Origin of the sequence: Paucibacter sp. XJ19-41 (genome assembly GCF_028462495.1) — a bacterium.
Lineage (GTDB): Bacteria > Pseudomonadota > Gammaproteobacteria > Burkholderiales > Burkholderiaceae_C > Roseateles_E.
This window is the reverse complement of the sequence record NZ_JAQOWX010000030.1, coordinates 1-47,402: the sequence shown is the minus strand read 5'-3', so window position 1 is coordinate 47,402 and position 47,402 is coordinate 1. Positions and strand designations below refer to the sequence as shown.

Sequence of the window (47,402 nt, the reverse complement as noted above, 5' to 3'; positions counted from 1 at the left end):
ACCCGGGCCTGCTCGGCCGCCGCCTGCGCGCGATCGAGGGCCGCCTCGGCCGCGCCGGTACGCAGCCGGCGCAGCGCCAGCTCCGCCTCACTGAGCGCGGCCACCGCCGCCAGCGCCGGCGGCAGGCCGCGCGCATCGAGCGGCGCCAGGGCCTGGTCCGCCGCATCGAGACGCCCCAGCAGCAGCAGCCGGCGCACCGCGACCAGGCGCGCATGCAGCGCATTGGCACGGTCCCCATGGGCCTCGAGCGTCAGCACCGCCTGCGCCAGCAGGTGCGGCGAGCCACCGAGCTCGCGCATCGCCAGCGCAACCTCGGCCTGTGCGACGAGGCAGCGCGCCCGCGCCAGCGCCTCATGGCTGCCGAAGCCACGAGCGGCACGGCCCAGCAGTTCGCGCGCGCGCAGGTGCTCGCCGAGCTGGGCCATCGCGATGCCGCGCAGCGCCAGCGCCGGCGGATCCTCGCGCAAGGCCACGCGCTTGAGCGCGCCGAGCGGGTCACCGGCGGCGAGCGCCCGCGCGGAAGCGGCGATCAGCGAGTCCATCGATGCAGCCTATGGGCTTGCAGGACGTCCGGTGGGTAGTTCTGCGCTCAAGCGCGCCGCAGATAGTCGATCGCCGCCGTGATCGTCACCGCCTGCGCTTCGTTGCACTGGGCCGCGCTGGCCAGCGGGCTGTCCGGATAGACCTCGGTGGTGCTGACGAAGCGCGCGCCGGTGATGCCGCCGCACAGGCCCAGCGATCGCTTGGCATAGTTGATCACGCCCGGCTGCTGCAGCGGCTCGCCGATGATGCACCCCTGTTCGTCGGCCTCGGCAATGTGCGTGACGCGGCGCACGGCCTCGATCAGCGCACGCTGGAACTCGGGCACCGGCCGCTCGACATCGCCGACCAGGTAGAAGCCATCGGGAATCGCATGCCAGTCGAAGTCCTTGCCGTCGCGCGCGGCCTTGGCGGGGCCGAACTCGCTGTTGTCGCTGTCGGTGGTCTCGTGCAGGTCGATATGCAGATCGACACGGCGGCAGGTGGCCGCGACGCAGGCCATCGCCAGCGCCGACTCGGCGGCCGGGCTGTCCGGCTTGAACTGCCGGTTCGGGTCCAGCGCGTCGGGGTTCCAACGGTTGATGGTCTCGTAACCCCAGGGGCTGATGCAGGGCAGGACCAGCAGGTTGACGGCCTCGGCATGGCGACCGAACTCGTGCTTCAGCCACTGCAAGCAGCCCTGCACGCCGCTGGTCTCGTAGCCATGGACCCCGCCGGTGACCAGCACCACGGGACGATCCGTATGCCAGGCGCGGCTGCGCAGCGCATAAAGCGGGTAGCCGTCCAACCCCAGGCGGGCATAGTCGAGCGAACCGTACTGAAACAGCTCGGCCTGCGCCGGCAAGCCGGCCTTCAGCGGCTCGACCACCTCGGTGGCATAGCTGCGCTGCAGCCGCTGGCGGGCCAGCCAGGCAGCCTTCTCGGCAGCGCCCCAGGGCGTGCCCGGCGTACCGATCGGATAGGGCGAGGTCAAGGGTGGTGTGCTCACAGCGGTTGTCCGTGCTGGGGTGGAGTTGGGGACGATACACCGGGAGGCAGCGGGGAAGTGGGGGACTCGGCGGCCACCGGGTGAGTCTTCATTTTCATACAGAAATCTGTATACTCATTTCATGAAGACGACGCTCGATCTGAACGACCAGTTGCTCGCCAACGCCAAGGCACTGGCGGCGCAGCAACGAACCAGCCTGACCCGCTTGATCGAAGAGGGGCTGCAGTTGCGACTGCGCAGCAAGATCGACGCCCCGGCCCGGCGCCAGACCACCCTGCCCGTCTTCAATGGGCAAGGTGGCCTGGTCGCGGGAGTGGAGCCTCGAAGCAACAAGGCGCTGCTTGAGGCCTTGGGTGATGACGCCTGACGTCAACGTCCTGGTGGCGGCGTCGCGTAGCGATCATCCGCATCACATCGTTGCGCGCACATGGCTGGAAGCAGCGCTTGCAGCCACCGAGAGTGGCGCTGCATTGACCTTGATGCCGATGGTGATCGCCAGCCTTTTGCGCCTGGTGACGAGCCCGAAAATTTTCGTTCAACCGACCCCGGTCGCAGACGCCGTGGCCTTCGTCGATGCGATCCTGGCCGCGCCTGGTGTTCAGCTGGCATCCTTGGGCGCGGAGTGGCCCAGATTGCGACAGCTTTGTCTGGAAAAGCAACTGAGCGGCAATGATTTGCCTGACGGATGGCTGGCTGCTGCGGTGGACCAGCAGGCTGAGCACCTGGTCAGCTTTGATCGAGACTTTAAGAAGTTGCTGCCGCGAACGCGGTTCACACTTTTGAAGCCCTGAGCTTCGCCGGCGTCGGCCTGCCACGGCGATCACCAAATGTTCGCGCTCCGGCAGTGCTAGATTGGCTCTCCATGGCCCACTCCCTCGCAAACTCGCACCACCCGGGCAGCCCGGCAGTCGGGTGCTTCGGTTCGGCTTTACGCGCCTCGTGCCCGCAACCTGCGCCATCGCAGAGGTCGGGCCGCCCGACGCCGCAAAGTCATTTTGTCTAGGCTCGCAGTGCGAAAATCCAATCCTCAAATCACTCCCGCTCAGCTCAAGAGCCTTGCAACGGTCTCTAGCGTATCGGCAAGAGCAGCTGTTTCTCAGAGAAAGACGGAGGAACTACTTGCTGAGATTCGACACGACAGCGAGCGGTGGGCAGTCAAGCGCTCCCAAGTAGCCATCACGGAAAGCAAGTTCTTGCTTTGGCTTTCGCGCATCGCGTTGCTGCCCCTGACGGTCTTGTTGATCGGGCTGGTCCTTGTTATGACATTGGGCCTCTGGTCAGGCGAACTCAAGGTCATTCAGAGGTACAGCTCCGCCATCGTTGTTCGTTCCAACACTCCCGTCCAATATTGGCTGTCGGTCGTGTATCACTCTGCTCTAACAGCTTTCGTCTACTGGCTAACGGTCAAGTGCTTTGTAGCTGCTCAGTTGCGGCGCAAAAGGGGGACAACCTAACTGGATCCATCAGCGGTAGTCATGCTCATGCTGGTCCCTCGCGGCGAGCAGCACGACATCGGTATCGCGAATCGCGAACAGGACCACGCAGCCGCCGTGGCCGAAAGGGATGATCAGTTCGCGGAACTCCCTGTGAGCTTCGGATCGGCGGCAGGTGTGGGGTGCGAAGGAGAGGATGCCCATCGCGCGTTCGAGCGCATCACGGAAGCGGAAGAGGCAGCTGTCGTCCGGCGCATGGCTGGCCAACTCGCGCTGGATGATGTGTTCTTCGAGACGCTCGAGATCCTCCTGGAGAGTGACGGTCGAAACAAGCCGGTACTGTCCGCTCACCCGGCGGTCCGCTTGTTCCTGGCCGCCACCGCCTCACGGATGCGTTGCTGTGCCGCTTTGGCACGCTGCTCCATCCCAGCCAGGAGCTCGTCAGCGGTCATCAGGCCTACGCCCTTGTCGGCGCTGCGCAATGCTCTCTTCGCACGGGCAACGGCGGCATTTTGCTCGGTGCGGAACTCGGCCTCGCGGCAAACCGCGTTCTCGATGAATTGCGTCAGCGACTCGCCTTCTCGCAGCACGGCCTCAAGGCTGGCCTTGGTCTCGGGCGCAACACGGATGGGCGGCAAGGTAGCGGATCGACTCATGCGAAGATCGTATAGCAGTTGATATACATCCGCAAGGCGAGGCCTCGATGCCGATATCGCCGATGGGTCGTGAGTGCCTCACGCCCCTCAAACCCTCACATCCTCAATCGTCTTGTTCAGCCGGCTGCGCTCCGCCGCGAAGGCCATCAGATGGCTCTCGACCGAGGCTTCGATCGATGAGCTCAACAGGGTCGGGTCTTGCTGGCCGACGGCCTGGACCCAGTCGCGCACCATCGGGTGGTCGCCGCCGCCGTGGGCGTCGGTCTTCATGCTCCAGCTGGTGCGCTTGCCGGTCTTGAAGGTGGTCAGCGTGAAGCTCTCCATATCGCCGCTGATGTCGCCCAGCGAGCCCATGATGCGGGTGCGCCGGCCCTCGTAGGAGACAAAAGCCTCCATCGAGAAGGCCGCCGTGACGCCCTGCTTGAACAGGATGTTGACGGTCAGGTGGTCGGGCTGGTCGTTGTCCATGCGGTAGACGCAGCGGCCGTAGTCGCTGGTCAGCAGGCCCTGCATGATGACGCCGTCCCATTTGGACTTGTCCTCGGGCAGGTCGAAGACATAGAGGCGCTTGCGGTCGCGGTAGTAGATCTGCAACGCCGAGTACGGGCACTCATGCTCGACCGCGCAGCCGCCGGTGCAGCGCTCGGTGCTGCCGGCGGGGGCGTTTGATTCCTTGAACCATTTGAGGTTGCCGAAGCAATGGACGTTGTCGGCCGAGTCGCCGACCAGCCATTGCAGGATGTCGGTGTCGTGGCAGGACTTGGCCAGGATGATGGGGGTGGCGGTCTTGCTGCTGCGCCAGTTGCCGCGCACATAGCTGTGGCTCATGTGCACATGCTCGATAGGCTCCAGATGCTGGACGCTGATCAGCTCGCCGATCATCTTGGCGTCAAGCAGCTCCTTGAGCTCGCGGAAGTAAGGCGTGTAGCGCAGCACATGGCAGACGCCGACGATGCGGCCCACCTCTTGCGCCTTGGCCAGGATCAGTCGGCACTCGGCCTCGGTGGGCGCGATCGGCTTTTCCAGCAGCACGTCATAACCCATCTCCAGCGCCGCCAGGCAGGGCTCGGTGTGCAGCTGATCGGGCGTGGAAATGATGACGGCGTCGGCCATCTTGGGCTGGGCGAAGACCTGCTCCCAGCTGGAGAAGCAGTGCTGCAGCGGCAGCTCGTGCAGCCGCCGCAGCTTGTGTACCCGCTGCGAGTTCGGGTCGGCCACGCCGACCAGGCGCATCTCCTCGGGATACTTGGCCGCAAAGTCGGCGTAGATCGAACCGCGATGGCCGGCCCCGATCAGCACTGCGGTGACCGGCCGCGCCAGCGGTTTGTGGCGCGGGTTGGCATAGAGGTCTTCATGCAGGCCCAGCGTGCGGGCGATCTCGCCCCAGCCATAGACGACGGAATTGCGCATCGCACCGAGGCCGCGGGCCAGGGGTCGGGAGGCCATGAACTGGCGCAGGGACATATCAACAACTCCTTGTGTCGGCCGCCCGATCCGATCAGGCCGCGCGCACACCCAGCCAGCATGCCACGCCCAGCGCGAGCGCGCCGTAGCACAGCAGCCACAGATAGAGCGTGCGCTGGTCGCGCAGACCCTGTGCCAGCTGCGCCGCGCTCAGAGTCGTGCCCTGCAGTTGCTCGGGGCGCGGCGGCGCCATGCAGCGGCTGGCCAGCCAGGTCACCGCCACGGCGGCCAGCAGACCGCTGAGGTTCCACCACATCCAGAACAGCCGGGCGCCCAGCCACTGCGCCAGCGCCAGGTTCAGCAGCAGGCCCGCCGCCACCCCCATCAGCACGGCCGGGCCGCGCGCGCGCCGGTCCAGGATGCCGCAGGCAAAAGCCGCCAGCAGCGGACCGTAGAACAGCGCACCGACCCGGTTGATGCCCTCGACCACGCTGCTGGCCAGGTCGCCCACCGTCAGCCCGAAGGCCACGATCAGCAGGCCCCAGCCCACGGTCACCAGCCGACCGGCCAGCAGCTGGCGGCGCGGCGCCACATGGGGCTCGACGAAGTCGCGCAGGGTCGCGGCCGAGAGGCTGTTCAGCGCCGAATCGAGGCTGGACATCGCGGCCGCCAGGATGGCCGCGACCAGCAGGCCGCGCAGACCGGCCGGCAGGAACAGCTCGATATAGCGCGGGATCAGATAGTCCAGCCGCCCCGGCGGCACCGCCGCGCGCAAGGCCTCGCTCTGCCAGTAGACCGCACCGACCGCCAGGCCCAGGCCGGCATAGAGCAGGGTCAGTGGGAAGCGCGCCAGGCCGTTGAACAGCAGCACGCGCTGCGCGCCGGCCACATCGCGGGCCGCCAGCTGACGCTGCACCTGGCTCTGGTCGACGCCGTAATAGCTGATGTAGAGCACCAGGCCGCCGACGACAAAACCCCAGAACGGCGCCTTCGCGCCATCGCCCAGGCCATGACCCGCCTCGATCGCGGCCAGCCGCGCCGGCTCGTGGGCGGCCAGCAGGGCCGCGGCGCCGTCCAGCTGGCCCCAGGCCACCCAGCCGCAGACCACGATGCCCAGCAGCAGCACCGCCATCTGCAGCACATCGGTCCAGACCACGGCACGCATGCCGCCCATGGTGTCGTAGACCACCGTCAGCCCGCCCATCAGCACCACGCACCAGGCCAGCGGCAAGCCGGTGCAGACCTGCACGACCACGGCCGCCGCATACAGGGCCACACCGGTGGCCAGGCCGCGCGAGAGCAGGAAGACCGCGCTCAGCGCGAGCCGGGTCGGCCGGTCGAAGCGCCGCTCCAGGTATTCATAGACGCTGATCAGCGCCGGGCCGCGAAACACCGGCACCAGCAGCAGCATCACGACGACCATCGCCAGTGGCAGCGCCAGCTCGTACTGCAGCCAGGTGAGCCCGCCGCCGGGCACCAGGGCCACGAAGGCCGGAATGCCCAGAAAGGAGTTGGCCGAGGACTGGGTGGCCAGGGTCGAGATCGCCAGCGCCCACCAGGGCATGGCCCGGTCGCCGACGTAGTAGTCGGCCGCCGTCTGCTGCGAGCGCGCCAGCCAGGCGCTCAGGCCCAGGGTGCTGGCCAGATAGGCCGCGATGATCAGCCAGTCCGGCGTCGTCATGCGCGGGCCGGCGGCGGCTGCGGCTGAGCAGGTGGGAACAGCAGCGCCGCCAGCTCCAGATACATGGGCCGCGTGATCAGCCGCGCCACGCCGCTGGCCAGCAGCGCGCAGGCCATCAGGCTCAGCACCATGGCCTGGCCCGAGACCATCTCCATCACGATGATGAAGGCGGTGATCGGGCCCTGGGTGGTGGCGGCCAGAAAGCCCACCATGCCGAGCGCGATCAGCGGGATGGCCGCGTCGCCGCGCACCCCGGTCAGCCAGGCCACATCATTGCCCAGCGAGGCGCCTATCGTCAGCGAGGGCGCGAACACGCCGGCCGGCACGCCAGTCCAGGCCGACAGCCAGGTGGCGCAGAACTTCAGCAAGGTGTACAGCCCCGGCTCGCCGCCGGGCTGCTGGCCCTCCAGCAAGGCCCGGGTCGGCGCATAGCCGGCGCCGGCCGTCGTGCCGTCGGCCACCAGGCCGATCAGCGCCACCACGAAGGCGCAGCCGGCCGCAAAGCGCAGCGGGAACAGCCGCCGCCAGGCACTGAAGCGGTCCGGCAGACCGCGCATCGACGCGATGATCAGGCGCGAAAACAGCCCACCGGCCAGGCCAGCGATCACCGCCACCAGCAGGCCCGGCCACAGCAGCGACCAGTCCAGCTGCTGCACGCGCAGCCGGCCGAAATAGGTCAGATTGCCGAACACCGAGACCGCGACCAGGCCGGCCAGCACGATGGCCGTGATCATCAGGGCGCTGTGCGAACTGCTGCGCCGGCGCGACAGCTGCTCCAGCGCGAAGATCACCCCGCCCAGCGGCGTGTTGAAGGCCGCCGCGATGCCGGCGGCCGCGCCGGCCACCATCAGGTCATGGCTGTCGATGCCGGCCTGCGGCGACAGCCAGCGCTTGGCATGGGCCATCACGCCGGCACCCACCTGCACGGTCGGGCCCTCGCGGCCTATCGACAGCCCCGCCAACAGCCCGCCGGAGACCAGGCCGATCTTCTGCAGGGACAGGCGCAAGGAGACCAGCCGGCTGCGCTGCTCAGGCGCGAGCTCGTCGTCGAGCGCACGCACCACCTGCGGAATGCCCGAACCCAGCGCGCCCGGCACAAAGCGGCGGGTCCACCAGAGCACGGCCACCGTCAACGCCGGCGTCCAGATCAGCATCGCCGGCGCCGCCCAGGCGTGGCTGCTGCGCAGCGCCTCGAAGCCCTCGCTGGCCGCCTCGGCCAGCAGCGTGAAGCCCACGACCACCAGGCCGGTGGCCACCGCATAGGCCAGCACCACGGCCCGATCCACCCACTGCCGGCCGCCGGCCAGCTCCAGCCTCAGATTGCGCCAGAAGTCCGGTTCCACATCTCGCATGGGCCCCGACCTTAACAGCCTTGGGGGCCTCAGTGCGCGTACACCGACTCCAGCGAGGCAAAGCCCTTGATCTCGATCGGATTGCCCGAGGGGTCAAGGAAGAACATCGTCCATTGCTCCCCTGGCTGGCCCGCAAAGCGGACCTGGGGCTTGAGCACGAACTCGCAGCCGGCCGCCTCCAGCCGCGCGGCCAGTGCCTGCCAGTCGGGCAGGACCAGGATCAGGCCCAGGTGCGGCATCGGCACCAGATGCTCGCCGACCTGGCCGGTGCGGGTGGTCGCGAAGGGCTCGCCCAGATGCAGCGAGATCTGGTGGCCGAAGAAATCGAAGTCCACCCAGGTCGCGGTGCTGCGGCCTTCGCGGCAGCCCAGCAGGCCGCCGTAGAAGGCGCGCGCCTGGTCCAGATCACGCACATGAAAAGCCAGATGGAAGATGCTGCGCATCGCTTGCCTCGTCGAGTCCGAAAATCGTGGCATCGTAGCGGCATGAGCGATAGCAACAAGGACCTGCCGCACAGCCTCAAGCTGGTCACCATCTGGCTGCTGGTGATGCTGGCGGTCTTCCTGGGCATCAAGGGCCTGGAACACAGCCGCCAGCAAAGCAGCATCGAGCTGCATCAGGGCCGCATCCTGCTCAAGCGCGCACCCGACGGCCACTTCCACTGGCGCGGCCAGGTCAATGGCGTGACGGTGGACTTCCTGGTCGACACCGGCGCCACCTCGACCGCCCTGCCCCAGGCCCTGGCCGAGCGCGCGGGCCTGACGCCCGAGAGCCAGGTGCGCTCGCACACGGCCGGCGGCGTCGTGCAGGGCTATCGGGCGCGCGCCGACATCGAGCTGCAGGGCGGCGTCTCGGCCCAGCGCCTGCCCGTCACTGTGCTGCCCGATCTGGGCGCGCCGCTGCTGGGCATGGACCTGCTGTCGCGGCTGCGCTTTGTCCAGCAGGACGGCGTGCTGAGCATCGAGGCGCCCTGATAAACCAGCAGGCACAGCGGGCGCGCCCCGGCGTACCATGGGCCGGACAACACCGACAGGAGACTCCATGGCCGACAACAGCTTCACCAAGTTCGTCCCCGGTTTCGATTTTCTGCAGGGCCTGGTCAAGAACGCCGGCGCCGCGCTGCCCGGCATGGGCCAGTGGGTGGCGCCGACCCTGAACCCCGAGGAGCTGGAAAAACGCATCGAGGAACTGCGCACCGTGCAGTTCTGGCTGGAGCAGAACGCTCGCATGCTGGGCGCGACCATCCAGGCCCTGGAGGTGCAGCGCATGACCTTGTCGACCCTGAAGTCCATGAATGTGCCGCTGGCCGAGCTGCGTGACAGCCTGAAGGTCGCCACCCCGAAGGCCCAGGCCCAGGCCCAGGCCGAGCCAGAACCTGAAGCCGAAGCCGAGGAGAAACCCGCCGCGCCGGCGGCCGTGGACCCGATGCAATGGTGGTCGGCGCTGAGCCAGCAGTTCACCCAGCTGGCCACCACCGCAATGAAGGACAGCGCCACCGACGCCGCCAAGAACCTGGCCGGCACCCTGGTCAAGCAGAGCTTCGAGGCCGCCGGTGAGACCCTGCGCAAGACCGCCGCGATGCCGGGAGCCCTGGCCAAGAAGGCCGCCAGCCAAGCCGCCACCCGCCCGGCCGCGAAGAAAAAAGCCGCGGCCAAGCCGGCCGCCCGACCGCGCAAACCCTGAGCCCCGATGAAACCCTTTGCCCACGCCCACGCCACCCACCCCGACGCCCATATGGCGCTGGCGCTAGCGGCGGCGCAGATCGAAGCCCAGCGCCAGACCAGCGGTCTGCAGCCGACCCTGGGCTGGCTGTATTTCTGCGACGGTTTCGCGCCGCAGGCCGAGGCCTTGCTGGCCGAGCTGCGGCAGCGCTGGCCCGGTGTGGCCTGGGTCGGCGCGGCGGGGCCTGGCATCTGCGCCAGCGGGGTCGAGTATTTCGATGAGCCGGCGCTGGCCCTGATGCTGGCCGAGCTGCCCGCCGATCAGTTCCGCGTGTTCTCCGGCACCCGGCCGCTGGCCGGCTGGCCGGCCGAGCTGCTGCAGGTGCATGCCGACCCGGCGACCATAGACCTGCAGGAGCTGATCGCCGAGCTGGCGGCGCAGACCGACAGCAGCTATGCCTTCGGCGGCCTGGCGCTCGGGCGGTATGGCGGCGTGCAGCTGGCCGATGGCGTCTGGCGCGGTGGGCTCTCGGGCGTGGCTTTCGGATCCGGCCTGCGCGTGCTCTCCCGGGTCAGCCAGGGTTGCCAGCCGCTGGGCGTGGAGCGCCGCATCAGCGCCTGCGACGGCAACCTGCTGCTGGAGCTGGACGGCCTGCCGGCGCTGGACTGCCTGCTGCAAGACCTGGCCCTGCCGGTGCTGAGCCAGCCCGGCGAGCTGCGCGAGGCCTTGCCGCGTTTTCGCAAGACCCTGGCCGGCATCAGCCCGGTCGGCAAGACACAAAAGTCCGCCGGGCGCGGCTACGGCGCCGAGGTGCTGGTGCGCCATCTGGTGGGCATAGACCCCGGCCGGCGCGGCGTGGCCATCGGCGACCAGCTGCAGGTCGGCCAGCGCCTGAGCTTTTGCGAGCGCAATCCCGAGGCTGCGCGGCGCGATCTGCTGCGCATCTGCACCGAGCTGCGCGCCGAGGGCGAGGAGCAGCCGCCGGCCGATGGCGGCCCGGCCATCGCCGGCGCGCTCTACATCAGCTGCGCCGGCCGCGGCGGGCCGCACTTCGGCGCGCCCTCGGCCGAGGCGCAATGGGTGCAGCACGGCCTGGGCGATGTGCCCCTGGTCGGCTTCTTCGCCGGCGGCGAGATCGCGCATGCCAATCTCTACGGCTACACCGGCGTGCTGACGGTGTTCATGCGCTCATGAAACGGCGGCAGGCTCTGCTGGCCGGCATGGGCCTGCTGAGCGGGGCGGCCGCCGCCGAAGACCTGCGCATCCTCTATCCGCAGCACGAACCCCTGCAAGGACCGCAGGTCAGCTATGTGCTGGCCCTGCTGCGGCTGGCACTGGAGCGCTGCGAGCGCCGCTACAGGCTGCAGGCGAGCGACCGCCCCATGGTGCAAAGCCGCTCGCTGCTGGAGCTGGCCCGGCCCGAGCCTGGCATCGATCTGTTCTGGACCATGACCACCGCCGAGCGCGAGCGCCGCCTGCTGCCGATCCGCATCCCGCTGGAGAGGGGTCTGATCGGCTGGCGTCTGGTCCTGGTGCGTGCCGCCGACCGCGAGCGCTTCGCCGCGCTGCAGGACCTGGCGGACCTGGCGCCCCATATCGCGGGCCAGCTGCATGACTGGCCCGACACCGCCATCCTGCGCGCCAATGGCTTGCGGGTGCGCACGCACAGCCATTTCCAGAGCCTGTTCGCGCAGCTGGCCGAGGGCGCGGTCGACTACCTGCCGCGCTCCATCATCGAGATCGACGACGAAGCCCAGGCCTATGCGGACCGCGGTCTGGTGATCGAGCCGCATCTGCTGCTGCGCTACCCCACCGCGCTGTACTTCTTCGTCAGCCCGCGCCGGCCGCAGCTGCATGCCGATCTGAGCCAGGGGCTGGAAGCGGCCCAGGCCGACGGCAGCTTCGAGCGCACCTTCCAGCAGCAGTTCGGCGCGCTGGCCGCGCGGCACCAGCTGGCCCAGCGCCGTCAGCTGCAGCTGGCCAATCCGGCACTGCCGGCGGCCACGCCGCTGCAGCGCAAGGAGCTGTGGTTCCAGCTGCCCCGCTGAAGCCGGCACTGCGGTCAAAGCAGTACGAACTTCCACGCAAGCTGCGGCCGGCACCGCAAGCTACAGTTGACGGCCGCCAAGGAGACCCCAGTTGAACGCCGCCGCCCGCTCCGCAACACCTGCCACCTCACGCGCCCAGAGTCAGACCGAGCTGGTGGCCGCCTTGGCCGAGGTGCTGCCGCCCCATGCCCTGCTGTGGCAGGGCGAGGACACCGTGCCCTATGAATGCGACGGCCTGACCGCCTACCGCGAGCGCCCGCTGGCGGTGGCCCTGCCGGAGACCGAGGCCCAGGTCGCCGCGGTGCTCAAGACCTGTCACCGCCTGGGTGTGCCGGTGGTGGCGCGCGGCGCCGGTACCGGCCTGTCCGGCGGCGCCCTGCCCCATGCGCTGGGCCTGACCCTGGCACTGGCCAAGTTCAACCGCATCCTCGATCTGAGCCCCAGCGCGCGCACCGCCCGGGTGCAATGCGGCGTGCGCAACCTGGCCATCTCCGAGGCCGCCGCGCCCCACGGCCTCTATTACGCGCCCGACCCGAGCAGCCAGATCGCCTGCACCATAGGCGGCAATGTGGCCGAGAACTCGGGCGGCGTGCACTGCCTGAAGTACGGCCTGACCCTGCACAACGTGCTGCGGGTGCGCGGCTTCACGGTGGAGGGCGAGGCGGTCGAGTTCGGCTCGGAGGCGCTGGACGCCGCCGGCCTGGACCTGCTGAGCCTGATCGTCGGCAGCGAGGGCATGCTGGCCGTGATCACCGAGGTGACGGTCAAGCTGGTGCCCAAGCCGCAACTGGCGCGCTGCATCATGGCCAGCTTCGATGACATCCGCAAGGCCGGCGACGCGGTGGCCCATATCATCGCGGCCGGCATCATCCCGGCCGGCCTGGAGATGATGGACAAGCCGATGACGGCCGCGGTGGAGGACTTCGTCCACGCCGGCTACGACCTGGGGGCCGAGGCGATCTTGCTGTGCGAGAGCGACGGCACGCCGGAGGAGGTGGAGGAAGAGATTGGCCGCATGGAAGCGGTGCTGTGGGCCAGCGGCGCGACCCGCTGCGAGGTCAGCGCCAGCGAGGCTCAGCGCCTGAAGTTCTGGAGCGGCCGCAAGAACGCCTTCCCGGCCTCGGGCCGTATCAGCCCGGACTATATGTGCATGGACTCGACCATCCCGCGCAAGAAGCTGGCCGACATCCTGCTGGCCATCCAGCAGATGGAGACAAAGTATGGCCTGCGCTGCGCCAATGTCTTTCACGCCGGCGACGGCAATCTGCACCCGCTGATCCTGTTCGATGCCAACGACCCCGAGCAGCTGCACCGCTGCGAGCTGTTCGGTGCCGAGATCCTGGAGTACAGCGTCGCGCTGGGCGGCACCGTGACCGGCGAGCATGGCGTGGGCATAGAGAAGCTCGGCTCAATGTGCGTGCAGTTCTCGACCGAGGAGCGCGAGCAGATGCTGTCGCTCAAGCGCGCTTTTGATCCGCACTCGCTGCTGAACCCCGGCAAGGTGATTCCGACGCTGCAGCGCTGCGCCGAGTACGGCCGCATGCATGTCAAGAAGGGCCTCTTGGCCTTCCCCGAACTGCCGAGGTTTTGATCGATGACGATCCAGCAGCTGCAAGAACGCATCAAGGACGCCGCCGCGCGCGGCGCCACCCTGGAGATCCACGGCCATCGCAGCAAGGCCTTCTACGGCCAGCCGCCCAGCGGCGAGGCGCTGGACATCAGCGACTTCTCGGGCGTCACCAGCTATGAACCCAGCGAGCTGGTCGTCACGGCCAAGGCCGGCACCGCGATCACCGAGCTGGAGGCCCTGCTGGCCGAGCAGGGCCAGCATCTGGCCTTCGAGCCGCCGCGATTTCGGGGCAGCGAACATGGCCGCGGAACCGTCGGCGGCATGGTGGCCGCCGGGCTGTCGGGTCCGGCACGCGCCACGGCCGGCTCGGTACGCGACCACATCCTCGGCCTGACCCTGATCAACGGCCGCGCCGAGGCGATGAACTTCGGCGGTACGGTGATGAAGAATGTCGCCGGCTACGACGTCTCGCGCCTGATGGCTGGCTCGCTGGGCGTGCTGGGCCTGATCGCCGAGGTCTCGATCAAGGTGCTGCCGCGCCCGGTGGCCAGCACCACGCTGCGCTTCGAGATGGACCAGGTCCAGGCCCTGCGAGAACTGAACCGCTGGGGCGGCCAGCCCCTGCCCATCCAGGCCAGCGCCTGCTGGGACGGGGCCCTGATCCTGCGCTTGGCTGGCGCGCAGGCGGCGGTGACGGCGGCCGTCCGGAGCCTGGGCGGCGAGACCATCCCGCAAGACCTGGCCCTGCCCTTCTGGGAAGGTCTGCGCGACCAGAGCGACGAGTTCTTCCAGGGTGCCGAGCGCGCGGTGCAGGGCGGCGCGCGGCTGTGGCGGCTGTCGCTGCCGCAGACCGCGCCGGTGCTGCATCTGTCCGGCGAGCAACTGGTCGAATGGGGTGGTGCGCAGCGCTGGGTCACCAGCGCGCAGCCGCCGGCCCAGGTGCGCGAGGCCGCGGCGGCGGCCGGCGGCCATGCGACGCTGTTCCGCGCGCTGGACAAGAGCCCCGGCACGTTTTCGCCGCTGTCGGCGCCGCTGCTGCGCATCCATCGCGAGCTGAAGAAGTCCTTCGATCCGCAAGGCCTGTTCAACCCCGGCCGGCTCTACCCGGACCTCTGAGGCCGCCACCATGGATGCCTTGCGCGGCCTGACGATTTTGCTGCTGTGTCAATCGGCCGGCGAGTTGCTGACGCGCGTGCTGGCCCTGGGCCTGCCCGGCCCGGTGCTGGGCATGCTGATCCTGATGCTGCTGCTGCGCCTGCCGATCACGCGTGCGCCGGTGCAGGCGGCCGCCGAGGGCCTGCTGGCCCATCTGTCGCTGCTGTTCGTGCCGGTGGGCGTCGGCGTGATCACCCATCTGGACCTGATCGCTGCCCACGGCCCGCGCCTGGCGCTGGCCGTGCTGGCCTCGACCCTGATCGGCCTGGCGGTCAGTGCCTGGGTGCTGCAAATGCTGCTGATCCGAAGCCGCGAGGCTCAGCGATGAGCAACAGTTTCGTCGAGCTGTGGGTCTATCTGTCGGCCACACCGCTGTTCGGGCTGACCCTGACGCTGAGCGCCTATCTGCTGGCGCTGGCGCTCTACCAACGCAGCGGCCATGCACCCTGGGCCAATCCGGTGCTATGGACCGTCGTGACGCTGGCCGGCCTGCTGATGCTCAGCGGCACGCCCTATCCGCGCTATTTCTCCGGCGCGCAATTCATCCATTTCCTGCTTGGCCCGGCGGTCGTCGCGCTGGGCTGGCCCTTGTGGCAGCGGCGCGCCGAACTGCGCCAGCGCCTGGGCGTGGTGCTGATCGCGGCACTGGCCGGCGGCGCAGCGGCGGCCGGCAGCGCGGTACTGATCGGCTGGGCCCTGGGCCTGCCGCCCGAGCTGCTGCGCTCGCTGGCGCCCAAGTCGGTGACCGCGCCGGTGGCAATGGGCATTGCCGAGCAATTGGGCGGCATCCCGGCGCTGGCCGCCGTGCTGGCGGTGCTGACCGGGCTGACCGGCGCGCTGCTGGGCAAGTACCTGTTCGACCTGCTGGGCATTACGCTGCCGCAGGCGCGCGGCTTTGCGCTGGGCACCGCCTCGCACGGCATCGGCGCGGCCCGCGCGCTGCAGGTCCATCCCGACGCCGGCGCCTATGCCGGCCTGGCGCTGAGCCTGCAGGTGCTGCTGGCGGCCTTGCTGATGCCGCTGGCGGCACGCCTGATCTGACACCTTTTCCGAGCATTTATGCAGACCAATCTCGCCCCCGAGTTCCAGTCCACGCCCGAAGGTCGCGAGGCCGAGGAGATCCTGCGGCGCTGTGTGCACTGCGGCTTCTGCACCGCGACCTGCCCGACCTACCAGCTGCTGGGCGACGAGCTCGATGGTCCGCGCGGCCGCATCTATCTGATCAAGCAGGTGCTGGAGGGCGCGAAGCCCACCGCCAGCACCCAGCTGCATCTGGACCGCTGCCTGACCTGCCGCAACTGCGAGAGCACCTGCCCGTCCGGCGTGCAGTACGGCAATCTGCTGGAAATCGGCCGCAACATCGTCGAGGCCAAGGTCGAGCGGCCGCGCCAGCAGCGCGCCCTGCGCTGGCTGCTGAAGGAGGGCCTGACCTCGCCGCTGTTCAAGCCGGCGATGAAGCTGGGCCAGGCCCTGCGGCCGCTGGTGCCGGCCGCACTGAAGGACAAGCTGCCGGCCAAGGCCCCGGCGCGGGCCTACGACTGGCCGACCCGCAGCCACAAGCGCAAGGTGCTGATGCTGCTGGGCTGCGTGCAGCCGGCGATGATGCCCAATATCAATAGCGCGACCGCCCGGGTGCTGGACGCCGCCGGTATCCAGACCCTGGTGGCCGACGGTGCCGGCTGCTGCGGCGCGATCCGCAGCCATCTGAGCGACCAGGCCGGCGGCCTGGCCGATATGCGCCGCAATATCGACGCCTGGTGGCCGCTGGTCGAGGGGCTGACCGGGGCCGGCAAGGTCGAGGCCCTGGTGATGAATGCCTCCGGCTGCGGCGTCACGGTCAAGGAATATGGTCATGCGCTGGCCCATGACCCCGATTACCGCGACAAGGCGCAGCGCATCAGCGCGCTGACCCGGGACCTCAGCGAGCTGCTGCCCGAGCTGGTGGCGCCGCTGAAGGCGCGGCTGAAGACCAAGGCCCACCCTAAGCTCGCCTACCACCCGCCCTGCCCCTTGCAGCACGGCCAGCAGTTGCGCGGTGGCCTGGAGGGCGCGCTGCGCGAACTGGGGTTCACGATCGATCTGGCGCCCAGCGACAGCCATCTGAGCTGCGGCTCGCCCGGTACCTAGTCGGTCTTGCAGCCCGAGCTGTCCAAGCAGCTGCGCGATCGCAAGCTCAAGGCCCTGGCCCCGCTGCAGGCCGACACCATCGTCTCCGCCAATATCGGCTGCATCCAGCATCTGCAGGGCGGCTGCGCAACCCCGGTGCGGCACTGGGTGGAAGTGCTGGACGAGGCTCTGGGCTGATTCGGAGGGAGCAGACCACCCCCTCTCCAGTTGTGCGAATTGCGCCCAAACAAGGGCAAATGTGGAGAGAAGCGTCACAAGCTGTCCCCAGAATAGCGCCCATCCCTAGGAGGGGAAGACCGAGCGGCCAGGGGTTGAGCCAGCCAGCGCCGCCGCGAGCCGGCCCAGCGAGCCAGCCACCCATCAAGACCCCAGCTGCGGCAACACAGCGTTGCCAGATAGAAAAAGGGCCGGGTTCGCAGCGATGCGGGCCCGGCCTTCTTATTCGCACAGCCCGGGTAATCACCGAGGCGCTCGGGCAAGCCCGGCGAGTCGCGCAGCTTAAGCTCGCCCCTCGTCCAGACCCACCCGAAGAGCCAGTCCATGAGCACAGCCCCCTACACCCGCCGCGCCTTGCTGCTGAGCGCCGCCGCTCTGCTGGCCGGCTGCGCCAGCGGCCCAGCGAGCGTGGCGCCCGCCGCCAGCAAACCCAAGCTGATCGTCTTCCTGGTGGTCGACGGTCTGCCGCAACGCCAGGTGTTGAGCTACCGCGACCAGCTGCAGCCCGATGGCTTCAAGCGTTTCCTGGATCGCGGCGCCTGGTTCGCCAACGCCCACTACGGCCATGGCCACACGGTCACGGCGGCCGGCCATGCGGTGATGCTGTCGGGCGCCTATCCGCAGAAGAGCGGCATCATCGGCAATGAATGGCGCGACCGCGAGACCGGCGAGACGGTTTACTGCACCGGCGACAGCGCCCACCAGTACATCGGCCACAAGACCGCGCCGCTGGCCGGCACCAGCCCGAAGAACTACAAGGTCGAGACGGTCGGCGATGTGCTGCGCGGCCTGCAGCCCGAGTCCAAGGTGATCGGCATCTCGGGCAAGGACCGCGGCGCCATCCTGCCGGCCGGCCACAAGGGCCAGGCCTATATGTATATGAGCGAGAGCGGCCAGTTCGCCTCCAGCACCTATTACATGGCCGCCCATCCGGCCTGGGTCAACGGCTTCAACGCCGCCAAACCGGCCGACGCCTTCTTCAAGAAGAGCTGGGCGCCCTTGCTGCCCGAGTCGGCCTATGCCCGCTCGGTGCCCGATGGCCAGCCCTGGCAGAGCACGGGCGGCAATGGCAACCAGCTGCCCGCCGTCATCGGCGACAAGCACGAGAAACCCGGTCCGCTGTTCTACGCCAACATCATCCCCTCGCCCTTCGGCGACGAGATCACGCTGGCCTTCGCCCGTGCCGCGATCGAGGGCGAACAGCTGGGCGCCGACGACAAGACCGACATCCTGTCGGTCAGCCTGTCCAGCCACGACTACATCAACCATGCCTTCGGCCCCGAGTCGCGCCTCTCGCACGACCATCTGCTGCATCTGGACCGCTATCTGCAAGCCTTCTTCCAGTATCTGGACGCCAAAGTCGGCACCGGCAACTATGTCTCGATGCTGACCGCCGACCACGGCTTTGCCGACACGCCTGAGTGGGCCAAGAGCCAGGGCAAGGATGCCGAGCGCATCAACCCGGCGTTGACCCTGGGCTGGCTCAACGCCGAGCTGGCCAAACAGTTCGGTGAGCCCAAGCTGGCACGCGGCTACTCGGCCGCTGGCGTCTTGTTTGACGAGAAGGCGATCAAGGCACGCGGCCTGAAGTCGGCCGATGTCTATGCCACAGCCAAGAAGCTGCTGCTGCAGGTGGACGGCATTGCCGATGTCTTCACGCTCGAGCAGATGCAGGGCTCGGACAGCAAGACCCCGTATCTGGAAGCGATGCGCAAGTCCTGGCACCCGGACGTGGCCGCGCCGCTGCAGATCATCGTCAAGCCAGGCTGGCTCTACAGCTCGCGCGGCGGTGGCAGCTCGCACGGCACGCCTTATGAGTACGACACCCATGTGCCCATCCTCGCCTGGGGTCCGGCCTGGGTGGGCCGCGGCGAGGTCAAGCAGCGCGTCGAGGTGGCCGATATCGCCCCGACGCTGGCCGCCATCCTGCAGGTGCCGGCACCGGCGCAGTCGCAGGGCAAGCCGCTGCCGCTGCCGCGCTGACCAAGCACCGGCCGGAGCCCCCCGAAACAAGGGGCCAGGTCTTGCCTGCGCCGGCAATCCCGGCCAGCATCGCGCCTGCACAAAACAGGAGGAGTAGTCCGATGAAGCGATTGATGCTGGCCAGTGCCCTGATCCTGGGCACCGCAGCCCAGGCTCACACCATAGATTTCGGCAGTGCCGGGGCGACGCCGCAGATCTGCGCCGGCAACGCGGCCGGCACCGGCTCGCTGATCGCCTGCGGCAACAGCGGCTGGATCAACCAGAGCTATGGCGATGTGGCCGGCCTGGTCGACGTCAGCTACAGCCAGCCCTTGCAGACCGGCGCGTCCTCGCTGCGCTGGTGGGCTTCTGACTACAACAATCTCTATGGCGTGCTGTGGGCCGATGGCGGCGACGGCCCGGGCTCCTATGCCCGCATCGATCTGGCAGCACAGGGCGGCAACGGCATCCGACTGAGCAGCTTCGACCTCGGCGCGTTCTCGCACGCCACGCGCAGCAGCAATGTCGCGATCTACGATCTCGGTAGCAACGAGCTGCTGTTCAGCTACGCCGGCAATGTCGGCGCCGAGCCCAGCGCCACGACCTTCAATGTCGACCTGAGCTCGGCCAGCGGTCTGCGCATCGAGTGGCGCAACACCGCCTACAACGTGGGCATCGACAACATCGTCATCCAGTCGGCCGTGCCCGAGCCGGCCAGCTATGCGCTGATGCTGGGCGGCCTGCTGGCCGTCGGCACGCTGGTGCGCCGCCGCCGGGGCTGAGGCAGCCGGGGCGCGACGCCCGATCCCACACCGAAAGGGCCGCCCATGCGGCCCTTTCCGCCATTCGCCGCTTGCTGACATCGCCTGGCAGCAGGGCTGCGCTACGCTTGCCGGCTGACTCCTCTCCCTGCAGGTACTCCCTTGTTCAGCTGGTTTGAAAAACGCGTCGACCCCTATCCGCAGACGCCACCGCCGCAGCCGCCCGCCGGCTTCTTCCCCTTTGTCTGGGCCGCCACCCAGGGCATGCGGCCGCTGATCATAGTCATGACGGCGCTGACCGCCGCCTTCGGCGCCTTCGAGGCGCTGCTGTTCGCGATGCTGGGCTCGGTGGTCGACTGGCTGGCCGCCGTGCCGCCCGAGAAGCTGTGGGAGCAGGAGAAGGCCAACCTGCTGCTGCTGGCCGCCATCTTGCTGGGCAGCCCGCTACTGATCGCGCTGCAGGCCATCAGCAAGTACCAGGGCCTGTCGAGCAATTTCCCGATGCGGCTGCGCTGGAACTTCCACCGCCATCTGCTGGGCCAGAGCCTGTCCTTCTACCAGGACGAGTTCGCCGGCCGGGTCTCGGCCAAGCTGATGCAGACCGCGCTGGCGGTGCGCGACTGCTGGCTGATCGTGACCGACATCCTGGTCTTCATCACGATCTACTTCGTCACGATGATGGCCGTGGTCGGCGGCTTTGACGCCGTGCTGCTGCTGCCCTTCCTGGCCTGGCTGCTGCTGTACCTGATCGCGCTGTGGTACTACGTGCCGCGCCTGGGCAAGGCCGCCAGCGAGCAGGCCGATGCGCGCAGCCTGATGAGCGGCCGCATCACCGATGCCTACACGAATATCGGCACCGTCAAGCTGTTCTCGCACTCGCAGCACGAGGCCCAGTTCGCGCGCGGCGCGATGCAGGAGTTCCTGGCCACCGCCTACCGCCAGATGCGCCTGATCAGCGGCTTCGAGGTGATCAACCACGTGCTGAGCATGCTGCTGATCGCCAGCACCGCCGGCGTCACCTTGTGGCTGTGGATGCAGGGCCAGGTCGGGGTCGGCGCGGTGGCGGCGGCCACCGCGATGGCGCTGCGCCTGAACGGCATCTCGCACTGGATCATGTGGGAGATGGCCGAGCTGTTCGAGAACATCGGCACGGTGCAGGACGGCATCAGCACCTTGTCCAAGAGCGTCAGCGTGCGCGACCGGGCCGATGCGAAACCGCTGCAGGTCAGCCGTGGCGAGATCCGCTTCGAGCGGGTCGGCTTTGCCTACGGCGGCACGAAACCGGTGCTGAAGAACCTGGACCTGACCATCAAGCCGGGCGAGAAGATCGGCCTGGTGGGCCGCTCGGGCGCCGGCAAGTCGACCCTGGTCAACACCTTGCTGCGGCTCTATGACATTGAGCAGGGCCGCATCCTGATCGACGGCCAAGACATCGCCGGCGTCACGCAGGACAGCCTGCGCGCCCAGGTCGGCATGGTCACGCAAGACACCAGCCTCCTGCACCGCTCGGTGCGCGACAACCTGCTCTATGGCAGGCCCGAGGCCAGCGATGCGCAGATGATCGCGGCCGCCGAGCGCGCCGAGGCCCATGAGTTCATCCTGAGCCTCAGCGACCCGAAGGGCCGCAAGGGCTATGACGCCCATGTCGGCGAGCGCGGCGTCAAGCTCAGTGGTGGCCAGCGCCAGCGCGTCGCGATCGCCCGCGTGATGCTGAAGGACGCACCCATCCTCCTGCTCGATGAGGCTACCAGCGCGCTCGATTCCGAGGTCGAGGCGGCGATCCAAACCAGCTTGTACCGGCTGATGCAGGGCAAGACCGTGGTCGCGATCGCGCACCGGCTTTCGACCATCGCCGCGATGGACCGGCTGATCGTGATGGATGGCGGCGAGATCGTCGAGCAAGGCAGCCATGCCGAGCTGCTGGCGCAGGGCGGCCTCTATGCCCGGCTATGGGCGCACCAGAGCGGCGGCTTTCTGGGCGAAGAGGAATAGCGCGCCGCTACGCCGTGCCGACCAGGCGCTGGATCAGCCCGGCCAGCTCGTGCACCGAATGCACATCGAGGCGGGCATAGATCTTCTTGACATGGTCGGCCACGGTGGACGGCGACACCTCCATCAGCCGGGCGATCTCCAGCTGCGAGTGGCCGGTGCGCAGCAGCAGGCAGACGTCTTTCTGCGTCGGCGTCAGCGCCAGGCCGTCCAGCACTCGGCGCAGCGCCAGCCCCTGCGGCTCGTGATGCTGCACCGTGATGTGCAGCAGCGGGGCCCGGTCCAGGCCCAGGGTCTGCAGCGGGCAGCTCTCGAACAGAAAACGCCCCCAGGCGTTCTCGACGCTCACGCTGCTGCCCGGCCGACTCAGCCCGGGGCTGCGCAGATGCTGCTCCCACAGCGCCGTCAGGGTCGGGAAGTGCTCGCGCCTGGGGCTGACGCTGGCGCTCTCGGGCGTGACCCCGCCATGCGCGAGCAGCAGCAGCTTCAAGACCTCGGGCGAGAGATGCAGCAACTCACCGTCGGCGCCCAGGCAGAGAATGCCCCGCCGGTCGCGGCGCGCCACATAGGCTATGCCGCCGAGCTCGGCCGTCGGGGCCTGCAGGCCGCGCGCGACATAGGGCACGATGCGCGCCAGCAAGCCCTCCTCGGCGCGACTGAACTTGCGCTCGCCGGGGCCGCGATACAGCACCAGTGAGCCCAGCGGCTCGCCCCTGACGCCGCGCACCACCGCCTCGGCCCGGGTGTGCAGGCGCTGCGGCCGCCAGATCTCGTTGTAGAGCGCCGAGCGGAAGAACTCGGGCCTGTCCAGACGCTCGGCGCTGTGCACGACGACGCCGCTGGTCACCGCCTCGTGGAAGGGCATCATCACCTCGGCCTCGCGCCGGTTGTGAAAGGCCTCGAAGTAGTGGCGGTTGATCTCGTGGTCGACATCACCCTCGAAGTAGTAGCGCAGCAAGCGCCCGCGCGCATCGGTCCAGTCGAACAGATTGCGGTCGGACGGGATCAGACCATGCAGCAGCTCCAGCAGCGCCGGGATGAAGACCTCCGCGGTCAGGCCCATCGCCGCGAGCGTGCGCAGCTTGGCCATGTCGGCAGCGTGTTTCATACGTCCCATGCTTTCATGAGGCCTGCTCGATGTCGCCCCCTATCGAGGGGGCGAGAACGCCGGCCCGGCTGTCTAGTGTCTGGACGTGGCGCAAGCCCACACCCCATCGTCCACTCACGCCAAGGGAGCTCCCCATGTCCAAGCCCAGCTTCTCCTCGCCACCCGGCCTCCGCAGCCTGAGCCCGGGCCTGATCGCCGCCGCCGCGCTGATGGCCTGCGGCGGCGGCAGCGACTCCGATCCCGAACCCGCCGTGGCGCAGACCACCGACATGAGTATCCGCGTGCTGGACGGGCCGATCCAGCACGCACTGGTCTGCCTGGATGCCAATGGCAACAGCAGCTGCGACAGCGACGAGGTGCAGGGCCGCAGCGACGCCGAGGGCCGCGTCACGCTGAAGGTGCCCAGCGCCGAGATGAGCCGCCATGTGGTGCTGGCCCAGATCGGCACCGACGCGATCGACAAGGACCACGGCCCGGTGTCCACCGCCTTCATGATGACGGCACCTGCCGATGCCGGCAGCGTGGTCTCGCCGCTGAGCACTCTGGTGCAGATCCAGGCCGCCAACAGCGGCAGCAGCACAGAGGCGGCCGAGCAGTCGCTGCAGCAGCAGCTCAGCATCGACACCCCGCTGCTGGGCGACTTCAGCCAGAGCAGCGATGCCGGTGCCAAGCTGGCGGCCGATCTGGCCCGCCTGCTGGTGCTGGCCAAGCAGCAGCAGCTCGGCGACACGGCCGGCGCCGCCGACAGCGCTGGCCAGCCGCTTAGCAAGGCCGATATTGAGGCCGAGATCAACAAGCGCCTGGTTGCCCTGCTGCCCCAGCTGATGGGGGCGGCCATCGCCCCGGCGCTGCAGGGCGCCGCCACGCCCGAGGCCCGCGCAGCCGCCATGCTGGCGGCCGCCAAGGACCTGGCGCAGGCAGCCGGTCTCAGCAAGAACAATCTCGCCACGCTGATCGCCCAGAGCAAGGCGCCCGGCGCCCCCGAGGAGGCAGCGTCGGCGCCCAAGGCCGGCCTGTCGCTGCGCTGGTTCAGCTTCAGCGATCCCGGCAACTACTACATCCGTACCTACGAATCCACCGCCGCGCAGAACACACCCGATGCCCAGGGGCTGCGCCACTACACCGAATACCGCAAAAGCCGGACCACGGTCGGTGGCGTGCTGAAAAGCCATCAGGAGTTCGGCGTCAACCGCCTCGGCGAGGGCAGCAAGAACTGGCTGCGCAACCAGGTGTTCTGGACCGGCAGCGAGTGGTTCGACTGCCCGGCCGAGCATCTTCATCAGGCGACGCCCTGGGACGCCCAGGGACGCAGCGAATCGCTGTACTGCAAGGCCTTCAAGTCCGGCAACAAGCGCACGCTGCGCGATATTTCCGGCATCGCGATGGGCGAGATCGTCAAGCAGATCCGCGCCCATCCACCGACCGATGACCAAGGCAGCTTCGCCGGCTGGGGTCCGGACCCGCAGCGCTATGCCGCCGAGCTGGCCGCCCCCTTCCCGGCCGGCTCGGTGCTGATCACGCAGGACAGCCGGCAGCTCAGCAACCCCGATGCCTACAGCACGGCCGCCGCCGACCGTGTCTACACCCATGTCCAGGCCCTGCGCGAGGGTGAACGCGCCAGCTGCGACGGCTGGACGGCGGCCACCGCCGAGAGCCTGCGCAGCCTGGCCACCGATCTGGAGAGCCTGGTCGCCGCGATGCCTGGCACGCCCTGCAGCTACACCGCCAACCCGGCCGTACACGGCAGCCGCAACGAGGCCTGGGGCGCCACCTCGCTGAGCCTGGGCAATGTCAGCGATGCCGCCTTCACGGCACCGAGCAGCTACTACCGCAGCGGGCTGCGCCGGCTGCGCGTCTCCTTCGGCCCCGGCAACACCACGACCTACTGGACTTGCGTGCTGCGCGCCAGCGACGACCATGCGCGCAACTGCGACAAGCTGGGCAGCGGCAGCTACAGCATCGAGACCCTGGGCGATGCCCGCGTGCTGCGCCTGGCCAAGCTGCCGCCGCAGGCCGCCGGCCTGGGCTTCGAGCGCCTGTTCGTCGAACGCGGCGGCAAGGTCTTCTACGGCTTCCGCGACAAGCTCAAGGCCGGCCAGTCGCTACGCCTGAATCTGGAGGCCACCGAGGCACTCGGCCAGGCCCTGTCCCTGCCCTGAGGCGGCCCTGAGGCGGCCGGAAAAGCCGCCTCAGTCGGGCAATGGCATGCCATAGCGTGCCGCTAGCGCCGCGACCGTGCCGTCGCGGCGCATGCCGTCCCAGGCCAGCCGCAGGCGCTGGGCCAGCGCCGCGCTGCTGGGCAGGCTCAACGCCATCGAGGGTCGCGACTCTGAGAACTTCAGCAGCGGCTCGATCAGCTGGGGGTCGTGGCCGTGGCGGCGCAGCAGCTCCGGCGCCAGCACCCGGTTCAGCGCGAGCAGTTGGCTGCGCCCGGCAAAGAATTTGCGCAGCATGATGCCGTAATCGGCGCTGCGATCGAGGTGCTGGCCGACCGAGAAGCCCAGCGTCACCAACTCATGCTCGGACACATCGTCCTTGATCACGGCGGTCAGATAGGCCTTCGCCGCATCGAGATCACGCGGCTGCACATCGGGCCGCGAGCGCAGCCGATAGAGCCAGCCCTGGCGCACCGAGATCTGAGCCACCCAGTGGAACTGCGCCTCACGCTCGGGCAGACGCACGATGGCCGGCAGCAGCACATTGGCCTGCAGCTGGGCGCGGCGCGAGACGCGGGGCCAGGAGCTGAACTCGAAATCGCCCGCGATCCGCGCCCGCACCAGCAGCTCGCGCGCCAGCTCCACCGCATAGCCGGCCGCCTGCCCCCGGGCGTCGCTGAAGGAATAGGGCGCGAACTCCTCCAGCAGCACGGTGAGGCGTTGCTGCGCCCGGGCACCGCCGAGCAGGCCGGCCAGACCCAGGCCCAGCAGCAAGCGCCGGCGCTGCTTGCCATCGCGACGAAAAGGGCTCGGGCTTGTCATCAAGGTGCCATCGGTTCGCGGCGAGCATCCACAATGAGATGAACGAACAGCCGATCAAAGCGCGGGCCCAGAGCTTCGGCGAGGAGCTCGCCAACTGCATCAGTCATGGTCTGGGCTTTTTGCTTGCCGTGGCTGCGCTGCCGATACTGACATACTTCGCCGCCCAGCAGGGCTCGGCGCGCAAGGTCGTCGCGGCCAGTGTGTTTTCGGCCACGATGATCCTGCTCTACCTGGTGTCGGCGCTCTACCATGCGCTGCCCGAGGGTCGGGCCAAGAGCTGGGTGAACCGGCTCGACCACGCGGCCATCTACCTCTTCATCGCCGGCAGCTACACGCCTTTTGCGCTCGGGGCGCTGCGGGGGCCTTGGGACTGGTCGCTGTTCGGCACCGTCTGGGCCTGCGCCGCGCTGGGCGTGGCGGCCAAGCTGATGGACCGGCTGCGCCATCCGCTGTGGTCGACCGGCCTGTATGTCGCGATGGGTTGGCTGGTGCTGGCCGCGCTGGTGCCGCTGCTGCCGCAGATGCCGGCCGCCGGCATCTGCTGGCTGGTGGCCGGCGCGCTGTGCTACACCATCGGCGCCCTGGTCTTCCTGCTCGACCACCGCGTGCGCTATGCGCATCTTGTATGGCATTTGTTGGTGATGGGCGGGTCTGCCTGTCACTTTTTCGCCGCGCTCCGGTACGCCATCTAGCCGGGCCGGCTACCATGCCGGCCGTGAACATCGAGCAGTCCAAACGCACCAGCGCCGCCTTCGCCACCGGCATCTTCCGACCCCATGGCCAGGTCGACATCTGGGCCGAGGGTTCTATCGTCAGGCTGGAGGCCAGCGGCCCCTTCAACCGTGAAGGCGTGCTGGCGATGGGGCTGGCGATGCGCGATCTGTTTGCCAGCGTGCCGATCGGCGGCCGCTTCGGCGACATCCTGGTGATGCATCAAAGCCTGATGGCCTCGCCCGACGCGCTGGCCTGCTTCGAGGAGTTCCTGCAGGCCATGAGCCAGGCCAAGACCGCCCCCTTGGCGGTGGCCTATGTGGTCGCCCCCGAGGTCGAGGGCCGCGACCTGATGCTGCCGATCTTTGCCAAGATCTATGCCCGCCACGGGCGCCGCTTCGCCGCCTTCGAGCGTCTCGGCGATGCCGAGGCCTGGCTGCGCGAGCAGCTTTAGTCGGCCAATTCCATGCGGTCGCGCCCGGCCGCCTTGGCCCGGTACAGCGCCGCATCGGCACGCTCCAGCAAGGCCTCGGCGGTCTCGCCCCATTGCGCTTCGGCCAGACCGGCCGAGCAGGTGTAGCCGCGCTCGGCCGGCAGCGGCCGCGCCTGCCGCACCCGGGCCAGCAGGCGCTCGACGATAGCGGCCGCCTGCCCGCGGCCGGCGTTCGGCAGCATCAGCACGAATTCCTCGCCGCCGAGCCGGCCGCAGCCGTCCTCGCGGCGGATGCTGGCCTGCAGCTGGCGGGCAAAGTCGCGGATCACCAGATCGCCGGCTGCGTGGCCCAGCTCGTCATTGATGCGCTTGAAATTGTCGAGGTCCAGCATCACCGCGCACAGCGGCCAGGATTCGCTCTGCGTCAGCAGCTGCTGCAGCTGCTGCAGGCTGTGGCGGCGGTTGCTCAGCCCCGTCAGCGCATCGGTCTGCGAAGCGCGCAAGGCCTTCACATGGGCCTGGCGCAGGGCCCGGCTCTCCTGCTTGAGCCCGGTGATGTCGCTGGCCACGAACAGCAGCCAGCCATTGGCATGGACGGTTTCGGTGGCCCAGACCCAGCGTCCGTCCCAGAGATCGACCTCGAAGGCGCGCCAGGGCAGCTTGCCACGCCGCGTCGCCGCCGAGGCCAGCCAGGCCTCGATATCGTCGGCCTCGATGATGGCGCCCTGGCTCAGCGCATGGTTGGCCCGCATGATCTCGGCCCAGACCAGACGCCCGTCCGGCTCGGCCTTGTAGGCATGGCGGAAGGCCGTGTTGGCATGGCGCAGCACATCGCGCTCATCGAACAGCGCGAGCAGCAGCTGACTGTCCTGCTGCAAACTCAGCAAGACCTCAGCCAAGGAGTCGGGCGCTTGGCCTGCGCTCATTCATTTCCTTTTTTCCAGTGTCCAGACCGTAACATCGGCAGCCACGGCAGCAAACCTGAGGGCGCACTATGAAATGGGACGGTCGGCGCGAAAGCGACAACGTGGAAGACCAGCGCGGCGCCAGCCCCGGTCCACGCCGCCTGGGCGGCGGGCGCGGGCTGGGCCTGGGCGGCATCGTGATCGCGCTGCTGGCGTCCTGGGCCTTCGGCATCAACCCGATGACGGTGCTGGGACTGCTGGACGGCGGTGGCGCGGGCCTGCCGCAGCCGGCCGAGAGCCGCAGCGAGGTGCCGGCGGCCAAGCCGCAAGACCCGGCCGGCCGCTTTGTCGCCGTGGTGCTGGCCGACACCGAAGATGTCTGGGGCAAATACTTCGCCGAACGCCAGCAGCGCTACGAGCCCCCCAAGCTGGTGCTGTTCAGCGGCCGCAGCGAGACCGCCTGCGGCGTCGGCGAGGCGGCGATGGGGCCGTTCTACTGCCCCGGCGACCACAAGGTCTATATCGACCTGAGCTTCAACACCACCTTGCGCGAGCGCCTGGGCGCGCCCGGCGACTTTGCCCAGGCCTATGTGATCGCCCATGAGGTCGGCCACCATCTGCAGAACATCCTGGGCATCTCGGCCAAGCTGGACCAGGCCCGCGGCCGGGTCTCGCAGCGCGAGTACAACGCGCTGAGTGTGCGGCTGGAGTTGCAGGCCGACTGCCTGGCCGGGGTCTGGGCCCACCATTCGCAGCGCGGTGCGGCCTGGCTGGAGGCCGGCGATATCGAGGAGGGCCTGAACGCCGCCTCCAAGATCGGCGACGACACCTTGCAGCGCCAGTCCCAGGGCACCGTGGTGCCGGAGAGCTTCACCCACGGCAGCAGTGCCCAGCGCGTGCGCTGGTTCAAGCGCGGACTGGAGGCCGGCGAGCTCGGTGCCTGCGACAGCTTCAAGGCACCCCAGCTCTGAGCAGGCGGGAAAACCACCCCCAGTGCCCCGCGCGGCGCCGGGCACCGGCCCGGATAAGCCCGCCGATGCGTTTCCTGACCCCCCGCCCCACATTGCGCACCGCGATCGCCGTGCCCTTTGTGCTGCTGTTTGCCGGCACGGTGGCCTTGCAGACGCTGACCCAGCAGCGTCAGATCGAGCGGCTGATCCATCAGGAGAGCAGCCGCCTGCTGGATTCGCTGACGGCCAGCTCGCGCAACCGCCTGGCGCTGTTCCTGGACGAACCCTTTCGCACCCAGCTCATGGTGGCCGACGCGATCGCGCGGCACGATCTCTACAGACCCGGCGATATGGGCCCGGTCCAGCGCTATCTGCGCGGCGTCTACGGCGAGCTGTTCGCCGATCAGCAGCAGCTCAGCGTGCTCAGCTTCGGCAGCCAGGCCGGTGACTACGCCGGGCTGCGGCGCGAAACCGGCGGCGACTTCACCCTGATGCTCAAGGACAGTGCGACCGCGGACAGCCTGCGCATCTACCAGGGCGACCGTCCCGGCACGGTGGTGGCCGAGTTCCCGGGCTACGACCCGCGTGGCCGGCCCTGGTACCGGCCGGTCGCGCTGAGCGGCCGGCCCGGCTGGTCCTCGATCTACATCAACAAGGACGAGCGCGCCGAGGTCGCGATCTCGGCGATCTCGCCGGTGCTGCGTAACGGCGAGTGGCTGGGCGTGGCGGCGGCCGATGTCAAGCTCGACGGGCTGAACCGCTTTCTGCGCGACGAGCCGCTGCGCGGCAGCGGCATCATCTTCATCACCGAGCTCGACGGCCGCCTGGTGGCCCACTCCGAGCCGGGCTCGGTGCTCGCCGAGTCCGGCAGCGGCACCCGATTGCTGATGCGCGAGAGCGCCAACCCGCTGATACGCGCGGTGGCCGCCCAGATCGACGCCGCGCCGACCGAAAGCGGCGCCGGCTTCACGATCCGGCACGAGGGCGAGCTGTATTTCTGCCGCGTCACGCCTTACTCCGACACCCGCGGCCTGGACTGGCGGGTGGTGGCCCTGGTGCCCGAGGCGGCCCTGCTGGGCGAAATCCGGACGGCCCAGACCCGCAGCATGCTGATGATGGCCGGCATCGCCGTGCTGGCCATCCTGCTGGGGCTGTGGGGCATCGGACGCATCACCCGGCCCATCCTGGAAACGGCGGCGGCCGCCAATCTGCTGGCGCGCGGCCGCTGGCTCAGCCATGAGGGCGGGCGCAACGCCATCGAGCAGGGCAGCGCCTTGCGCGAGACCGCGCTGCTGGTGCGGGCCTTCAACGAGATGGCGGAGCGTCTGCAGAGCTCGTTCGCGCGCATGCGCGAGCAGCTGATCTATGACGAGCTGACCCAGCTGCTGACGCGCCGCGGCCTGCTGGAGCAGGCCGACTGGCCGCAGCCCCGGCCGGCGGTGCTGACCCTGATCGCGCTGGACTCGTTCCGCGCCATCAATGACAGCGTCGGCCACGCCACCGGCGACCGGCTGCTGCAGGTGATGGCGCAACGCCTGCGCGCGCAGCTGCCCGGGCCGCTGCTGCTGGCCCGCATCGGCGGCGACGAGTTTGCCGTGCTGCACCTGGGCGTTCAGCAGGCCGAGCAGCAGGCGGCCGCGCTGGGCGCCCAGGTGCTGGCCCTGTTCGCGCTGCCCTTCACCTCGGGCGAGGACGAGGTCTTGATGAGCGCCTCGGTCGGCGCGGTCGGCGGACTGCTGCCCGGCGAGGCCCTGGGCGACTGGCTGCGCAACGCCAGCATCGCCCTGGGCGAGGCCAAACGCCGTGGCCGTGGCCATTGCGTGGTCTATGAGCTGGCGATGATGGAGCAGTCGGTGCAGAAGGCCCGCCTGGCCACCGAGCTGCGCCATGCGCTGGAGAAACAAGAGCTGCGGGTCTACTACCAGCCGGTGGTCGAGCTGGCCAGCGGCGCCGTCCATGGCGTCGAGGCCTTGCTGCGCTGGCAAAGCCCCGAGCGGGGCCTGGTCTCGCCGGGGGTGTTCATCCCGGTGGCCGAGGAGTCGGATCTGATCCTGGCACTGGGCGACTGGGTGCTGCGCCAGGCGATGCGGGACATTGCCGGCCTGCTGCCGCGCCTGGCCAGCGACTTCGAGCTGCATGTCAATGTCTCGGTGCGCCAGCTGATCCAGTCCGATTTCGCGATCACGCTGGAACAGGCCTTGCGCGACAACGGCCTGCCGGCCCGTCACCTGACCCTGGAGATCACCGAGTCGCTGCTGATCGGCCAGGACAGCGTCACCGAGGAGCGGCTGCGCCAGATCCGCGCGCTGGGCGTGAAGATCGCGATCGACGACTTCGGCACCGGCTATTCCTCGCTGGCCTATCTGCAGCGCCTGCCCTTCGACTGCCTGAAGATCGACCAGAGCTTCATCCGCAATCTGTCCAAATCCGCCCAGGACATGGCCATCGTGACCGCCGTGCTGCGCATGGCCGAGGGCCTGGGTGTGACGGCTGTGGCCGAGGGGGTGGAAACCGAGGCCGAGGCCATGCGCTTGCGGGAGCTGGGCTGTGGCTTGGCACAGGGCTATCATTTCGGCCGCCCCGCGCCACTGGCGCTCACATTCCCGCCATAAACTGTCGGAATACTTGACACACCCCCGATTTGAGGGCTGGGCACACCTCCGGGCTTGCAAGAAACTCTCTTTAGATACAAGGGCTTACCGCAGCCCGCCTTAAGTGGCGTGGATCCTGCTTACAGGCAAGCACAAGGCGGTGGTGAGCTCAAGGGCATACTTCGCCGGCAACACAGCAGAGGCAATCAAGTGGACAACTCCGACGACAAGACTCAGGCGCCGTATGCGGCGCACGGAGCGCCCGGCCAAGCGAGCGCAGCCCTGTCGGGCCGCCGTCGCCTGCTGCGTGGCGGTCTGATCGGCGCGCCGGCCCTGCTGGCGCTGAAGAGCTCGCCGGTGCTGGCCTGCAACTGCAAGAAGCCCTCGGGCTTCTCCGTGTCGGGCAATCTGAGCCGCACTGGTAGCAAGGTCTGCCTGGACCCGGGCAAGAAGCCCAGCGTGTGGGCCGGCAACAAGACCTATGTGAAGAAGGTCAACAACGTCAGCATCTATAAGTACAACGGTACACAAATCCTGTCGTCCACCCTCTTTACCGAGCATTTCGCCAAACGCAACGAAGCCGATCTGACCGTGACCTTCGCAGCCGCCCTGGCCAAGGGCGACAACGATGTGCAAGCGATGGCTGCGGCCGTTTATCTGGAAGCCCTGGCCGTCGGCGGCCCCGGGGTCCCGCGGTGGGACATGGTCCGCGATATGTGGAACCAGGCCATTGCCACCTCCGCTGGCTATCAACCGGTGTCTTCGCACCAACTGCGTTGGTACAGCACCGAGGTCGTCAACTACCTGAAGTACCTGACAAACAACAAGACCTGAGTCGGGTCGGCAGCACCTTGACCTGCGCTACGGAGTCCGGCCTCTGGATCAAGACGGCAACCACGGCGAGGTTGCTGCGCAAAGAGGCCGAAGACGGCTTGCTGATCTATGAGCCCTGGACCGGCCAGACCCAATTGCTATCGCATCTGGCCTTTTTCATCCTCGACACCCTCGAACGCCAGACGGCTCCGATCAGCACGGTCGCGCTGATTTGCAGCTTGCAGGCCGAAGAAGCCGACGCATCTCCGGAGCAATGCGCCGAGGCGGTGCTCGGCACCCTGACGGAACTGGCCGATGCCGGTCTGATTGACCGGTACGGTCCGCAGTCTTGCTAATCGATCAACTCACGCCGCGAGCGCTTCAGCAGGCGCTCGCCGGGCCGGGACTGCGCCTGGCCACAGGCCCCTTCAACTGCAGCCTGCGCAGCGACATCCCGGGCCTGGCCCCGGTACTGCATCGTCTGTATGCCCGTCACCCTTTGGTCAGCGATGGCACCTTTGTTGACTTTCATGTCAAGGTCGCTTCCGGCCGCGGCCTGCGGCGCTGGATACGCCCGCAGGCCTGGTTCTCGGTCGATGAGGTCACGCCCTTCACCCCACTGCCCCAGGCTCAGGCCCTGCCGATGATCGAGTGGGGCATGAACTGGTGCATCACGGCCTACAGCCATCACCTGCTGGTGCTGCACGCGGCCTCGGTGGCCAAGAATGGCCGCGCGCTGATCCTGCCCGCCCCACCCGGCTCCGGCAAGAGCACCCTGTGTGCCGCACTGGTCAACCGCGGCTGGCGCCTGCTGTCCGACGAGCTGACCCTGATCCGACTTGACACCGGCCAGCTGCAGGCGCTGGCACGTCCGGTCAACCTGAAGAATCAATCGATCGACGTGATCCGCAGCTTCGCGCCGGAGGCCTTTCTGAGCGCCCCGGTGCACGACACTACCAAGGGCACGGTCGCGCTGATGGCACCACCGGCCGACAGCGTGACCGAAGCGGCCGAGCCGGCCCGCCCATGCTGGATGGTGCTGCCGAGCTACCGGGCCGGCGCCGCCACGGCGCTGACGCCTATGGCCAGCGGCGCCGCCTTCATGCAGCTGGCCGACAACGCGATGAACTATCACATCCTCGGTGCGGCCGGCTTCCAGGCGGTCGGCGCCCTGGTCGACCGCTGCCGGCACTACCGCTTCGAGTACAGCGACCTGAACGAGGCCATCGCCACCTTCGACGCCCTGGCGGCGACCGGGAGCTGAGGTGGCGTTGCTGATAGACATCCTGCGCAATCCGCAGGCCACCTTGCAGCTCGACGAAGCCGCTTGGGACCTGCTGATCCGCCAGGCCCGTCACGCGAATCTGCTCGGCCGCCTGCACCACGAACTGGCGCAGCGGCAATTGCTGGCACCGGCGCTGGAACGCGCTCGGCATCACATGCTGTCAGCCGCCACCATGGCCGAGCGCCAGCATCTGTCGGTACGCCACGAAGCCCGGCTGCTGCGCGACACCTTGGCCGGCCTGGGCCTGCCGCTGATATTGCTGAAAGGCGCCGCCTATGTGGTGTCCGGGCTGCCGGCCGAGCGCGGCCGTGTGTTCGCCGATCTGGACATCCTGGTACCCAAGGCGCGGCTGCAGGAGGTCGAATCCGCGCTGATGCTGCAGGGCTGGGTGGGCAGCCCGCTGGACGACTACGACCAGCGCTATTACCGGCAATGGATGCACGAGTTGCCGGCGATGGAGCATATGCGGCGCGGCACAGCGCTGGATGTGCACCACAGCATCCTGCCGCCGACCTCGCGCCTGCACCCCGACCCGGCCGCCCTGCTGGCCGCCAGCGTCGAACTGCCCGGCTGGCCGGGCGTATGCACGCTGTCCCCCTGCGACATGGTGCTGCACAGCGCCACCCATCTGTTCCACGAAGGTGAACCTGACAATCTGCTGCGCGACCTCAGCGACCTCGACCTGCTGCTGCGCCATTTCGGCAGCGACCCCTCGTTCTGGCCCACCCTGGTCGAGCGCGCCGAGCAACTGCAGCTGAGCCTGCCGCTGCGCCTGGCATTGCGCTACGCCAGCGAGATCCTGGCCACGCCGGTACCGCGCGCGACACTGGACGCGATCGGCGCCGCGCACAGCCGCCGGCCGGGGCAGAAGGTGCTGGACTTCGTCTATCGCCGCATGCTGGCACCCAAGCACTCCAGCGCCGCCGACTGGGCCACGCCCTGGTGCCAGCGCCTGCTCTATGTGCGCTCCCACTGGCTGCGCATGCCGCCCCATCTGCTGGCCTACCATCTGGCGCACAAGGCCCTGTGGCCGAGCCGCGAACCGGCGGTCGAGGGCGAGCAGCCGCGCTGAGCTTATGCTTGCGGCATGAATCGCCCCAAGCCTTTTTCGATGATCCGCGAGTTCCATCTCGCCGACTGGTTCACCCTGGCCAATGCCTTCTGCGGCATGGGCGCGCTGTTCGCGGTGATGACCTATCTGCAGACCCGCGAGGTGCTGCACATCTATTACGCCTGCGCGCTGATCCCCGCGGCCCTGGTGTTCGATGTGCTGGACGGCCGGATCGCACGCTGGCGCCAGCAGAGCTCCAGCCTGGGCCGCGAGCTCGACTCGCTGGCCGACATCATCTCCTTCGGTGTCGCGCCCGCCGCCATCGCCTACGGCTGCGGCATGCAGGGCCTGTACGACCGCATCATCCTGGTCTTCTTCGTCGCCTGCGGCGTCTCGCGACTGGCGCGCTACAACGTCACGGCCGAGGAGCTCAGCGCCGGCTCGGACAAGGTCAAGTACTTCGAGGGCACGCCGATCCCGACCTCGCTGACCCTGGTGATCGTGCTGTGGGTGGCGGCCGCCCAGGGTGCGCTGGGCGATCAGCTGTGGTTCGGCAAACTGGAGATCGCCGGCTTCTTCTTCCACCCGCTGGTGCTGCTGTTTGCGCTGTCGGGTTCGTTGATGATCAGCCGCATCCGCATCCCCAAGCTCTGAACAAAGTCCACCCCTGCGGCGTCGAAGGCGCCCAGGTGCAGGCGGGCCGGACCGAACAGGCGCAGCGCCTCGCCGACGACCAGCACCCGGTCCTCGGCCTCGCCCTCCCGGGTCAGCCAGAGCCGGCCGGCCTGCACCGTCAGCAGCAGTTGCTGCTGCTCGCCCAGCTGCAGGCAGCGCGGCGCCTGCTGGTAGTTCATGCGCTGTGGGGTGCTGATCGTGTCCATGGCCCCAGCTTAGGAAGACCGGCCCGGCCCCGCCAGCGACAGCCGGGGCCCAAGGCAAGCGCACAGCCAGCGCAGCGAGCAGCACTGTGTTGGCCGGCTTGGCCCCGATCTGTACTGGCCTGACCCGCCGACCACCATACAGAATGGGGCGATGGACCCGCTGTACCTGCAAATCGCCGAACGCCTGGCCCGCTTGATCCGCGCCGGCACCCTCAAGCGCGGTGAGCGCCTGCCCTCGGTGCGCGAGCTGGCGGCCAGCCAGGCCGTGTCGCAGTCGACCGCCGTCCAGGCCTACCGCTGGCTGGAGGACGCGCGGCTGATCGAGGCGCGGCCACGCTCGGGCTACTTCGTCTCCAGCCGGCCGCCGCGCCTGCCCGAGCCCGAGGCCTCGCGGCCCGAAAGCCGCTCGCGCGCGGTCCGGCTCGACCAGCTGGGCCAGCAGGTGCTGCAGCTCTCGACCCGGGACGACATCATCTCCTTCGGCGCCGCCTGTCCCGGCCCCGAGCTGTTCGACCAGGAACGGGTGCGCCGGGCGCTGGCCCGCGCGGTGCTGCGCCATCGCGATCTGCTGTGCCGCTACCCCTCGGGCCCCGGCATGGAGGCCGCACGCCGCGCGGTCGCCCGCCATGCGCTGGGCCTGGGCTGCGAGCTGCATGCCGACGATATCGTGATGACCAACAGCTGCATGGAAGCGATCAGCCTGTGCCTGAAGAGCGTCACCCGGCCCGGCGATGTGGTGGCGCTGGAATCGCCCTGCTACTACGGCTTTCTGGAGATTCTGCAAAGCCTGCATCTGCGCGCGCTGGAGATCCCGACCCACCCGCGCCACGGCATCTCGCTGGACGCGCTGCAGCTGGCGCTGGAGACCCAGCCGGTCAAGGCGGTGCTGGTCGTGCCCACTCTGTCCAACCCGCTGGGCGCCAGCATGCCGGTGCCGGAACGCCGCCGCCTGGCCCAGCTGGTGGCGCAGCACGATGTGGCCCTGATCGAGGATGTGCTTTACAACGAGCTGTCCGAGCAGGAAGACCGGCGCCGCGCCGTCAAGGCCTTCGACAGCAGCGGCCATGTGATGATTTGTGGCTCCTTCTCGAAGACGGTGGCCCCGGGCCTGCGCCTGGGCTGGGTCGAGGCCGGCCGCTGGGGTCAGGTCTTGCGGCAGACCAAGGCAGTGCAGTCGGGCGGGCAGACCGCCGTGCTGGAGCTGGCGCTGGCCGATCTGCTGAACCAGGCCGGCAACGGCGCCGCGCTGCGCCAGCTGCGCGCCACCGTGGCGACACGGGTCGACGCGGCCCGCGGCCTGATCTCGGCCAGCTTCCCCAAGGGCACGCGGGTCACCGACCCGGCCGGCGGCTACATCCTGTGGGTCGAGCTGCCCGCGCAGCTGGACTCGGTGGCGCTGTACGAGGCCTGCCTGGCCGAGAACATCTGCATCGCGCCGGGCCTGATGTTCAGCGCCAGCCCGCGCTTTCGCCACTGCATCCGGCTCGGCGTCGGCGGCCACTGGGGGCCTCAGCATCCGCGCGCGCTGCGCCGCATCGGCGCACTGGCCCAGCAGCTGCTGGACGCCGCGCCACTGGCCGCCTGAGCCGCGGACCTACTGGCCCAGCAGCCGGTTATTGCGCAGCCAGGGCTTGTGCAGCTGCGCCGGCAGGCCGCCTTCGCCCCCCCGATGGGACTGGATCTTGGCCTGCGGCGCCGGGCACTGGCCGCTGAGCCGGTGCTGCAGCGCGGCGGCGAGCTGGCCCTCCTGCGGGTCGCCCAGCTCGCGGCCCAGATCGTCGGCCACCTCGCAGCCCTTGACGCTGGCGCCGACGCCGCTGCCGCCGGGGACGAAGCCGTCGGCATAGTCGCCAAAACCCTTGGCATTGACGCCCTCGAACTCGATGGCCATATAGCGGTTGCCGCAGTTCTCGCGGCCGCTGAAGCCATAGGGCTTGCCGCAGCTGCGCCCGCCGATCAGCACCACCTCGACATCAATGCCGCGCAGGCCGTTGATCAGCGACTCGCTGGCCGAGCAGGTGCCGGACTGGCTCAGCACATAGACGCGCCGCAGATTCAGGCTGGGCAGGGCCTGCTGCTGGCTGCACTGGCCGTTCTGCGGCTGGCAGGACTGGCCGCGGAAACCCATGTCCTCGTTCTCGGCCTGGCGCCGGCTGTTGTGGCGCAGGCGCTCGAACACCCGGCCGCTGGTCGGCCCGGGGCCGGCGATCATATAGGCCAGCTGCGAGGCGATGAAGAGATAGCCGCCGCCGTTGTAGCGCAGGTCCAGCACCAGCTCGCTGACGCCCTGCTCGCCAAAGCGACGCAGTGCCGTGCTCAGCTGAGCCTCGGCCGGCAGATTGTGGTCATGAAAGACCAGATAGCCGACCCGCGCGCCGTCGGCCGCCGTCAGCACCTGGGCCTGGGGCACCGGCGTGCGGCTGATCTCCGTGCCGCCCAAGGTCAGCTGGCGCTCGGCGCCGCCGCCGCGCGGCTCGAAGCGGAACTGGTGGCTGCGCCCGCGCTCGCTCGGGTACAGCGCGGCCTGCAGCTGGCGCCACTGGGCTTCGTCATTGGTGTCGCTGCTGATGCCGTCCACCGACAGCAGCCGGTCGCCGCGCCGCAGACCGGCCCGGGCGGCCGGGCCATCGGGCTCGATATAGGCGATGCGCAGGCCGCGCGGCGGCGTGCTGGCCGCCTGGGTCCACTCCAGGCCATAGCCCAGCGACACGCCGGCCTGCATCACGCGCTGCCATTCACTCTCGGCCACCATGAAGCTGAAGCGGTCGCGCTCGGCGCCGCTGCTGGTCAGCTGCGGTGTCAGCAGGTCGTAGAAATAGGCGGCCAGCGCCCGCTGCACCTCGCTGCCGCTGTAGCGCGGCGCGGCCGGGTCGCGCGCCGGCACCTGCTCGCGCCACAGATAGTCCTCGTCCATATAGGAACGTATCCAGCGCTTCTCGACCTCCAGGCTGCTGTTGCGCCGGCCCGAGGGCGCCAGCTCGTTGCCGGCCGCGCACTGCTGCGCCAGGGTCTCGCTGGCGGGCAGCGGGCCGGTGGGCGGCGTCACCACCACACCGCCGCCGTTGTTGCTATTGCTGCTGCCGCCGCCCAGCAAGGGCTCGCCGGCCGATCCACCCCCGCCGCCGCAGGCCTGCAGGCCCAGGGCCGCTGCCAGCGCCCAGCCGGCCGCCCTGATCTGTCTTGTTACGCTCATTCCCGCTCCCTCGCCCGGTGCTGTCGCGCACCGGCTGTTCTGGCTCGCGGTTATACCCGCAGCCAGCGGGCCCGCTGTGGCCCGGGCGCCGCACTTCCCTCTTGAGAGGGTGGCCGAATCAGGAAGAAGTCACGACCGGCCGGACCCGCAACGCCCAGATCACGCCGGCCACCAGCAGCACGATGCCCGCCAGGGTCAGGGCTTGCGGCGGCTCACCGCGCAGTAGGAAGGCATAGGCCAGCGCCGCCAGCGTCTCGAACACGATCAGCTGCCCCACCAGCGAGGTCGGCAGGCGCTGGCTGGCCTCGTTCCAGCACAGCGTGCCCAGCCAGGAGGCGCACAGCCCCACCGCCAGCATCAGGCCGACAAAAGCCCAGGGCCGCGGCCCCAGCGGCAGCGCGAACTCGGCGGCCAGCAGGCCGCCGGCCTGCAGCAGCGGCAAGAGCGCCAGCCCGGCCAGCGCCATCGGCAGGGTCACCAGCCCCTGCGCCGTGGCCCAGGCACGCGGGCTGCGGTCCTTGTGGGCACGCAGCCAGTCGGCATTGCGGATCGGATACCAGGTCCAGCAGGCCACCGCCGCCACCGCCAGCAGCCCGCCCTCGGCATAGCGGCGCAGCTGCTCGGCCGAGCCCTGCGCCGACAACTGGGCCAGCTCCACCTGGTTGACCAGCGCGATGCCGCTGGCAATCAGGAGCAGCGAAGGCGCCAGCCGGGCCCAGGGCAGATGGCCGTCGCGCCGGTGATCGCGCAGATTCGAGCAGATCGCGATCACCACCGGCAGGGTGCCGATGATGACGGTGGGCAGCGGCCCGCCGGCACGCTGGATCGCCGCCGACAGGCACAGGTAGTAGAGAAAGTTGCCGATCGCGCTGAGCTTGGCCGCTTCCAGCCAGTCGCTGCGCGTCAGCGCGCGCAGATCGCGCCAGTCGATCGCCGCCAGCGGCAGCGCGATCAGGCCGAAGGCCAGGTAGCGACCCACGGTCAGCAGTGCCGCCGGATAGTCCGGCAGCATCAGCGGCGCGACAAAGACCAGGCCCCACATCAGGCCGGCGGCAAGGGCAAACAGGGTTCCAGCAAACATGGCGCCACTATGACGCAGGCCCGGTGGGCGGTCTTGTACCGGCTTGCTGCGCCGGGCTTGACCCCGCCGGTCGGTCGGGTGCTCAATGACAGCCGGTCTGCACCGGGAGATCCCCATGCACAAGCCACCCTGGTTCCCGCCGCTACCGCGTCTGCAAGCTCATCTGCTGGCCGGGCTGTGGGCCTGCACGCTGCTGGCCCTGCTGGGTCTGCTGCTGGCCGGCATGCTGCTGATGGCCGATGCCGGCATCGGCGGCTGAGCGGCGCCGCCGGCTCAGGTCTTGACGACCGCCAGCGGCGCCCGCAAGCCCCCCAGCACATCGGCGCTGCGCTGCGCGCCCTCGGCCGCCTGGGCCAGCTCGGCGCCGGTCATGCCGGCCTCGCGGTAGACCGCCGCGCCCATGCGCAGCGCCACATAAAGCCGCTGCTCGTCGACGCCATAAGGCCCGCACAAGGCCTTGTGCAGGCGCGCCCGCACCACATCGGCCTCGGCCCGGCCGGCGTCCATCAGCACCAGGCCGAAGCGCCGCTCGCCGACCTGGGCCACGACATCGCTGCCGCGCACCCGGCCCAGCAGCCGGGCGCCTATGGCCTGCAGCAGGGCTTTCAGCGTGGCCGGCGACGGCGCCTCGGCGACGCCGGCCTGCGGATCCACCGTGATCAGCAGCACGGTGGCGCGCGCGCCATGGCGGCGGCAATGGCCCAGCTGTCGGTCCAGCAGCGCGGCGAAAGCTGGCAAGTCCTCCAGCAGCTGCAGCTGCGCGCGCAGCGTCGGCCGCTCGGCCTGGCCGCATGCGGGGTTCTTGCCGGGCAGGGTGTTGTCCTTCATGGGAAGTCTGGTCGGTAAAAGGTGGGTAAGCACGGTGAGAGGGACATGACCGGCCGTGACCCGACCTCCCTGACCGGAGCCCAGCCCGCCATGCCCTCTCTTCTGTAGAACGCGATCCGCAGCGCGAACCCGACACGCCGCCGAAAAAAGCGCCATCCCTAAGCCATGGACGGCTGCTAGAGTCCGGCCCTGCATGAGCGAAATCACCACCTTGTTGCGCGCCGCCGGCCAGGGCGACCGCCTGGCCGCCGACCAGGTGGTCGCCCTGCTCTACGCCGACCTGCGTCGCCTGGCCGGCCAGCGCCTGCGCCTGGCCGGCGCCGGCCAGCCCACCGCGCTGGACGCCACCGGCCTGGTGCACGAGTCCTGGCTGCGCCTGCAGCAGGCCGGCCAGCTCGACTTTGCCGACCGCCAGCACTTCATGGCCTATGCGGCGCGCACCATGCGCAGCGTCGTGATCGACCAGATCCGCAGCCGCCAGGCCCAGCGCCATGGCGGCGAGCTGCAGCAGGTCACCTTCAACACCGCCGTCGCCGAGCTGCCGCCGCAGCGCGACGAGGAGATCCTGCGTGTGCACGAGGCGCTGGCCGAGCTGGCCGCCGTCGATGCGCGCCTGGCCCAGGTGGTCGAGATGCGCTACTTCGGCGGCCTGCTCGAAGCCGAGATCGCCGACGCGCTGGGCGTGACGGAGCGCACCGTGCAGCGCGACTGGCAGAAGGCGCGGATGTTTTTGTCGCTGGCCTTGAAATGACGGCCCCCACGTTCACTCCGTTCACTCCCCCCGAGGGGGCGTTCAGTGCCCTTCGGGCGGCCGGGCGGGCACTGAAATGAATCCCCCGCCACGCGACATCAGCAAGTCCCGCTGGCCCCAGCTGAGCCCGCTGCTGGACGAGCTGCTGGACATGGAGCCGGCCGCGCGCGCCGCCCGGCTGGCGGCCTTGCGGGCGCTGGAGCCCGAGCTGGCCGCCGATCTGGAGGACCTGCTGGCGCGCGATGCCGAGCTGGCCGGCAATGATTTCCTGGCCACGCCAGCCCTGCCGCCGACGCTGACCGCCGCGCCGCTGATGGCCGGCCAGGCCATCGGTGCCTACACCCTGGAGCGCGAGATCGGCCGTGGCGGCATGGGCAGCGTCTGGCTGGCGCGCCGCACCGACGGGCGCTATGAGGGCCAGGTCGCGATCAAGTTTCTCAGCACCGGCGTGCTGGGCCACGGCGATGCCGGCCGCTTCGCCCGCGAGGGCCAGATCCTGGCCCGGCTGACCCATCCGCATATCGCGCGGCTGATCGACGCCGGCGTCGCGCTGGAGGGCCAGCAACCCTATCTGGTGCTGGAGTATGTCGATGGCCTGACCCTCGACCGCTTCTGCGCCAGCCGCGAGCTGGACCTGGGCCAGCGCCTGCGACTGTTCCTCGATGTGCTGGCGGCCGTGGCCCATGCGCACAACCGGCTGATCCTGCACCGCGACCTGAAGCCCAGCAACATCCTGGTCAACGGCACCGGCGAGGTGAAGCTGCTGGATTTCGGCATCGCCAAGCTGCTCAACAGCGAGGCCGAGGGGGACGGCGCCGGCGCGGCCACCGAGCTGACCCGCCAGGCCGGCCGCGCCTTCACGCCGCAGTACGCCGCACCCGAGCAGGTGCAGGGCGGCGACGTGACCACCGCCACCGATGTCTATGCGCTGGGCGTGCTGCTGTACCAGCTGCTGGGCGGCGGCCACCCGACCAACACCGTGCCAGCCGGCCCGCCGAACAACCACAAGAACACCGGCACCGCGCTGGAGCAGTTGCGTACCGTCGTCGAGGTCGAGCCCCGGCGCCTGTCCGATGCGGTGCGGGCACAAGCCGACCCTGAGGTCAAGAAGCAGGCCCGCGAGCTGCGCGGCGATCTCGACACCATCGTCGCCAAGGCACTGAAAAAGGCCCCGGCCGAACGCTATGCCAATGCCGCCGCGCTGGCCGACGACCTGAAGCGCTGGCTTGCGCATGAGCCGATCGCGGCGCGGCCGGACAGCCGCAGCTACCGCCTCTTGAAGTTCCTGCGCCGCCACCGCCTGGGTGTCGCCGCCGGCAGCCTGGCCGGCCTGAGCCTGGCGGTGGGCATCGCGCTGGCCCTGTGGAAAGGCCAGGAAGCTCAGCAGCAGCGGGTGCAGGCTGAGGGCCTGATCGAGTTCATGCTGGGCGATCTGCGCAAGAAGCTGGAGCCGGTGGGCCGCCTCGATGTGCTGGACGCGGTCGGCGACAAGGCGCTGGACTACTACGCCAGGCAAGACCTGGCACGCAGCGACGCCGACTCGCTGGGCCGCCGCGCCCGCGCCCTGCACCTGATGGGCGAGATCGCCGAGAAGCGCGGCCAGATGGCCGAGGCCGAGCAACGCTTCAAGCAGGCGGCCGACAGCACGGCGGAGTTGCTGGCGCGGGATCCGAAGAACACGCAGCGCCTGTTCGACCATGCGCAGAGCAGTTATTGGGTGGGGTATGCGGCATATCGACAACGGCGTTTGCCGCAAGCCGAAGCAGGCTTCACGCGCTACCTTGCTCTCGCCAATGAGCTTTTGCTGCTAGAGCCAGGCAAGCCGGAGTGGCTGACGGAGCAAGCCTACGCACAGCAAAACCTCGGTGTACTCAGACTGCGTAGCGGCTCGGTACCAACTGCACTGACCCACTTTCAGGCTGTCGTGCAAATCTGGCGATCCCTGCCACCCGAGCGTCCAGCACTGCGCACGGATCTGGCCACCAGCCTGGGCTGGCTGGCCGAGGCGCAGGAGCGCCAAGGTCTGTTCGACGCCAGCATTGCCAGTCAGCAGGCCAAGCTTGCGGCCTTGCTTCCACCCGGCGGGCAGATCGGCAGCGATCGCAAGCTTCAGCTTATGCATGCAGCCATTGAGGCCGCACTTGGTAGATTGCACGTAGCCGCTGGCCGGAGCGCAGAAGCCCTGACAGCCGCACAGCGAGCCTACGAAACCTATGCTGTACTTGCAGCACTTGACCCCGAGAACTTGGATAGACTGGAGCGACTAAGCCTTGCTCGTCTGCAGCTCGCTGAAACTTGGTTGACCCTGGGCGAAGCAAGCCCCGCACGCGCTGAGCTGGCGCGGCTCAGTTCGGACCTGGAGCGGCTGCGTGTCCTGCACGAACGCAAGCCGGATCTTCAGGTGAGGTTGCGCGGTCGGTGGATTTTGGCCAGTTTGGCAGCGGCAGCCACAGCCGAGGAGCGCCAGGCAATCCATGCGGCGCTGGCCGAGTTCCTCACCAGCAAGGCCGTTGCGGCCGCCAAGGACGTGCCGGATACCGACACACAATGGGTGCTGGCCATGGCAGCCCTGACCCTGGGCGATGCACTGATGCCGACTCGGAAATCAGAAGCCGCAGCACATTGGCAGGCCGCGCTAACGCGAATCGCGGCGCTGGGTGATGTATCTGAGCCCCGGATGATCTGTTTGCACGCCCATACACTTATCCGCCTAGGCCGCACTCAAGAAGCTCGTTCACTTGCCGAAAAACTGGAAGCCTCGGCCTACCGCCACCCACTGTATGCCGAGCTGACCCGGCGGCTGGCCACGCAGCTGGCCGCACCTTGATCCCGGCACGCAGCAACGCCAAGTCGTGACTGCGCAGTTCCATCTGCGACGACTGCCGCCGGGCCTCTTCGACAGTCAAGCTATCCATTTAGCAGAGAGCCTCCTACCATGCCCGTCCAACAAACCCCGATCCAGAACAATGTCTTCGCCGTCACCGTGACTGCCAACGCCGCCGGCGACGACCTGATCTTCAATCCCGATCCGGTCAAGCTAACAAAGGTACCTAACGCGCTGATCATGTTTTACCTGGTCAGCCCTGGTTACTACTTCCCCATCGACGGATCAGCCCTCGTCATCAGTGGCGACGATGAGGGCAAGGAATTCCCTATCGCCTGGTACGTCAATGCCGCCACACTGGCCCTGGGGGACTACAACAACGACTCCAATAGCTACAAATACACGATGACCGTGATAAACGCACAGACCGGCGCAAAAGTCAGCACCGACCCGACGATCGACAACGAGAACCCCTAAACCAGCAAGACGCTCAGGCACCCCAGCACGGCTCATCTGCCCTGCCTCAGCTGCATGAGGGTCAGGTCTCAATACCGTTCGCTTTGGCAGCTCCCCCAGGGCCTGAGAAGGGCCTGAGGGCCAAGGGTTTGGGCACGAGCTTAAGGGTCAAACGGGATTGAGCGGGCCTGAGAGTCAGGTCTCCCACTTCCCGTTTTAAGCGCCAGGGTTCATGTCTTGCGCCAAACAGCAACACCTGCCCCCTGCCACCGATAGCAAGGCCATGGCTAGCGGCGCGGTGCAGCGTCAGGCACATCCAACGACTCAATCCGGGCGCCTACGTCTCGCATTCACCACTATCCGGCTGACGATTGACCCAGACAGACCAAAGGCGATGGCAATCGCCGTCTTGGTATGTCCTCCATCGAAAAACGCGCCCACGATGCAGGCGTGGCGTTCTCTTTTTTCTGGAGGCTGTTTCCCTGGCATCAAGTGCTCGGGCGGCCGCTCCCCGAATGGCCCGCGTTACTCGCCAGCCTGGGGCCTGCTAAGTTTGCAGCAGCCCGCCCCTCACTCACTATCCCTCCCCCACGGTATCGATACCGCCTTGCGCTCGCCCCCCTTGCGCGTGCGCAGCACGGCGTCGAAGCCTGGGCGACCGCCGTTCAGTGCGGCGGTCAGCAGGCCTTGCAGGTCTTCGGGGCTGAGTGATTCGGCGTCGCGGCGGAACTGCTTGATGGCCAGGGCCAGCAGCTCGCGGGAGACGGCCGCATGGGTCAGCTGCACGGCCAGCATCGCGCTGTAGAGATCGGGAAAGATCGCGCACAGGGTCTTGATGCGGCGCAGCGCCTCGGGCGGGCTGTGGCGCTCCTGCGGGCCCATCCAGCTGACGTCATCGTTGTCCGCGCCCTCGCCCTGCTCGCCCAGGCGTGCCTGCAGCGCGGCGATGCGGGCCAGCAGCCACTCCTTGTCGTCGGCCTCGGCGGCGCGGGCATCGACGCCGGCCAGCGCCTGGGCATCGCTCAGGGCCTCGGGCGCCAGCGCATAGCGCTCGGCGGCCAGCGCGGCCAGGCGCTCGGCGGCGGTCGTGGACTCGAGCATCGCGGCGTCCCCCAAGGGCAGGATAGACCTTGTATATCGGCCGGCGGGGGCCGCACTTGAGCGGGGCGGATCGGTCGCCCCTCCCCCCGCAACACAGGGAATACCCGGCCCCGGCCGTGATCTGCGTCACAAAGCCTGCGGCGCCACCCCCGGCACATGGGGGCGCGCCGGGGGCGCAGCCTGCCTACAGTGCGGCTGCTTCGATGCACGGCCCGCCCGTGCGACCACCACAACAAGGCTTCACAAGCCAACCCGGCGCTCGGCGCGCCCCAGGGAAACACTGCCATGCAACAACACCCAGTCATCCTCGCCGCCATCGCCCTGCTCGGCTCGGCCGCAGCCCAGGCCGCCCAGACCGTGGACATCCGCTACACCGAGCAGCTCGGCGGCCTGTCGCAGGCGCTGGACCTGCAATGGAATGGCGGCGACACCTCGACCCGCGCCGGCGTGCTGGCCTTCGAGACCCGTGGCGGTGCGAGCTTCGAGGCCTTCTGCGTCGAGCTGGGCCAGTACACCTCGACCCAGTTCCGCAGCTACAGCATCGGCCAGTTCCAAGGCAGCCAGGCCAGCCTGCTGCAAGGCCTGTTCTCGTCCAGCTATGCCGCGGTGGACAGCAGCCTGGAGCGCAGCGCCTTCCAGCTGGCGATCTGGGAACTGACCCACGAAACCCGCGCCAGCAGCTTCAGCGTCACCGACAACAGCAGCCGCCAGAGCTTCAAGCTCGACAGCGACAGCAGCAACTACCGCGATCTGCGCAATCAGACCAACAGCTATCTGAACGCCGCCACCGGCTACAGCGGCCCCAGCCTCTACAGCATCGAGCGCCTCAGCAATGCCAGCGCCCAGGACCTGCTGCGCTTCAGCGCCGTCAGCGCCGTGCCCGAGCCGGGCAGCTACGCAATGCTGGCCGCCGGCCTGGGCGTGCTGGGCTTCATCGCGCGTCGCCGCCGCCCGGCGGCCTGACGAGCCTGGCCACCCCCAGCTGCTGCTGGTAACGCCCCGGCGTCAGCCCGTAGCGGCCGGCAAAGGCGCGGGTCAGATGGGCCTGGTCGGCCAGGCCCACGGCGGCGGCCACCTCGGCGCCCGGCTGGCCCAGGCCCAGCAGGCGCTTGGCCTCGATGAGGCGCAGCGCCATCAGCACCTGCTGCGGCGTCGCGTGGTGCTGGGTCTTGAAGCTGCGCAGAAAGTGAAAAGGGCTCAGGCCGGCGACGCCGGCCAGCTGCTCCAGGCTCAGGGTCTGATCCAGCGAGCTGCGCATGAAATCCAGCACCGGCGCAAAACGGGGCGCGGCCTCGGGCCGCGCCCGCCGGCCCACGCAGGCATGACGGCGCAGCGCGTCCACCAGCAGCAGCAGCCGGCTGTCGAAGGCCAGCCCATCGCCGGCCTGCCACAGCCCGGCGATCAGGCCGGCCACCTCGGCGGCGCAGGCCGCGTCGTGGGCCACGGCCGCATCGAACCACCAGTCGGGCTCGCCGCTGAGCTCGGCCAGCAGCTCGCGGTCCAGATAAGCCATGCGGTAGCCCCAGGCATCGGCGGTCTCGGCCTGGCCGGTGTGGATGTCCTCGGGATTCATCAGCATCAGCGTCGCGCGCGGCGCCAGATGCTCGGCGCCGCGCCAGCGGAAGCGGCCGACCCCGGCCGTGATCGCGCCCAGGCCGAAGGCCTCGTGGGTGTGCGGCTCGAAGCGATGGCTCAGGATGGAGGCGTGATAGAGCTCGACCCCGGCGCGGTGCGCGGGGCGGCGGTACTGCGCCTGGTCGCTGGCATGTTCGAACTGCATGGCCGCGATGATGGCAGAAGCGGCGCCATCGCGCGGCGCGGCCGGGCCACGCCGTCTCAGCGCTGGTGCGGCCGCAGGATCTGGGTATCGGCAAATCCGTCGGACGGCGGCTCGGCGCCGCGCGCCGGCGCCGCACGC

Annotated in this window: 45 protein-coding genes and 2 pseudogenes; 30 read left to right on the top strand and 17 right to left on the bottom strand. The window is 68.9% G+C overall.

Annotation, left to right across the window (positions count from 1 at the left end; translation table 11 throughout):
* Positions 1–542 (bottom strand): annotated as a pseudogene (locus PO768_RS10440) (helix-turn-helix domain-containing protein); the annotation flags it as partial.
* 47 nt (positions 543–589) lie between these two features.
* Positions 590–1,528 (bottom strand): M14 family metallopeptidase, encoded by a 939-nt coding sequence (locus PO768_RS10435; protein ID WP_272646016.1) that lies wholly within the window; start codon positions 1,526–1,528, stop codon positions 590–592.
* Positions 1,529–1,649: 121 nt separating this feature from the next.
* Here PO768_RS10435 and PO768_RS10430 point away from each other — a divergent pair, with 121 nt between their 5' ends.
* Both PO768_RS10430 and PO768_RS10425 read left to right on the top strand, forming a co-directional pair.
* A complete protein-coding gene (locus PO768_RS10430) occupies positions 1,650–1,895 on the top strand; it encodes a DUF6364 family protein (protein ID WP_272646015.1) in 246 nt (81 codons plus the stop codon).
* Positions 1,885–2,319, top strand: a complete 435-nt coding sequence (locus PO768_RS10425) for a TA system VapC family ribonuclease toxin (RefSeq protein ID WP_272646014.1) — start codon at positions 1,885–1,887, stop codon at positions 2,317–2,319. The genes PO768_RS10430 and PO768_RS10425 overlap by 11 nt, the downstream gene beginning before the upstream one ends.
* Before the next feature lie 672 nt (positions 2,320–2,991).
* Here PO768_RS10425 and PO768_RS10420 read toward each other — a convergent pair.
* From PO768_RS10420 to PO768_RS10395, 6 genes are all read right to left on the bottom strand, one after another.
* Positions 2,992–3,312, bottom strand: coding sequence for a type II toxin-antitoxin system RelE/ParE family toxin (locus tag PO768_RS10420; protein ID WP_272646013.1), 321 nt, complete (start codon positions 3,310–3,312; stop codon positions 2,992–2,994).
* On the bottom strand, positions 3,309–3,599 hold the full coding sequence (locus PO768_RS10415) for a YlcI/YnfO family protein (protein ID WP_272646012.1): 291 nt from the start codon (positions 3,597–3,599) through the stop codon (positions 3,309–3,311). Before PO768_RS10415 ends, PO768_RS10420 begins: the two co-directional genes overlap by 4 nt.
* Before the next feature lie 105 nt (positions 3,600–3,704).
* On the bottom strand, positions 3,705–5,081 hold the full coding sequence (locus PO768_RS10410) for a Gfo/Idh/MocA family protein (protein WP_272646011.1): 1,377 nt from the start codon (positions 5,079–5,081) through the stop codon (positions 3,705–3,707).
* Positions 5,082–5,115: 34 nt separating this feature from the next.
* The gene (locus tag PO768_RS10405) at positions 5,116–6,702 is read right to left on the bottom strand and encodes a sodium:solute symporter family transporter (RefSeq protein ID WP_272646010.1); all 1,587 of its coding nucleotides are present in this window, start codon (positions 6,700–6,702) and stop codon (positions 5,116–5,118) included.
* The gene (locus tag PO768_RS10400) at positions 6,699–8,054 is read right to left on the bottom strand and encodes a chloride channel protein (protein ID WP_272646009.1); all 1,356 of its coding nucleotides are present in this window, start codon (positions 8,052–8,054) and stop codon (positions 6,699–6,701) included. Before PO768_RS10400 ends, PO768_RS10405 begins: the two co-directional genes overlap by 4 nt.
* A 29-nt stretch (positions 8,055–8,083) precedes the next feature.
* Positions 8,084–8,497, bottom strand: coding sequence for a VOC family protein (locus PO768_RS10395; RefSeq protein WP_272646008.1), 414 nt, complete (start codon positions 8,495–8,497; stop codon positions 8,084–8,086).
* Positions 8,498–8,539: 42 nt separating this feature from the next.
* Between PO768_RS10395 and PO768_RS10390 the strand changes: the two genes are divergently transcribed.
* From PO768_RS10390 to PO768_RS10335, 12 genes and pseudogenes are all read left to right on the top strand, one after another.
* Entirely contained in the window at positions 8,540–9,028 is a 489-nt protein-coding gene (locus PO768_RS10390; RefSeq protein ID WP_262971827.1) for a retropepsin-like aspartic protease family protein, read from the top strand.
* Positions 9,029–9,095: 67 nt separating this feature from the next.
* Positions 9,096–9,737, top strand: a complete 642-nt coding sequence (locus PO768_RS10385; protein WP_272646007.1) for a PhaM family polyhydroxyalkanoate granule multifunctional regulatory protein — start codon at positions 9,096–9,098, stop codon at positions 9,735–9,737.
* 6 nt (positions 9,738–9,743) lie between these two features.
* The gene (locus tag PO768_RS10380) at positions 9,744–10,910 is read left to right on the top strand and encodes an FIST signal transduction protein (protein ID WP_272646006.1); all 1,167 of its coding nucleotides are present in this window, start codon (positions 9,744–9,746) and stop codon (positions 10,908–10,910) included.
* Positions 10,907–11,764 (top strand): transporter substrate-binding domain-containing protein, encoded by an 858-nt coding sequence (locus PO768_RS10375; RefSeq protein ID WP_137943945.1) that lies wholly within the window; start codon positions 10,907–10,909, stop codon positions 11,762–11,764. Before PO768_RS10380 ends, PO768_RS10375 begins: the two co-directional genes overlap by 4 nt.
* Positions 11,765–11,855: 91 nt before the next feature.
* Positions 11,856–13,355 (top strand): FAD-linked oxidase C-terminal domain-containing protein, encoded by a 1,500-nt coding sequence (locus PO768_RS10370; RefSeq protein ID WP_272646005.1) that lies wholly within the window; start codon positions 11,856–11,858, stop codon positions 13,353–13,355.
* Positions 13,356–13,358: 3 nt separating this feature from the next.
* Entirely contained in the window at positions 13,359–14,450 is a 1,092-nt protein-coding gene (glcE, locus tag PO768_RS10365; RefSeq protein ID WP_272646004.1) for a glycolate oxidase subunit GlcE, read from the top strand.
* 10 nt (positions 14,451–14,460) lie between these two features.
* Entirely contained in the window at positions 14,461–14,817 is a 357-nt protein-coding gene (locus PO768_RS10360; protein WP_272646003.1) for a CidA/LrgA family protein, read from the top strand.
* Complete coding sequence (locus tag PO768_RS10355) at positions 14,814–15,530, top strand: LrgB family protein (protein ID WP_269839953.1); 717 nt, start codon at positions 14,814–14,816, stop codon at positions 15,528–15,530. The genes PO768_RS10360 and PO768_RS10355 overlap by 4 nt, the downstream gene beginning before the upstream one ends.
* Before the next feature lie 18 nt (positions 15,531–15,548).
* Positions 15,549–16,793, top strand: a pseudogene (gene glcF / locus PO768_RS10350) (glycolate oxidase subunit GlcF).
* Positions 16,794–17,156: 363 nt separating this feature from the next.
* Positions 17,157–18,815 carry an alkaline phosphatase family protein gene (locus PO768_RS10345; protein WP_272646002.1) on the top strand — a complete coding sequence of 553 codons (1,659 nt, stop codon included), beginning with the start codon at positions 17,157–17,159 and terminating at the stop codon, positions 18,813–18,815.
* Positions 18,816–18,916: 101 nt separating this feature from the next.
* The gene (locus tag PO768_RS10340; RefSeq protein ID WP_272646001.1) at positions 18,917–19,576 is read left to right on the top strand and encodes a PEP-CTERM sorting domain-containing protein; all 660 of its coding nucleotides are present in this window, start codon (positions 18,917–18,919) and stop codon (positions 19,574–19,576) included.
* A gap of 141 nt (positions 19,577–19,717) precedes the next feature.
* Positions 19,718–21,547 (top strand): ABC transporter ATP-binding protein, encoded by a 1,830-nt coding sequence (locus PO768_RS10335; RefSeq protein WP_272646000.1) that lies wholly within the window; start codon positions 19,718–19,720, stop codon positions 21,545–21,547.
* Between the two features lie 7 nt (positions 21,548–21,554).
* On the opposite strand, the gene PO768_RS10330 is transcribed toward PO768_RS10335, so the two are convergent.
* Entirely contained in the window at positions 21,555–22,652 is a 1,098-nt protein-coding gene (locus PO768_RS10330) for a helix-turn-helix transcriptional regulator (protein WP_272645999.1), read from the bottom strand.
* Between the two features lie 134 nt (positions 22,653–22,786).
* On the opposite strand from PO768_RS10330, the gene PO768_RS10325 reads away from it, so the two are divergent.
* On the top strand, positions 22,787–24,811 hold the full coding sequence (locus PO768_RS10325) for a hypothetical protein (RefSeq protein WP_272645998.1): 2,025 nt from the start codon (positions 22,787–22,789) through the stop codon (positions 24,809–24,811).
* Between the two features lie 30 nt (positions 24,812–24,841).
* On the opposite strand, the gene PO768_RS10320 is transcribed toward PO768_RS10325, so the two are convergent.
* Positions 24,842–25,630 (bottom strand): substrate-binding periplasmic protein, encoded by a 789-nt coding sequence (locus PO768_RS10320; protein WP_272645997.1) that lies wholly within the window; start codon positions 25,628–25,630, stop codon positions 24,842–24,844.
* A 38-nt stretch (positions 25,631–25,668) separates the two neighbouring features.
* Between PO768_RS10320 and trhA the strand changes: the two genes are divergently transcribed.
* Positions 25,669–26,322, top strand: a complete 654-nt coding sequence (trhA, locus tag PO768_RS10315; RefSeq protein ID WP_272645996.1) for a PAQR family membrane homeostasis protein TrhA — start codon at positions 25,669–25,671, stop codon at positions 26,320–26,322.
* Positions 26,323–26,345: 23 nt separating this feature from the next.
* On the top strand, positions 26,346–26,795 hold the full coding sequence (locus tag PO768_RS10310; RefSeq protein ID WP_171018336.1) for a hypothetical protein: 450 nt from the start codon (positions 26,346–26,348) through the stop codon (positions 26,793–26,795).
* Here the strand turns inward: PO768_RS10310 and PO768_RS10305 are convergent.
* Positions 26,792–27,700: a GGDEF domain-containing protein gene (locus PO768_RS10305; RefSeq protein WP_262971840.1), complete on the bottom strand. Its 909-nt coding sequence runs from the start codon at positions 27,698–27,700 to the stop codon at positions 26,792–26,794. The genes PO768_RS10310 and PO768_RS10305 overlap by 4 nt on opposite strands.
* A gap of 68 nt (positions 27,701–27,768) precedes the next feature.
* On the opposite strand from PO768_RS10305, the gene ypfJ reads away from it, so the two are divergent.
* The 7 genes from ypfJ (at position 27,769) to pssA (ending at position 35,023) form a co-directional block, all read left to right on the top strand.
* The gene (ypfJ, locus tag PO768_RS10300; protein ID WP_272645995.1) at positions 27,769–28,650 is read left to right on the top strand and encodes a KPN_02809 family neutral zinc metallopeptidase; all 882 of its coding nucleotides are present in this window, start codon (positions 27,769–27,771) and stop codon (positions 28,648–28,650) included.
* Positions 28,651–28,715: 65 nt separating this feature from the next.
* The gene (locus tag PO768_RS10295; protein WP_272645994.1) at positions 28,716–31,241 is read left to right on the top strand and encodes a bifunctional diguanylate cyclase/phosphodiesterase; all 2,526 of its coding nucleotides are present in this window, start codon (positions 28,716–28,718) and stop codon (positions 31,239–31,241) included.
* 189 nt (positions 31,242–31,430) lie between these two features.
* Complete coding sequence (locus PO768_RS10290) at positions 31,431–32,054, top strand: hypothetical protein (RefSeq protein ID WP_272645993.1); 624 nt, start codon at positions 31,431–31,433, stop codon at positions 32,052–32,054.
* A 17-nt stretch (positions 32,055–32,071) separates the two neighbouring features.
* Complete coding sequence (locus tag PO768_RS10285; protein ID WP_272645992.1) at positions 32,072–32,389, top strand: PqqD family protein; 318 nt, start codon at positions 32,072–32,074, stop codon at positions 32,387–32,389.
* Entirely contained in the window at positions 32,383–33,297 is a 915-nt protein-coding gene (locus tag PO768_RS10280; protein WP_272645991.1) for an HprK-related kinase A, read from the top strand. Before PO768_RS10285 ends, PO768_RS10280 begins: the two co-directional genes overlap by 7 nt.
* A 1-nt stretch (position 33,298) precedes the next feature.
* Positions 33,299–34,390, top strand: coding sequence for a nucleotidyltransferase domain-containing protein (locus tag PO768_RS10275; protein WP_272645990.1), 1,092 nt, complete (start codon positions 33,299–33,301; stop codon positions 34,388–34,390).
* A gap of 15 nt (positions 34,391–34,405) precedes the next feature.
* Positions 34,406–35,023, top strand: a complete 618-nt coding sequence (pssA, locus tag PO768_RS10270; protein WP_137943924.1) for a CDP-diacylglycerol--serine O-phosphatidyltransferase — start codon at positions 34,406–34,408, stop codon at positions 35,021–35,023.
* On the opposite strand, the gene PO768_RS10265 is transcribed toward pssA, so the two are convergent.
* Complete coding sequence (locus PO768_RS10265; RefSeq protein ID WP_272645989.1) at positions 34,909–35,250, bottom strand: DUF2917 domain-containing protein; 342 nt, start codon at positions 35,248–35,250, stop codon at positions 34,909–34,911. The two genes, pssA and PO768_RS10265, sit on opposite strands and share 115 nt — an antisense overlap.
* A 151-nt stretch (positions 35,251–35,401) precedes the next feature.
* Between PO768_RS10265 and PO768_RS10260 the strand changes: the two genes are divergently transcribed.
* On the top strand, positions 35,402–36,835 hold the full coding sequence (locus PO768_RS10260) for an aminotransferase-like domain-containing protein (protein ID WP_272645988.1): 1,434 nt from the start codon (positions 35,402–35,404) through the stop codon (positions 36,833–36,835).
* Between the two features lie 9 nt (positions 36,836–36,844).
* Here PO768_RS10260 and PO768_RS10255 read toward each other — a convergent pair whose 3' ends face one another.
* Both PO768_RS10255 and PO768_RS10250 read right to left on the bottom strand, forming a co-directional pair.
* On the bottom strand, positions 36,845–38,443 hold the full coding sequence (locus PO768_RS10255; protein WP_272645987.1) for a S41 family peptidase: 1,599 nt from the start codon (positions 38,441–38,443) through the stop codon (positions 36,845–36,847).
* Positions 38,444–38,561: 118 nt separating this feature from the next.
* Positions 38,562–39,524 carry a DMT family transporter gene (locus PO768_RS10250; protein ID WP_272645986.1) on the bottom strand — a complete coding sequence of 321 codons (963 nt, stop codon included), beginning with the start codon at positions 39,522–39,524 and terminating at the stop codon, positions 38,562–38,564.
* A 115-nt stretch (positions 39,525–39,639) separates the two neighbouring features.
* On the opposite strand from PO768_RS10250, the gene PO768_RS10245 reads away from it, so the two are divergent.
* Complete coding sequence (locus PO768_RS10245; protein ID WP_171018335.1) at positions 39,640–39,783, top strand: hypothetical protein; 144 nt, start codon at positions 39,640–39,642, stop codon at positions 39,781–39,783.
* A 14-nt stretch (positions 39,784–39,797) separates the two neighbouring features.
* Here the strand turns inward: PO768_RS10245 and PO768_RS10240 are convergent, their stop codons facing one another.
* A complete protein-coding gene (locus PO768_RS10240) occupies positions 39,798–40,352 on the bottom strand; it encodes a diguanylate cyclase domain-containing protein (RefSeq protein ID WP_272645985.1) in 555 nt (184 codons plus the stop codon).
* A 193-nt stretch (positions 40,353–40,545) separates the two neighbouring features.
* Between PO768_RS10240 and PO768_RS10235 the strand changes: the two genes are divergently transcribed.
* From PO768_RS10235 to PO768_RS10225, 3 genes are all read left to right on the top strand, one after another.
* Positions 40,546–41,103 carry an ECF-type sigma factor gene (locus PO768_RS10235; RefSeq protein ID WP_262971854.1) on the top strand — a complete coding sequence of 186 codons (558 nt, stop codon included), beginning with the start codon at positions 40,546–40,548 and terminating at the stop codon, positions 41,101–41,103.
* A 76-nt stretch (positions 41,104–41,179) separates the two neighbouring features.
* Positions 41,180–43,930: a serine/threonine-protein kinase gene (locus tag PO768_RS10230; protein ID WP_272645984.1), complete on the top strand. Its 2,751-nt coding sequence runs from the start codon at positions 41,180–41,182 to the stop codon at positions 43,928–43,930.
* Positions 43,931–44,038: 108 nt separating this feature from the next.
* Positions 44,039–44,404: a hypothetical protein gene (locus tag PO768_RS10225; RefSeq protein WP_272645983.1), complete on the top strand. Its 366-nt coding sequence runs from the start codon at positions 44,039–44,041 to the stop codon at positions 44,402–44,404.
* 549 nt (positions 44,405–44,953) lie between these two features.
* Here PO768_RS10225 and PO768_RS10220 read toward each other — a convergent pair.
* Positions 44,954–45,484 carry a hypothetical protein gene (locus PO768_RS10220; RefSeq protein ID WP_272645982.1) on the bottom strand — a complete coding sequence of 177 codons (531 nt, stop codon included), beginning with the start codon at positions 45,482–45,484 and terminating at the stop codon, positions 44,954–44,956.
* A 285-nt stretch (positions 45,485–45,769) separates the two neighbouring features.
* Between PO768_RS10220 and PO768_RS10215 the strand changes: the two genes are divergently transcribed.
* Entirely contained in the window at positions 45,770–46,447 is a 678-nt protein-coding gene (locus tag PO768_RS10215) for a PEP-CTERM sorting domain-containing protein (RefSeq protein ID WP_272645981.1), read from the top strand.
* Here the strand turns inward: PO768_RS10215 and PO768_RS10210 are convergent.
* Complete coding sequence (locus PO768_RS10210; protein WP_272645980.1) at positions 46,416–47,264, bottom strand: AraC family transcriptional regulator; 849 nt, start codon at positions 47,262–47,264, stop codon at positions 46,416–46,418. The genes PO768_RS10215 and PO768_RS10210 overlap by 32 nt on opposite strands.
* Positions 47,265–47,402 lie beyond the last annotated feature (138 nt).

What these genes read in the sequence shown, in the direction of transcription:
- PO768_RS10215 (WP_272645981.1), top strand. Translation starts at nt 45,770, where the DNA reads ATGCAACAACACCCAGTCATCCTCGCCGCCATCGCCCTGCTCGGCTCG.
- PO768_RS10385 (WP_272646007.1), top strand. Translation starts at nt 9,096, where the DNA reads ATGGCCGACAACAGCTTCACCAAGTTCGTCCCCGGTTTCGATTTTCTG.
- PO768_RS10430 (WP_272646015.1), top strand. Translation starts at nt 1,650, where the DNA reads ATGAAGACGACGCTCGATCTGAACGACCAGTTGCTCGCCAACGCCAAG.
- PO768_RS10250 (WP_272645986.1), bottom strand. Translation starts at nt 39,524, where the DNA reads ATGTTTGCTGGAACCCTGTTTGCCCTTGCCGCCGGCCTGATGTGGGGC.
- PO768_RS10345 (WP_272646002.1), top strand. Translation starts at nt 17,157, where the DNA reads ATGAGCACAGCCCCCTACACCCGCCGCGCCTTGCTGCTGAGCGCCGCC.
- PO768_RS10405 (WP_272646010.1), bottom strand. Translation starts at nt 6,702, where the DNA reads ATGACGACGCCGGACTGGCTGATCATCGCGGCCTATCTGGCCAGCACC.
- PO768_RS10240 (WP_272645985.1), bottom strand. Translation starts at nt 40,352, where the DNA reads ATGAAGGACAACACCCTGCCCGGCAAGAACCCCGCATGCGGCCAGGCC.
- PO768_RS10425 (WP_272646014.1), top strand. Translation starts at nt 1,885, where the DNA reads ATGACGCCTGACGTCAACGTCCTGGTGGCGGCGTCGCGTAGCGATCAT.
- PO768_RS10340 (WP_272646001.1), top strand. Translation starts at nt 18,917, where the DNA reads ATGAAGCGATTGATGCTGGCCAGTGCCCTGATCCTGGGCACCGCAGCC.
- PO768_RS10355 (WP_269839953.1), top strand. Translation starts at nt 14,814, where the DNA reads ATGAGCAACAGTTTCGTCGAGCTGTGGGTCTATCTGTCGGCCACACCG.
- PO768_RS10375 (WP_137943945.1), top strand. Translation starts at nt 10,907, where the DNA reads ATGAAACGGCGGCAGGCTCTGCTGGCCGGCATGGGCCTGCTGAGCGGG.
- PO768_RS10295 (WP_272645994.1), top strand. Translation starts at nt 28,716, where the DNA reads ATGCGTTTCCTGACCCCCCGCCCCACATTGCGCACCGCGATCGCCGTG.
- PO768_RS10235 (WP_262971854.1), top strand. Translation starts at nt 40,546, where the DNA reads ATGAGCGAAATCACCACCTTGTTGCGCGCCGCCGGCCAGGGCGACCGC.
- PO768_RS10255 (WP_272645987.1), bottom strand. Translation starts at nt 38,443, where the DNA reads ATGAGCGTAACAAGACAGATCAGGGCGGCCGGCTGGGCGCTGGCAGCG.
- PO768_RS10410 (WP_272646011.1), bottom strand. Translation starts at nt 5,081, where the DNA reads ATGTCCCTGCGCCAGTTCATGGCCTCCCGACCCCTGGCCCGCGGCCTC.
- glcE (WP_272646004.1), top strand. Translation starts at nt 13,359, where the DNA reads ATGACGATCCAGCAGCTGCAAGAACGCATCAAGGACGCCGCCGCGCGC.
- PO768_RS10260 (WP_272645988.1), top strand. Translation starts at nt 35,402, where the DNA reads ATGGACCCGCTGTACCTGCAAATCGCCGAACGCCTGGCCCGCTTGATC.
- PO768_RS10305 (WP_262971840.1), bottom strand. Translation starts at nt 27,700, where the DNA reads ATGAGCGCAGGCCAAGCGCCCGACTCCTTGGCTGAGGTCTTGCTGAGT.
- PO768_RS10330 (WP_272645999.1), bottom strand. Translation starts at nt 22,652, where the DNA reads ATGAAACACGCTGCCGACATGGCCAAGCTGCGCACGCTCGCGGCGATG.
- PO768_RS10265 (WP_272645989.1), bottom strand. Translation starts at nt 35,250, where the DNA reads ATGGACACGATCAGCACCCCACAGCGCATGAACTACCAGCAGGCGCCG.
- ypfJ (WP_272645995.1), top strand. Translation starts at nt 27,769, where the DNA reads ATGAAATGGGACGGTCGGCGCGAAAGCGACAACGTGGAAGACCAGCGC.
- PO768_RS10210 (WP_272645980.1), bottom strand. Translation starts at nt 47,264, where the DNA reads ATGCAGTTCGAACATGCCAGCGACCAGGCGCAGTACCGCCGCCCCGCG.
- pssA (WP_137943924.1), top strand. Translation starts at nt 34,406, where the DNA reads ATGAATCGCCCCAAGCCTTTTTCGATGATCCGCGAGTTCCATCTCGCC.
- trhA (WP_272645996.1), top strand. Translation starts at nt 25,669, where the DNA reads ATGAACGAACAGCCGATCAAAGCGCGGGCCCAGAGCTTCGGCGAGGAG.
- PO768_RS10320 (WP_272645997.1), bottom strand. Translation starts at nt 25,630, where the DNA reads ATGACAAGCCCGAGCCCTTTTCGTCGCGATGGCAAGCAGCGCCGGCGC.
- PO768_RS10400 (WP_272646009.1), bottom strand. Translation starts at nt 8,054, where the DNA reads ATGCGAGATGTGGAACCGGACTTCTGGCGCAATCTGAGGCTGGAGCTG.
- PO768_RS10230 (WP_272645984.1), top strand. Translation starts at nt 41,180, where the DNA reads ATGAATCCCCCGCCACGCGACATCAGCAAGTCCCGCTGGCCCCAGCTG.
- PO768_RS10390 (WP_262971827.1), top strand. Translation starts at nt 8,540, where the DNA reads ATGAGCGATAGCAACAAGGACCTGCCGCACAGCCTCAAGCTGGTCACC.
- PO768_RS10380 (WP_272646006.1), top strand. Translation starts at nt 9,744, where the DNA reads ATGAAACCCTTTGCCCACGCCCACGCCACCCACCCCGACGCCCATATG.
- PO768_RS10220 (WP_272645982.1), bottom strand. Translation starts at nt 45,484, where the DNA reads ATGCTCGAGTCCACGACCGCCGCCGAGCGCCTGGCCGCGCTGGCCGCC.
- PO768_RS10325 (WP_272645998.1), top strand. Translation starts at nt 22,787, where the DNA reads ATGTCCAAGCCCAGCTTCTCCTCGCCACCCGGCCTCCGCAGCCTGAGC.
- PO768_RS10245 (WP_171018335.1), top strand. Translation starts at nt 39,640, where the DNA reads ATGCACAAGCCACCCTGGTTCCCGCCGCTACCGCGTCTGCAAGCTCAT.
- PO768_RS10395 (WP_272646008.1), bottom strand. Translation starts at nt 8,497, where the DNA reads ATGCGCAGCATCTTCCATCTGGCTTTTCATGTGCGTGATCTGGACCAG.
- PO768_RS10360 (WP_272646003.1), top strand. Translation starts at nt 14,461, where the DNA reads ATGGATGCCTTGCGCGGCCTGACGATTTTGCTGCTGTGTCAATCGGCC.
- PO768_RS10225 (WP_272645983.1), top strand. Translation starts at nt 44,039, where the DNA reads ATGCCCGTCCAACAAACCCCGATCCAGAACAATGTCTTCGCCGTCACC.